Below are 55,709 nucleotides of genomic sequence, written 5' to 3' on the forward strand. Positions count from 1 at the left end.
GGCGCCCGTGGCATCGCCACGGGCGCCGGGGGCACCACGTCTCCCCTCGTTCTCTCCGCGACGGTCAGGCCGCCGCCGCGCTCTCCTCGGCGGGGCGGCGATGGCGGCCGGCCGGCGTTGCCGCCGTGTCGTCCGTCGCCACACCCCCTCGGTGCTTTCCGGAGCCGCCGGCGTCGCCCCGCTGCGCCTCCGCCCCCGGCGGGAGCGTCTGGGTCGTGTCGGTGCGGGCTTCAGACATGTGGGAAGTCACCCCGTTGTGATCGCTTACGTGTGTGCCAACCGGAGCGTCACGCCGCCGCCCGTCCGGGACAGGCCACGGTCGGTGACCGAGACGCACGGTGCGTGAGCCCGGCCCAAGCTTAGCCAGGGGGCGTACGCCCCACGAGAGGCGCCTGCCCCAGAGGAACCGGTGTACACATTGGAGGATTCACCGATGGCGCGGAAGGTTGCCTACCACTTGGGCCGCACCCGGGGTCCGTCTCCTCCGGCATCTCCAGCAGGGCCACCGCGCACGCCGTGTCCCCGTTCGCGTACGGGAGTCTGAGCACGCCGTCACGCGACCAGGTCCCGCTGCCGGCCAGCCAGCCCCCGGGCGCCGCGAGCTGGTGCAGCCGGCGGCCCGACGGACGCCACAGGCCGAGCCGGCCGCCCGCCGCCCCGTCGATCCTGAGGGCCACCGCGCAGCTCTCCGGCATCAGCATCTGCCCCGGCTGCACGGCGAACGGTTCCACCGAGCAGTCCGGCAGTCTCAGGCACTCCGGGAACCTCACCGGCAGGCAGCTGCCCAGGACCCCCCAGCCGAGCCGGTCGTGGCCGGGCGCGTCCGAGCGGATCAGCAGCAGCCCGCTGTCGGGGTCCGCGAGCAGCAGCCGGTCGTCGCTGTCCGGCGCGATCTGGAGCAGCGGGGTCATCTCGGCGCCCCGTCCCAGGTCCACCGCGACGGACTTGACCGGGCCACCGCCCGCCGGTTCCCGGTCCAGGGCCAGCAGCCGGCCGACCCGGTCCAGCCAGACGCCGCCGGAGCAGCGTCCCGGCAGGTCCGCGACGTGCTCGGGCCCGGCCGTCCCGCCGGCCACCCGCCACAGCTCCGTCGCGTACGCGCCGACCGCCAGGGCGTAGGCGCTCACCCCGTCCGGTGACGGCGGCAGCAGGGTGAGCGCGTCCCGCTCGACGGCGCCGAGCAGCAGCTCGCCGGTGCCGGGGCCGGTCGGGTAGAGCAGCGAGAAGGTGTGCCGTTCGGCGACCCGGCGCCGGATCAGCACCCGCCCGTCGGCGAGCGGCACCACCTGCGCCTCGGCCTCCTCCGGCTGGCCGGTGGGCAGCGGCACGGCATACGGCTCGGGCCCGTCGAGCGTCCAGCGCTCGGCGTACCGGGCGGTGTCGCCGCCGGGCACCGGGGCGGCGGTGAGCCGGGCGCCGTACGCGCCGTCGGCGGTGAGCGTGAAGGCGGGCAGAACCGTTTCGGCGGCGGTGTCCGCCTCGGCCGGGGCGGACGGCACGAGAGCCTCCGGCACCGGGGCGCCCTCCACCGGGCCGGTCTCCGCGACGGCCCCCGCGGGATCGCCCGGGCCGGGCTCCGGCTCCGGCTCCGCCGGACCGCCGTCGTCCGTCGTGGCCCCCTCCTCGATGGCACAGGCAGTCATCGACTCATCACCTCCGGCGACCGAAGCTAGTTTTCGCACTTCCAGCCGAACAACGCCAGCACGCACACTTCACACATAAGGGTGGTGACGGCCGGATTTCGCTGTACGGCCGGGGGTGCGTGTGCTGTACGGGGCCGAGCCGCGGGCGGCCCGTTCCCGGGGCTTCCCGGGGCGCGGCGGGCAGGTAGCCTTTCCTCCGTGCCCCGTCTGTCTGAAGTCATCTCCGAGCTCGACGCCCTCTGGCCGCCCGAGCGGGCCGAAGGATGGGACGCGGTCGGCACCGTCTGCGGCGATCCGGACGCCGAGGTCCACCGGGTGCTCCTCGCCGTCGACCCCGTCCAGGAGATCGCCGACGAGGCGAAGAAGCTGGGCGCGCACCTCGTCGTGACCCATCACCCGCTCTACCTGCGCGGTACGACGACGGTCGCGGCGGACACCTTCAAGGGCCGCGTCGTGCACACGCTGATCCGCGACGGCATCGCGCTGCACGTGGCCCACACCAACGCCGACACCGCCGACCCCGGTGTCTCCGACGCCCTGGCCGCCGCCCTCGACCTGCGCGTCGAGCGCCCCCTCGTCCCGGACCCGACGGACCCGGCGGGCCGCCGGGGGCTCGGCCGGATCTGCGTGCTCGACCACCCCGAGACCCTGGGCGCGTTCGCCGCCCGCGCCGCCGCCCGGCTGCCCGCCACCGCGCAGGGCGTCCGCCTCGCCGGCGACCCGGACGCGCTCGTGCGCACCGTCGCGGTGAGCGGCGGATCGGGCGACAGCCTCTTCGACGCGGTGCGCGCCGCCGGTGCGGACGCCTTCCTCACCGCCGACCTGCGCCACCACCCGGCCTCCGAGGCCACCCAGCACTCGCCGCTCGGCCTGGTCGACGCCGCGCACTGGGCCACCGAGTGGCCGTGGTGCGAGCAGGCCGCCGCACAGCTCGAAGCGATTTCCGACCGCCTCGGATGGGACCTGAGGGTCCACGTCTCGAAGCAGGTCACCGACCCCTGGACCGCCCACCACTCTTCTGGAGCCCCCAACTGAACGCCGCGCCCGCCGACCAGATCCGACTTCTCGACGTCCAGGCGCTCGACCAGCGCCTCTCCCAGCTCGCGCACCGCCGCACATCCCTGCCCGAGCACGCCGAGATCGAGTCGCTGACGGCCGACCTCGCCCAGCTCCGCGACCTGCTCGTCGCCTCGACCACCGAGGAGAGCGACACCGCCCGCGAGCAGACCAAGGCGGAGCAGGACGTCGACCAGGTCCGCCAGCGCGCCGCCCGCGACCAGCAGCGCCTGGACTCCGGCGCGGTCACCTCGCCGAAGGACCTGGAGAGCCTCCAGCGCGAGATCACCTCGCTCGCCAAGCGCCAGGGCGACCTGGAGGACATCGTCCTGGAGGTCATGGAGCGCCGCGAGTCCGCGCAGGAGCGCGTCGCCGAGCTGACCGACCGGGTCGCCGCCGTGCAGGCCAAGGTGGACGACGCCACCGCCCGCCGCGACGCCGCCACCCAGGAGCTCGACACGGAGGCCGCCTCGGTCACCAAGGAGCGCGAGGTCGTCGCCGGCTCGGTCCCCGCCGACCTGCTGAAGCTGTACGACAAGCTCCGCGCCCAGCAGGGCGGGGTGGGCGCCGCCCGCCTCTACCAGCGCCGCTGCGAGGGCTGCCGCCTGGAGCTCAACATCACCGAGATCAACGACGTGAAGGCCGCGTCCCCCGACACGGTGCTGCGCTGCGAGAACTGCCGCCGCATCCTGGTCCGCACCGCCGACTCGGGCCTGTAGTGAGCCTGCCGCGCCGGTTCGTGGTCGAGGCCGACGGCGGCTCCCGGGGCAACCCGGGCCCCGCCGGCTACGGCGCGGTCGTGATCGACCCGGACACCGGCGAGACGCTGGCCGAGACCGCCGAGTACATCGGCGTCGCGACCAACAACGTCGCCGAGTACAAGGGACTCGTCGCTGGCCTCCGCGCGGTGGGCGCGCTGCTAGCCGACGGCCCGGTGGGCACCGGGGTCCAGGTGCGCGTCCGGATGGACTCCAAGCTGGTCGTCGAGCAGATGTCCGGCCGCTGGAAGATCAAGCACCCGGACATGAAGCCGCTCGCGGCCGAGGCGGCGGCGGTGCTGCCCGGCGCGGATATCACGTACGAGTGGATTCCGCGCGAGCGGAACAAGCACGCCGACCGGCTGGCCAACGAGGCGATGGACGCGGGCCGGCGCGGCGCCCGGTGGGAGCCCTCCGCGTCCACGGCCGCCCTGGACACCCCGCGCTCCCCGGAGGCCGCGGCGGCCCCGCCCCCCTCCGACCCCGTCACCCCGCAGGTGGGCTGGGGCGCGGCGCCCGATCTGGGCGCGCCCGCCACCCTGGTCCTGCTGCGGCACGGCGAGACGGCCCTCACCCCGCAGAAGCGGTTCTCCGGCAGCGGCGGCACCGACCCCGCGCTCTCCCCGGCCGGCCTGGACCAGGCCGAGCGGGCGGCCTCGGCGTTCGCGGCGCGCTCCACCGTGCAGGAGATCGTCAGCTCACCGCTGCGCCGCTGCCGCGAGACGGCCGGGGCGGTCGCGGCCCGGCTCGGCCTGGAGGTCCGGGTCGAGGACGGGCTGCGCGAGACGGACTTCGGGGCCTGGGAAGGGCTCACCTTCGGCGAGGTCGGGGAGCGCTACGGAGACGATCTGGACGCCTGGCTCGCCTCCCCGGACGCGGCCCCCACGGGCGGCGGCGAGAGCTTCGCGGAGGTCGCCCGCCGGGTGGCGGCCACCCAAGACGACCTCGTCACGCGCTACGCGGGCCGCACGGTCCTCGTCGTCACGCACGTGACCCCGATCAAGACCCTGGTCCGGCTCGCCCTGGGCGCGCCACCGGAGGCGCTGTTCCGGATGGAGCTCTCGGCGGCGTCCGTCTCGGCCGTCGCGTACTACGCCGACGGCAACGCCTCCGTACGCCTGCTGAACGACACGTCCCACCTGCGGTAAACGCATCCGGGACAGCGCTCGGCCCCACCGGCGGGGGGAAGGCCGGTGGGGCCGAGGCGGTTCCGGCGGGTCGGGGGATTACCGGCCGGAACCCGGGTCACCCGGCATGCGGGCTACGTCCCCTAAAAGGGTCGTGCCCCGAATACCGGGGAGCATGCACGGCGATGTGCGACGGGTTTCCCCGCCGCCCCGCTCAGCCCCTCAGCGCCGCCGCCCCGGCGGCCAGCCGCTCCACGCGCGCCCAGTCCCGGGCCGCGACCGCGTCCCCGGGAACCATCCAGCTCCCGCCCACGCAGCCGACGTTGGGCAGGGCCAGGTAGGAGGGCGCGGAGGCGGCCGAGATGCCGCCGGTCGGGCAGAACCGGGCCTGGGGGAGCGGGGCGGAGAGGGCCTTCAGATAGGCGGTGCCGCCCGCCGCCTCGGCCGGGAAGAACTTCATCCCGGTGACTCCGCGCTCCAGCAGCGCGACCACCTCGGAGGTGGTCGAGACGCCCGGCAGGAACGGCAGCCCGGACCCCTTCATCGCGTCCAGCAGCGCGTCGGTCCAGCCCGGGCTGACCAGGAACCGGGCCCCCGCCGCGACGGTGTCCGCGACGTTGCGCGCCGAGATCACCGTGCCCGCCCCGACCACCGCGTCCGGGACCTCCGCCGCGATCGCCCGGATCGCGTCCAGGGCGGCGGCGGTGCGCAGGGTCACCTCGATCGCCGGAAGCCCGCCCGCGACCAGGGCCCGGGCGAGCGGCACCGCGTCGGCCGCGTCCTCCAGGACGACGACGGGCACGACGGGGGCGAGATCCAGCACGGACGAGGTCATGCGCCCATCCTGCCCGGTGTGCGGCGCAGTACGCAACGAGCGTTGCAAGAGATGCAACGTGCGGTCAGTGGATCTCCGTCACGACCACATCGAGCTGCCACGGCCGCCCCGCCCGCGCGGGCGCCTCCGCCTCGACGGTGTACCCGAGGTCCCGCAGGACCGTCACCAGCTCGGCCGGACCGGCCGGCCGCGCCCCCGCGAGCAGCACATCGCGCACCATTCGGCCCTTGGTGGCCTTGTTGAAGTGGCTGACCACCGACCGCTTCTCCACCCCGTCCACGATCTGCGCGTGCAGCACCCGCACGCTCGCCGTGCGCTCCGCGACCGCCCCCTTCGGCCTCCACGCCGCCGTGTACGCGGACGAGCGCAGGTCCAGCACGAGCCCGTCGCCCGCCGCCTCCGGCATCACCTCCGCCATCGGCGTACGCCAGAACGCCCCGAGCGCGCCGAGCCCGGGCAGCTTCACGCCCATCGAGCAGCGGTACGGCGGAATCCGGTCGCCCACCCGCACCGCGCCCCACAGCCCGGAGAACACCAGCAGCGACTTCCCGGCCAGGCGGCGGGCGGCCGGGTCGAGCGAGTCCAGTCCGAGTGCGTCGTACAGGACGCCCGTGTACAGCGCCCCGGCCGGACGCGTCCCCGCCGTCCGCAGCTCCGCGTTCTTCGCGACCTCGCCCCGCAGCCCCTCGCTGAGCCCCAGCACCTCCCGCGCCTTCTCCTCGTCGGCCGCGCACAGCTCCACGAGCGCGTCCAGCACCTCGGCCCGTGCCCCGGCGAGACCGGGCAGCGACAACGACTCGGGCTTCAGGGGTGCCCCGCGCCCCGAGGCGGCCTTTCCTTCGGAGGGCGGCAACAGCACGAGCACGGTGGTTCTCCTTCGTACGCACGGGGAAGAGGCGCGGCGGTGTGCGGACCGCACGGACGCCCCCGGCCAGCGTACGGGGGCGGAGGGGGCCCACCGTACGGGCACGAAGCCCTCCGTTCGGAATGCCGTGATCCGCACCCCGCCCTACGCTCGGGACCATGCCCCGCCGCCATCTGCACGTGACCGGCGCAGCCGAGACCCCGCTGCGGGCGGCCCTGCGCGGCCTCCGCACCGAGCTGTCGCTCCCCGCCGACTTCCCGCCCGACGTGCTCGCCGAGGCGGCGGACGCGGCCCGGAGCCCGGAGCTCGCCGGGCACGCGGACGCGACGGACATCCCCTTCCTCACCATCGACCCGCCCGCGTCCACGGACCTCGACCAGGCGATGCACCTGGAACGCCGCACCCACGGCTACCGCGTGCACTACGCCATCGCGGACGTGGCCGCGTTCGTACGTCCCGGCGGCGCGCTCGACGCCGAGGCGCACCGCCGGGTGACGACGCTGTACTTCCCGGACGGCCGGGTGCCGCTCCACCCCGAGGTGCTGTCCGAGGACGCCGCCAGCCTGCTGCCCGGCCGGGTCCGCCCCGCGGTCCTGTGGGAGATCGACCTCGACCCGGAGGGCGCGGCGGTCGCGACCCGGGTGCGCAGGGCCCTCGTACGCAGCCGCGCCAAGCTGGACTACGCGGGCGTTCAGCAGCGGATCGATGCGGGCACCGCGGAGGAACCCCTCGCGCTGCTCCGGGACATCGGCACCCTCCGCGAGGAGCAGGAGGTGGCCCGGGGCGGCATCTCGCTGGGCGTGCCCGAGCAGGAGATCACCGAACACGACGGCACGTACGGCCTGGAGTACCGCGCCCCGCTGCCCGCCGACGGCTGGAACGCCCAGGTCTCCCTGCTCACCGGCATGGCGGCGGCCCACCTGATGGCGGAGAGCGGCACCGGCATCCTGCGTACGCTGCCGGTCGCACCCGACGGCGCGGTGGCCCGGCTGCGCCGCAGCGCCGAGGCCCTGCACATCGACTGGCCGCACCACGTCCCCTACGCCCAGGTCGTCCGCTCGCTCGACCCGGCCCGCACCGACCACGCGGCGTTCCTCCAGGAGTGCACGACGCTGCTGCGCGGCGCGGGCTACACGGTCTTCGACGGCGGCGGCCTGCCGGACCCGGCCGTGCACGCGGCGGTCGCGGACCTGTACACGCACTGCACGGCACCGCTGCGCCGCCTCGTGGACCGCTATGCCTCCGAGCTGTGCGTCGCGGCCTGCGAGGACCGGGACCCGCCCGAATGGGTCCTCGCCGCCCTGCCCGCCCTGCCCAAGGAGATGGCGGAGGGCACACGGCGCGCCAACACGGTGGAGCGGGAGTCCGTGGACCTGGTCGAGGCGGCGCTGCTCAAGGACAAGGTGGGCGAGGTCTTCGACGGCTACGTGGTGGACGTGAAGGAGAACGAACCGGCCACCGGGACCGTCCACATCGACGCCCCGGCGATCGTCGCCCGCGTCGAGGGCACCGCGCCCCTCCCGCTGGGCGAGCGCCTGCGGGTCCGCCTCGCCCAGGCGGCCCCGGGCACGGCGAAGGCCCTGTTCGTCCCGGCCTGACGGCGTCTCGTACGATCGCGAGTTCGGCCCCCGCCGCCCCGCGCCCGTACGACGGAAGGACCGGCGTGACCGACCGCGCCCGCCAGCACCAGATCCTGGCCGCCGCCCGCACGCTCCTGGAGCAGGAGGGCCCGGAGGCGCTGACCATGCGCAGGCTCGCGGGCCTGCTCGGCATCACGGCCCCGTCCCTCTACAAGCACTTCCCGGACAAGTCATCGGTGGTGAACGCGCTGGCCGACGCGATGCTGACGGAGACCGCCGAGGCCCTGGAGGCGGCGGAGACGGCCGCCCCGGGCTCCTTCCCGGCCCTGGCGACGGCCTACCGCGCCCACGCCCTGGCCCACCCCCACCTCTACCGCCTCACCACGTCCCGCCCGCACCCCCACCCCCTGGAGGACCGCGCCGCCGCCCCCCTCTTTCGCGCCCTGGCCCCGGACGACCACCTGGCCCGCGCGGCCTGGGCCTTCGCCCACGGCATGGTCATGATGGAACTGAACGGCCGCTTCCCCACCCCGGAATCCGTGACCACGGCCTGGACGGCGGGCATCACGGCACTGGCGTCGGGCCGCCTCTGACGTCATGACGTCGTCCTGTGCCACGATCGGGGGAACGACTCTCATTTCACGGACGGCTGGTTCCGCGATGATCCACTCTGGCGAGCGACCGAGGAAGGGGCGTGACATGTCTGCCATGCCGCACGAACCGCTCTCGCAGGCGGACGTCCTGCTTGAGGGCTTCCTGGCGCTGGATACGCCGGAGGGCTTCCGGGCGGAGCTGATCGAGGGGGAGATCGTCGTGACACCGCCGCCGGACGGGGATCATGAGGACTACATCGGGCTGATCGTCGAGCAGGTGATGGCCTCTGCCCGCACGAAGATGCAATTCGCGGGGAACAAGGGCCTGAAACTGAGAAGCGGCGGGCGCTGCCCGAAGAACCACGCCATCCCCGATGGCACGTTCGCCCCGAAAGCCCTTCGGCTGTACCGGGGCGCGCAGCCGTGGATGCCGTGCGAGGGGGTGGCGCTCGTCGTGGAGGTCACGTCGTCCAAACCGGCCGCCGACCGCGAGGCCAAGCGGCACTGCTATGCGAGGGGCCCGATCCCGCTGTACCTGCTGGTGGACCGGGAGGAGTCCTCGGTGACGCTGTTCAGCGACCCGGAGGGCGACGACTACCGCCAGCACTGCACCGTGCCCTTCGGGAAGGCGGTCCGTCTTCCGGAGCCGTTCTCGTTCGACCTGGACACGGCAGAGTTCATGTGATCCGGCCAGGTAGCATGGGCCCCACGGCAGACGAGCCGGGCGGACGGCCGCGTGGGGATCTCCGGATTCTCCCGAGGAACGTCCGGGCTCCACAGGGCAGGGTGATGGCTAACGGCCACCCGGGGTGACCCGCGGGACAGTGCCACAGAAAACAGACCGCCCGGGACCTCGGTCCCGGGTAAGGGTGAAACGGTGGTGTAAGAGACCACCAGCGCCTGGGGCGACCCAGGCGGCTAGGTAAACCCCACCCGGAGCAAGGTCAAGAGGGGCCGTCGGAAGACGGCCCTGCGCGAACGTTCGAGGGCGGCCCGCCCGAGTTCGCGGGTAGACCGCACGAGGCCGGCAGCAATGCCGGTCCTAGATGGATGGCCGTCTCCCCGGCCGCCGCGAGGCGACCGGGCGACAGAACCCGGCGTACAGCCCGACTCGTCTGCCGCCACCTGCGGCTTTGCCTTCGAAGGGCCTCCGACCCGCGTCGGAGGCCCTTCGCCGGTGCGCAGCGCGGCCCTAGGGGGGAATGGTCGGACAGGCCCTACACCGCTCGCAGGGCGCCCTGCGTCACCAGGAAGCGGGCGAGTGCGGTCGTCTCCGCGTCGGCGGGGACGGGGATCTCGGCCCCGAAGGGGAGGGCGGCGAGGTCCGCGAGCCACGGGAGCACCGTCGCGGGGAAGGCGCGGCTCCGCCCGTGGGTCGCGACCAGCGCGCCGTCCGGGGTCTCGCACCACAGGCGGGGCGCGTTGCTGGCGACGGCCACCCGCTCCACGACGGGCGGCGCGGTGCGATCCGGCTCCGCACCCGCCATGCCGTACGCGGACGCGCTCGCCAGGGCGGACGCCCGGTCCGTACCGCCGAGGAAGTCCCGGTAGCCGGAGAGCCACCGGTCGCCGACCCGGCCGTCAGCCGTCGCGACGACGGGGTACGAACCCTCGCCCGGTACGAAGGACTTGGTGTACCTCGCTATGTTGAACGCGAACGCCGGGCCGACCGTCTCCGCGACGTGCCAGGTGCCCGGGTCCCAGGTGAAGAACTCACCGGCGCCCGCGAGCAGCGACGTACCTCGGTCGACCACCGACGGCACGTCGAGGGACGGCAGGTACTCCTCCGGGTCGATGGCGTTCATGCCTTCCGCCGCCCGCCAGTCGACGGAGTCCGGAATCCACTCGTCGCCGTGCCAGAAGTGCATGTACTTGCGCCCCTGGAGGACGAAGTGGCTGTTGCCGCACTGCTCGCGGTGGATGCCGCCCGGGGTGGCCTTGTAGTCGCCGAGGAACACCTCGATGTCGATGTTCCCGCGCACCAGCCCGTACTTCTCGAACACCGGACGGCCCATGGCCGACAGCAGCAGCTCGTACAACTCGCGGTCGTGGGAGGGCAGCTCGCGTGCGTAGAGCAGTACGGGCGTGTCCGCGCCGAACTTCTGCCGCATCCGGCCCAGCCACTCGTCGGGCGACTCGCCGCCGTCCGGGTCGGGCATCAGGGCGTGGTCGGTCAGCACCTCCTCGCCCACGGTGATCTTGATCAGCTCGCGCTGGTCGTCGCCGCCCAGGACCGCGCGTACGGCCCCGACGACCCCCTTCCAGACCGCTTCCGGGGTGATCGTCCCGCTCTCCCACCCCTCGACCCGCGTGCTCTGGCCCGATGTGGAGGTCTGCGCGATCGTCAGTTGTGTGGACACGATGCCTTCCTTCTCCTTCGATGGGGACAACGGGGTGTCACGTGCTGGTCAGGGCCTCGGCCCCGCGGCGTCGGCGGGCAGCCGGTAGCGGCCGTCCCCGGTCTCGGCCCGCCCGCCGCGGACCAGGCCGTCGAGGAGCGCGGAGGCGTCCTTGGCCGTCCAGCGGAAGGCGCGGGCGACCTCGCGCGGTGTCGCCTCGACCATGGTGTCGAGGAAGACCAGGGCCGCCTCCTCCCGGCTGGGGCCCGTCCTGGCCCCGGGGCTGTCGAAGAAGACCCGGCTCGTCAGCTCGATGACGCAGCTGGGCCAGCCCGGGCCGTCCTGCCGGGTGCCGTAGTTCGTGATGAGGAGCTCCCGGCCGAGCTCCGTCAGGACCTTCTGCGCGCCCCTGCCGTCGAGCCCGAATGCCTCCCGGACGACCCGCATGGACGTCGGCCCTTCGAGCAGCAGGTGCTCCGCCACCCCCCTCGCCTGGGGCGACAGCGCCACGTCCTGGAAATCGTCCGGCTCACCGGCGTGCGGGTAGAGCAGGTCCGTCATGCGCGGGGAGAGGAGCGCCTGCCGGCCGCCCAGGAACCGGCCGCACCAGGCCCGCCGTTCCGTCGGCAGCATGTCCTTCCACGTCCACACCCGCTCCAGGTCCTCGCCCCAGCCGGCCGGCAGCATCTCCGCCTCCTCGTCGCGGCCCGCCTCGCGCAGCGAGGGAAGACTCGCGGCCTTGTCGCCGAAGAGCAGGCAGAGCCCCACGTCCTCGATGTACGCGCCGGCTTCGTCGGCGGTGCGCAGCGGCGGCCGGTCCATGTGCCACCGGCGGACGCGCTGCTCATGGAGGGCCGACTCCTCGTGCATGGGAAGCACCTGGCTCCTGGACGGTTCGGGAGGTGTGGCCGGCGAACGGTCACCCGGGCGAGCCGCCGGGGTCCGGGGCGGCCTCGATGGCGACCACGTGCCCGGGCATGCGGCTGACCGAGGTGCGTACGAACCCCGACGCGGAGAGCAGCCGATCGTAGTCGCCGAGCGACCGCTCCTGGCCCCGGAGCACCGACAGCATGTACAGGTCCATGAGCGCGGTCATCCGGGACGTTCCGGCGGCGCCCTCGTCATCGGCCGCGACGCGCTCGATGATCAGCAGCCGGGTGCCCGGCCGCATGGCCCGCCGGCAGGCGCCGAGGACGGTGACGCACTGGGAGTCGTTCCAGTCGTGCAGGATCTCCCGGAGCAGATAGAGGTCGCCGTCTCCGGGGACGGCCTCGAAGAAGTCCCCGGCGACCACCCGCGACCGTTCCTCCAGCCCGGCGGCGGCCAGCACCTCCTTGGCCCGGACGGTCGTCGCCTGCGTGTCCAGCAGCACACCCCGCGCGTCCGGCGCGCCGGCCAGCAGATGGGCGAGGAGGGTCCCGTCGCCGCCGCCGACGTCCACGACCGTGGAGCCGACCGGACCGACCGCCGAGCGGATGTGCTCCAGGGAGAGCTGGAGGTCCGCGGCCTGCGAGTGGTCGAAGGTCTCCCGGACCGCCGGGTGCCGGTCCAGGTAGTCGAAGAGCGACATGCCGTGCACGTCCTCGAACCCGGGCCGCCCCGTGCGCACGGTCGTGGCGAGGGCGGTCCAGGAAGCGCCCATCACACCGTCCACCAGCAGGGCGGTGGGGTACGCGGTGGCGTGGGCGTCCGTGCGGAGGGCGGCGCCGAGCGGCGTCAGAGCGTACGTGCCGTCGGGCAGCCGCTCGAAGACCTCGAAGGCGGTGAGCGTCCGGAGCAGCTGACCGAGGGCGTCCGGCACGGCGTCGAGTTCGGCCGCGAGGTCCGCGACGCCGCGCGGGCCTTCCGCGAGCGCGTCCGGGACGCCCATGACGGCGGCGGTGCACAGGGCGCGGGACAGCAGCGCCCCGTACAGCATCTCCCGCATCCGCAGCGGGGCGGACGGTGTCCCGGTCATCCGGCGTCACCTCCGCGCGCGCCCGGCAGGAAGTCCTCGGTGGCCTTCGCGTACAGGCGCCGCAGCAGCGCGTCGCGGACCCGGTCGCCTGCGTAGTGTTCGCCGAACCGTCTCCAATAGGCCTCGAAATCCCGGCGCTTCTCACGGAGGAACAGGACGTCGTGGAGTGCCATGTGGCGTACGGCGATCACACAGACCGGCGCCTTGGAGACCCGGAAGGACCCGTTGTGGACGGCGCGTTCGTCGCAGTCCGGGTGGAACTGGCCGACCATCAGGCCCATGGAGACGGCCGCGGCCTTCAGCTCCGGATACAGGTCGTCGATCAGACTCCAGCCGGCCGGTCCGGCGTCGGGAAGGACGACGAGCACGCTGTCGAGCGAATTGCCGGAACGCCCCGGGGGTTCGCTGAGCGCCGCGAAGCTCTTCAGCTCCTCGATGAGCAGTGCTCTCGTCCGGTCCTTGTCGGTGCAGTCGACTCCGTAATGAAAACGCAGCCGCATGGCGCCGTTCTGGAGCGAGGGCAGGACGAATGGGCAGACGGGGCCGCTTCTGCCCAATTCCGGTGAGGGTTGTCCGACGTAATCGCGTACCCACGCGAGCGTCACGGCCAGGTCGTCACCGATCCTTTCGTGATGCCTGCCGACCGGAGTGACCTCTATGGCCCCCGGGGGCAGCGCCGCCGGCGGCTGCGCCGGAAGCCTCAGCTTCGTATCCATTGTCTCGTCCTCCGCCGTGGATCAGATCCCTGCCAGTGCCCGACCCGCCCGCCGGTCGATGCTCTCCTCCTGCTGCTGCGGGGCGGTGCCCGGCAGTTCCGCCGGGACCCTGATGGAGGACGGCATGCCGCGCTGGATCACGCTCATGCGGTGATTTCCGGCCTGGAGACTGGCCACGAGCACTTCCACGACCTTCTCGGGCCTGCACGTCGTGCCGCAGGTGAAGGTGTCGATGAAGAGGGACTGCGTGTCGGGATAGGTGTGGACCGCGACATGCGACTCGGAGAGGAGGAAGACGGCGGTGAATCCGCTCGGTTCGAATTCCTTCGTCTGCACGCTGCAGATGGTGGCGCCCGAGTCCGCTATTCCGGTCCGGAGCGCCCGGAGAATCAGTTCGTTGTCGTTGATGTGCTCCGCCGGCACGTCAAAGATATCCGCCAAGACATGGGTTCCGACGAATTCGTAGGCCACCGACATCACATCCATTTCGTGAAGCGTTGAGCCACTTCCGTGAACTCAATGAGACGCCGTTCGAGGATCTGGAATGTTTCGCCTTGCGCCACAAAACTCACTATGGCGTCGATGCTCGCCGATGCGCCCGTGAACTCCTGGGGCGTCTCGGCGCGTATGAGGAACTCGCGGATCCAGTCCGGGAGATCCGGGGTGTCGACCGCCAGGAGGGTTCCGCTCCTGGGCGGGACGAGCACCCATCCGTACAACTCGTCGGCGAGCCGTATGGCTTCGGTTCCGGCCGTCGGCAGACCGGCCTGGTGGCGGATGGTCGCCTGAGCCGGGTTGACGCCGGTCCGGTAGGTCAGCGCCTGCGGGACGTGCGCGCCGCCCAGCCGGGAGGCGATCTCGCAGAAGTACAGCTGCCCGTCGCCCTCGTGGAGCATGACCTCCAGGTGGAAGGGCGACCGCTCGCAGGCCGGCAGCGCGGCCAGCGTCTCGCGGGTGAAGGCGTCCAGGCGGGCGGTCATCGGGTCGTCCGGGCCCAGTTGGGCGCTGCCCAGCGGCACGCTGTCGTGGAACGAGAGGCAGTTGTTGATGTACCGCGACGGGCAGACGTACCGGGCCTCGCCCTGCTCCGCCTCGCCGTCGACGTGGTAGACCGGCCCGGGTACGTACTCCTCCAGAAGCACGTCGGAGAGGTCCCGCCGGCCGATCTCCGCCGTGAGCTCGTCCATGGTGCGTACGAGCGTCACGCCGGACGAGGCGAAGCCGAGGCGTGGTTTGACCACGACGGGCCAGCCGTGGCCGGCGGCGAAGGACCGGGCGTCGTCGGCGTCCCGGGGGGCGTGGAAGCCGGGGGTCCGCAGCCCGGCGGCGGCCACGCGCTCCTTCATGACCAGCTTGTCGCGGAACGGCAGGGCCTGGTCCGCGGACTGGCCCGGGATGCCGTGCCGGTCCCGGGCGCGGGCGGCCCGGAGGATGTCCTCCTCGGTCACGTGCACGATGCGGGTGACCTCGTGGGACCGGCACAGCCGGTCGAGCGCCTCGTCCACGCCGTCGCTGCTCGGGTAGTCCGCCACCTCGATCACGGTGGGGAACGTGCCCCGGTAGCCCTCGGCCGCCTCCGGGCTCGTGATGAGCGCCACGTCGTCCGCGACTTCGGCGAGCCATTCCCCCAGCGGGGTCAGGCCGGCGGGGACTCGGTTCAGTACCACGATCACGGCATGACCTCCGTTGCCGGTGCGCGTCGGGCGATGTTCCGTGCGAGCAGGGGGACGCATCCGAAGATCGCGACCGCCATGGTGACGAAGTAGAGGGTGGCGCCGGCCGCCAGCAGACCGCCGCCGACGACCGGGCCGACGAAGAAGCCGACGTAGCGCAGTTCGGCCAGCCCGAAGTAGGTGCCCTTCTGGCCGGCTTCCGCCATCTTGTGCACGGCGATGTCCGGCATCGGCAGCAGGATCGCCTCGCCCAGGGTCCAGAGGACGATGCCCACGTAGAGGAAGACCGGGCTCAGTCGCATGCCCAGGAACAGGATCAGCCCCGCGGCGAAGGCGGCGCAGCCGATCAGCACCAGGGACCGTTCGGGCAGCTTCTTGCCGAGCCAGGCGATGGGCGCCTGGACGACGATGCCGAGGACGGCGTTGACCATCAGGAGCGAGGCGATGAGGGCCACCGCCCGGTCCTCGTTCTCCGCCTTGATGAACAGGGGGATGATCGAGTCGATCTGGGAGAAGACCAGGAAGATCACCATGCCGGCGCCGATGGCGGCCATGAGCCGGCGGTCGCGGACCAGGCCCCGGAAGAGGCCGGCGTACGACTGTCCCGCCCCGTCCTCGCCGCCGGCGGCCGTCTCCGGCTCCAGCGCGACGAGGGTGGAACCGCCGAACGTCAGCAGCAGCAGGTACGCGGCGAACAGTGCGGCGGGGCACACGAAGAGGTAGACCGAGCCGCCCAGGTAGAGCAGGCCGCCGACGGCCGGTCCCACGATGGCGCCGACGCACAGGGTCATGTACCGGAAGCGGAAGATGCTGCCGTCGTCCCCTCCGGCGAGCGACATCAGTTTCTTCATCGCCGGCTCGATGAGCAGCCGCCCGACGCCCAGCAGCATGATCAGGGCGACGATCAGGGCCGTCGAGTCCACCAGGGCAAGCAGGAGGTAGATGGCGATGTAGATGACGAGACCGGTCTTGATGCAGACCACGGCGCCGATCCGGTCCACCATGACGCCGCCGGCGATGCCGCCGATGGCGCTGATCAGCGCGATGCTGCCGACGACCCCGCCGATCACCGCCAGGCTGAGCCGGCTGTGGTCCTTGAGGTACAGGGTCAGGAACGGTGAGGCCGAGAAGAAGGCGATCGCGTTGAGCAGGCTTCCTGCGACGAGTAGGTGATTGGCTTTCCGGTGCTTCCGGGCATCGCTGTCCTCGGGAGCGGACTCCTGCGCGGGTTTCACGTGTGTCCCCTGGTCTTCGTCGGTGCAGATGTGGTGCCGGTGCGTCAGACGACGGGGAGGGGGATCATACGGCGTTCGCCGTCGGTGATGCCCCGCACGCGGTCCTTCAGTGCGACGAAGTCGTCCAGGATCTTCTGATCCGAGGAGGGGGACATGTAGTACATCATGTTGACGTACCAGTACCAGCCGAGTTCGGTGATGCGGTATTCGTCCGGGTCCTCGACGATGAGGCCCTCGGCGATGAGGTTCCCCAGCTTGTCCTTGAACTCCTGCGGGATGCGGTCCCATTCGAGGCGGTCCTTCGGTACGTGGCCGAAGAAGGGCAGCCGGAAGACCAGGGACTTCTCGTACGGGATGTCGTCGGCCTGGATCAGGTTCATCCTGAAGTCGCCGTTGTCCAGGAGGTTCTTGGTGTACGTGGCCCGGTTCTCGTCGTTCGAGATCGTGTAGGCGCCGGTCTGCGAGACGGCGGAATTGCCGAAGCCGATGAGGTCGTCGTCGCTGTGGGACCAGAAGAAGCTGTTGTAGAGGTTGGTGTACGCCTGCGAGATGAAGGCCGGGTCCGGCTGCTGTCCTTCGGGAATCCGGTAGAAGCCGTTGCCGTTGTGCTGCTGGAAGCCGCAGGCGCGGATGTACTGGTTGAGGTAGATGGACATCGACATCTTGTTCATGAAGCTGAGCGGCTCGAGGTTGTTCCGCACGTAGCCGTGGTGCAGCGACGCCTGCGTCACGATGTTGGTGATCGGGTAGAACTCGATCGTCTCGGTGCCCATGTCGACGGCCGACTGGATCTCCTTGCTGAACTGCTCGATGGTCTGGCCGTGCATGCCGTAGATGATGTCGAAGCTGGTGTAGTCGAAGTACCTGCGGAGCAGCGCCGCGGCCTCGTACGTCTGGTCCAGCGTCGCGGTGATGTTGAAAAGCTCCCGGTAGACCGGATCGAACGTCTGGAGGCCGAAGCGGGCCTTGTTCACCCCGATCTCCCGCATCGCGACGACCTTCTCCTCGTCGATGCTCTTCACCTCCATCTCGAAGGTGAACTCCTCGATCTGGGACATGTCGAAGTGATCGTGGATCGCCTTGCCGATGCGGCGGATCTGCCCCGCCGTCAGCGTGGTCGGCGTGCCACCGCCGAAGAAGATCGCCTTGATCGGGCGGCACGTCACCGACTCGTACCGGGCCTTGATCCGGATCTCCTTGATCAGCGCCTGGACGTAGAGCTCGATCGCCTCGTCGCCGGTCGTGCCGAGACCCCGGTTCAGGGTGCAGAAGGAGCAGATGGTCTCGCAGAACGGGATGTGGAAGTACAGGGCACGGTCGCGGATTCGTCCGACGTCCAGTCCCGGGAAGATCTTCTCGTGCGAGGTGACGTCCAGTTCCTGGCCTTTCATCGGGTAAAGCCAGTTGTAGACGGGGAACTGCTCGTCGAACTTGATCAGGGTCTTACCGGGCAACAGCTTCATGTTGGGTGATCTCCACGCTGATGGTCGACCGAACGGCTTGAAGTGTCTTCAGTGCGTCTGCTTCGGTGGGTCCTGAAACCAGGAATTTCGCAACCACTGTGTTGAGGTCCTGCGTCATCGGGATGAAATCACCGGGGCGGTGGGGTGCGTGCACCACCTGGACACCCGGTATCGCCGCCGCCTGCGCCAGTCCGTAAATTTCCCGGAGGATGCCCGGCCGGTCGTCGTTCCTGATGCAGCAAATCGCCGGAACGGAACCGAATTCCACGCGCCCGTCCGGGGTGAATGAGGCGCGGATTTCCTCCGTGCGGCCCAGGAGGACCGCCAGGGTGTCGGCGTAGGGCTTGAACGAGCTGTTGAGTTCCCAGTGCTCGGCGATGGAGGCCCCGGGGAGGCGGCTTCCGATCTCGATGAGATGGATGCCGTCGTCCGCGCACTTGACTTCGATGTGGCTCGGTCCGAACCGGACGCCGAAGCAGTCCAGCACCTCCGCGGCGAACCGGACCGCCTCGGCGAAGAGCGGGTCGGTGTCGCGGATCTGGAGGAGGTCCCAGTAAGGCTGGTCGTAGTCCGCGGTGCCGGGCTGCCGGTACTCCCAGATGTCGATGACGCGGTGTTCGCCGTCGATGGAGAACATGTTCACGGCGAGCTCACGGCCCCGCACGTAGCGCTCGACCAGCCATTCTTCGACATCGGCGCCGAACAGGTCGAGCGGGCCGAGCCCGGCCGCCGTCGAGGGCAGCCGGCCGGCGTCCTCGACGAGACGGACGTCCCGGGAGGCCGCGCCGGTGGCGGGCTTCACGATGACCGGATAGCCGACGGCCTCGGCCGCCGCCGCGAGCCCGGCGACGCCGGAGACGATCCTGAAGTCGGGAATCCGTAATCCGCCGGCCGCGGCGAGGCGCCGCATCTCCGCCTTGTTCCGCCTGGCCATGGCCCGTGCCGGATCGTTTCCGCGCAGGCCGAGCCGGGCGGCCAGGGTGTCGGCGAGGAAGACGCCGGGCTCGGTGGCGGGCACGACGGCCCGGACGGGCCGGCCGAAGTCGTCCGGCAGGTCCGCGGGTGAACGGACGTAAAGACTCACATCGTCTTTGTCGCGGTGGGCGGGGGCGACTTCCGCCAGGACTTCCGCGGAAACGGAATAGACGGAGACGACGGAGAATCCCAGCGACCGGCAGGTTTCCTTGAATGCCTCCCCGGTCATGATGGGGTCGACGAGTATCACGGCTTCGCGCTGGTCCTGCTTACTCATGAAGCCGGCCGATCGGCTGATGCGTGCAGCAGAAATCGTCCCATCTCAACCCCCGTTGAGTGAAGCAGATCAGGCATCCGAACAACGTACTGAACCGATTGCGGATAATCCGGAGCCGGCGGCTCAAAAGGAAGCCCGCCTACCGGATGTGAAAGTTGTTGATTGTGCGGCCTGTGATCCCGAGGCATGTTTCCAGAGGGTCATCGGCGGCGCAAGCGTGTGCGTGGAAAAAAAATCGAGTAAGGAAGAGATAAGCGCTACGCGGATACGGAGAACGGCAACGCGCTTACGTACCGTCATCCCGCCGCCCCCCGGGAACGCCGACAGGGCCCCCGTCGCTCCTGACGGGGGCCCGGGTCCGTTCGGGGGCGGCTACTTCTCCGTCGGTTCTCCGCCCTCGCCCTCGTGGGAGAGCGGCGCAGCCGGTCGTTCAACGCGGGAGCCCCCCGCCGGTGGCCGGTGGGGGGCTCGCGTCGGGTGGGGCTGTTCAGCAGGCGCCCTGGTCCTTCCAGACGCCCCAGTCGCCGGTGCTGCCGGGGGTCTCGTTCTGGGTCCACCACTGGGCCTTGTACGTGCGGCCGTTGTACGCGACCACGTCGCCCGAGTTGTAGACCGTGCCGGCCACGTACGCCGGGACCGTGCCGCAGTCGCCGGCCGGCGGGTCCGTGGGGTCGGTGGTGGGCGGGGTGGTCGGGTCCGTCGGGTCGGTGGTCGGCGGGGTGGTGGGCTCGGTGGTGGTGCCGCCGATCGCGGTGTTGATCTGGTTCAGCAGGGTCGTCTTCTCGTCCAGGCCGAGGAGGGAGTACATCATCGCGCCGGCCAGGCCGCGCTGCTTGGCGTAGTCGGCCCTGGCCTGGATGGACTTCTGGTCCAGGCCGGTGAAGAACTCGCCGTCCTTGTAGAAGTAGGACGCCTTGGCCTCGTCGTCCCAGTAGGTGGTCGCCGGGTTGTCGACGATGCCGCCCAGCTCCTTGTAGTGCGCGATGCCGGCCTGCTGGCTCAGCGGGCGGGGGGAGGAGCCGCCGGTCGCGGACTGGGTCAGGCCGTGGGTGGTCCCCTCCGGGACGCCCTTCCAGCCGCGGTAGTAGAGCTCGTAGCCCAGGGTCAGCTTGTTCGCGGGGAAGCCGCCGGCGATGCCGTAGGCCGGCTTGCCGTCGAGCCAGGAGTCGACCGCGTTGTCGATCGAGTACTTCTCGGTGCCGGGCGCGACCGGGTCGGACGGGTCGTTGGAACCGGAGTACAGCGGGGACTGGTGGTACGTCGGCCCGTCGCCGTCCCAGGCGCCGTGCATGTCGTACGTCATCAGGTTCGCGTAGTCGAGGTACTGGCCGATCTTGTCGGTCTCGATGTTCGCGATCTTGTCCTGGCCGGCCCCGAAGGCTGCGGTCAGCAGGTACTTCTTGCCGCCGTTGGCGGCGCCGTACGCGTCGAGCTGCTTGCGGAACTCGGCGAGCAGCAGGGTGAAGTTCCGCTTGTCCTCGGGGGCGTAGTGGTTGCCCAGGTGGCCGCCCGCGGAGGCGGGGTACTCCCAGTCGATGTCAATGCCGTCGAAGATGCCGGCCGCCGTGCCGGGGCCGCCGAAGCCGCCCTCCACGGGCAGGTTGCCCTTGATGTACTGGTCGATGCAGGACGAGACCAGCTTCTTGCGGCTCGCGTCCGTCTTCGCCGCGTCGCTGAAGTACTTGGAGTACGTCCAGCCGCCCAGCGAGATGTTGATCTTCAGGTGGGGGTACTTCGCCTTCAGTTCCTTGAACTGGTTGAACACGCCGACGATCGGCTGGTCCCACTTGTCGGCGACGCCGTCGACGCTGTCCGCCGCACTGAAGGACTTCTGGTAGTCGGCGTACGAGTCGCCCGCGCCGTCACCGGCGTTGGGGTTGTTGTCGTCGCCCGCCGCCTTGTTGGCCTCGAAGCACGTGAGGTCCGTCGGGTGGATGTTGCCGAACGAGTAGTTGATGATGTCCAGCTTGCCGGCGATGCCCCGGGTGTCGAGCTGCTTCGGGTAGAAGGCGTTGCCGTAGACGCTCCACTGGTCGTAGTACGCGATGCGCACGCCGCCCGGCGAAGCGGAAGCCGGAGCGTCGGCCGCCTGGGCCGAGCCGGTGCCGAAGGTCGCGGCGAGGCCGCCGGTGGCGAGGGCCGTGCTCAGGAGCGCGGCGATCAATGTCTTACGGGGGTGCACGTGCGGCCTCCAGCGGGGGGAGCGGGTGGTGCTGTGGATGGGCTGGAGCAGTGATAACCGGCCCGTGACCTGCGCGTCAACGATTCCAACGAGATTAGGACTAGACCAATTTGATGGTGTGTGAGCTCTTCGGCGCACATCGTCGCGCCGCCGGGCCGCCGGCCGGCACCGGTGACCAGCGGCTTAAGGATCACTTAAAAGTGACGCCGCGAGAGCTTCGGTGGCGAACCACTCGACGCTGAAAAGCGGAGGCGCGAACCGGCCCGGCTCACCCCCTTGACCGGGTCTCGTTCACCACTAAGGTCTAGACCTGCATCGGCCAGGTCCAGACCCAGGGGTCCTCGTGTGCCGCAGGTGAACGCCCGGCCTCCGTACGAGCAAAGGAAGTGATGTGGCATGAACACCAAGCGACGGATGGCCGTTTCCATCGGAGCGCTGGTCGCCCCCGTGCTCGCCCTCGGCGTCCAGACGGGCACCGCCAGCGCCCACGGCTGGGTCACCGCGCCGACGAGCCGGCAGGCCCAGTGCGCGTCCGGCGTCGTCGACTGCGGCCAGATCAAGTACGAGCCGCAGAGCGTCGAGGGCCCGAAGGGACTCAAGAGCTGCAGCGGCGGCAACGCGGCGTTCGCCGAGCTGGACGACGACAACAAGGGCTGGCAGGTCACCCCGGTCGGCCAGAAGTTCACCTTCACCTGGCACCACACGGCCCGTCACGCCACCGAGAACTGGCAGTACTTCATCGGCGACCAGAAGATCGCCGAGTTCGCCGGCAACCACGCGCAGCCGCCCGCCGACGTGAGCCAGGAGGTGGACTTCGGCAGCTTCACCGGCCGCCAGAAGGTGCTCGCCGTCTGGAACGTCGCCGACACGGCCAACGCCTTCTACGCCTGCGTCGACGTCAACATCGGCGGCACCGGCGGCGGCGACGAGGGCGGCAACCCCGGCGGCGGTGACGGCGACGGCGGCGAGACCGGCGAGCCGGGCGCCTGCTCCGTGCCGCTGTGGAGCACCGAGGCCGTCTACTCCGGCGGCGACACCGTCTCCTACGACGGACACACCTGGCGCGCCAAGTGGTGGGTGCAGGGCGACAAGCCCGGCACCACCGGTGACTGGGGCGTCTGGGAGGACCTCGGCGCCTGCGCCTGACCGCCCGACCGGCCCGGCGGGGGAGCGACATCCCCCGCCGGGCCGTCTCCGTAACCTCAGAAGCTCACCGGTTCACGGATCAACGGGCACGTCATGCAGTGCCCGCCGCCCCGCCCCCGCCCGGGCGCAGCGAGAAGCTGTGGACGGCGTCCAGGATGCACGGCTTGACCCTCCCCTTACGTCAGGCTCGATGATCGGTCGCGAGGAAGGGGCGGGTGGATGACGTATTCCGTGGGGCAGGTGGCGGCCTTCGCCGGAGTGACGGTGCGCACGCTGCACCATTACGACAAGGCGGGGCTGCTCTCGCCCAGCGCGCGCAGCCGGGCCGGCTACCGGCTCTACGGCGAGGAGGACCTGGTCCGGCTCCAGCAGATCCTCTTCTACCGCGAACTGGGCTTCCCGCTGGACGAGATCGCCGAGATCTTCAAGAACCCGCAGGCCGACGCGCTGGACCAGCTGCGGGCCCGGCAGGAGCAGCTGGAGGCGGAGATCGCCAGACTGCGGCGGCTCTCCGAGGTCGCCCAGCGGGCGATCGAGGTGCAGCGGACCGGGGTCCCACTGACCCCCCGGGAGCGCTTCGAGGTGTTCGGCGAGATCACCGCCGACCTGAGTTACGCCACCGAGGCGGCGCTCAAGTGGGCGGACACACCGGGGCAGCGCGAGTCGATGGCCCGGGCCGCCGCGCACACCAAGGAGGACTGGCGGCAGCTCATGGGCGAGGCCACGGCCTGGCGCGCCGAGCTGCTGGCGGCCTTCGACGAGGGCGAACCGAGCGACGGCGAACGGGCCATGGACCTCGCCGAGGAGCACCGGCTGCACATCTCCCGCTGGTTCACCGCCTGCCCGTCCGACATGCACCGGCGCATCGCGGACGACTTCGCGGCCGATCCGCGCGCCTTCGCCCTGGTCGTACCGCCGTCCCGGCAGCGCCCCGGCCTGGCCGCGTACCTGTGCAAGGCCGTCCACGCCAACGCGGCCCGCCGCACGGACGGCGGGGCAGGCCGGTGAGCGGAGGACCGACGGGCCTGGGAGAACCGACGAGCCGAGGAGAACCATGAGAATACTGATCGCCGCAGCCGGATCGCGCGGTGACATCGCCCCCTACACGGGCCTGGGCGCCGCACTCCGCGCGGCCGGCCACGACGTCGCCCTGGCCACCACGGAGACCTTCGCGCCCCTCGTCCGCGCCGCCGGGCTCGACTTCCGCGCCCTCCCCGGCAACCCGGCGCAGGGCGGCGGCGGGAGCGGCGACAAGCGGGAACTCATGCGGGCCGCCTCCGCGTTCATCACGGACCTGGGCCAGGGGTTCGCCGACGCGACGGCCGACGGCACGGACCTGCTGCTGCTCTCCACCACGACCGCCCCGCTGGGCTGGCACCTCACCGAGGCCACCGGCATTCCCGGCATCGGGGTGTACCTCCAGCCCACCGCACCGACCGGCGACTTCCCGCCCGTCGTCACGGGCACCCGCTCCCTGGGCCGCACCGGCAACCGCCTGGCCGGGCGCTTCGCGCTGCGCATGACCGACCGCCTGTACGCCCCGGCGGTGACCGCGCTCCGCGAACGGCTCGGGCTGCCCCCGGCCACGCCCTCCGACACGCGCCGGCGCCGGGAGCGCGCCGACTGGCCCGTCCTGCACGGCTTCAGCACCGCCCTGGTGCCCCGGCCCGCCGACTGGCGCCCCGGCCTGCACGTCGTCGGCAACTGGTGGCCCCACCACGACCCGGACGAGCAACTCCCGCCGGAGCTGGCGGACTTCCTGAGCGCCGGACCCCCGCCCGTCCTCATCGGCTTCGGCAGCATGGCGGCCGGCGAGGGGGACCGGCTCAGCGAGCTCGCCGTGCGGGCCCTGCGCCGCGCCGGGCTGCGCGGCATCCTCCAGTCCGGCAGCGCCGGGCTCGCCGCCGAGGGCGACGACGTCCTCACCGTCGGGGACGTCCCGCACGCCCTGCTGTTCCCGCGCCTGGCCGCCGTGGTCCACCACGCCGGGGCGGGCACCTCGGCCGCCGCGCTGCGGGCCGGGGTCCCCGCGGTGACCGTGCCCGTGACCGCCGACCAGCCGTTCTGGGCCGGCCGCCTCGCCGCGACCGGTGCCGCCTGCGCGCCGGTCCCCTTCCGCGCCCTCACCGCCGACCGCCTCGCCGACGCCCTCGACCGCGTGGTGCGGCAGGAGGCGTACGCGGAGGCCGCCGCGCGGGGTGCGAAGCGGATGGCCGCGGAGGACGGGGCGGCGGAGACGGCAGAGGCCGTGCGGCGGCTGACCGGAAGCTGAGGAGGCGGGGCCGCACGCCGGGGCCGGGGGTCCTCGCCTCGGCCGAGCGGCGCAAGGAGGCGGTGCCGTTGCGCGTAACCCCGCCTCCGACCCGTGACAACACCGGATGCGGGGGTACCCCTTCCGTCGGACCCCCGCCAGGGGACAACCGGCCGACGGAGAGGCGACTCGTGCTGCTGGCGAAGAGCAAGAGGCACATGAAGGACCGGGCGCGGAGCGCGGGCGCGCGGACGGCGGACGCGGTGGACGCCCGGCTCCCGCTCGCCGGGGCCGCCCGGGCGCTGCTGCGGAAGGCGTTCCCGGACCACTGGTCCTTCCTCCTCGGCGAATTCGCCCTCTACAGCTTCATCGTGCTCCTGCTGACCGGGGTCTACCTGACCCTGTTCTTCCAGCCGTCGATGGCCGAGTCGGTGTACACGGGCTCGTACGGCCCGCTCCGGGGAGTCCGCACCTCGGAGGCGTACGCCAGCACGCTCCGCATCAGCTTCGACGTGCGCGGCGGGCTGCTGATCCGGCAGATCCACCACTGGGCGGCGCTCGTCTTCGTCGCCTCGATCGGCGTGCACATGCTGCGGGTCTTCTTCACCGGCGCCTTCCGCAGGCCACGCGAGGTCAACTGGATGGTGGGGGTGACGATGTTCCTCCTCGCCCTCCTGGAGGGCTTCGCCGGCTACTCCCTCCCCGACGACCTGCTGTCCGGCACCGGGCTGCGCACCGCGCAGGGCATCATGCTGTCGATCCCGGTCGTCGGCACCTATGTGAGCTTCTTCGTCTTCGGCGGCCAGTACCCGGGCGAGGACATCGTCTCCCGGCTCTACCCCGTCCACATCCTGCTGGTCCCCGGGCTGCTCCTCGCCCTGATCAGCCTGCATCTGCTGCTCGTCGTCCACCTGAAGCACACCCAGTGGGCGGGCCCGGGGCGCACCGGGCGCAATGTCGTCGGCAAACCGTTCTTCCCGCAGTACACGGCGAAGTCGGCCGGCCTCTTCTTCATGGTCTTCGGCGTACTCGCCCTGCTCGGCGCCCTCGCGCAGATCAACCCCGTCTGGGACTACGGCCCCTACCGCACCGACCAGGTCTCCACCGGCTCCCAGCCCGACTGGTACGTCGGCTTCCTCGAAGGCGCCCTCCGGCTCATGCCCGGTGTCGAGACCCGGCTGTGGGGCCACACGCTGATGTGGAACCCGCTGGTCCCCGGCGTGCTGCTGCCCGGCGCGCTCTTCCTCGTGCTGTACGCGTACCCCTTCTTCGAGCGCTGGGTCACCGGGGGCTCCGGCGAGCGCCACCTCTGCGACCGCCCCCGCGACCGCCCGGTCCGCACCGGGCTCGGCGTGGGTGCCGTCACGGCCTACGCGGTGCTGCTGCTCGCCGGGGGCCAGGACGTGATCGCCTACGTCTTCGACGTGCCCGTGCACGGCCTGACCTGGGCGTTCCGGGTCGCGCTGTTCGTCCTGCCGCCGGTTGCCTTCATGGTGACCGGCCGGCTCTGCCTGGCGCTCCAGGCGCGGGACCGGGAGCTGCTGGAGGACGGCGAGGAGACCGGGGGCGTCGAGCAGTCGGTGGAGGGCGGCTTCCACCCCGAGCACGCGCCGCTGCCCGAGGAGAAGCGGTACGTCCTGCTGGCGCGGGAGCTGCCCAGGCCGCTGGACGTCCCCGCGCCCCGGCGGGCCTCCGCCCGCACCCGGCTCGTCCGGCGGCTGCGGTCGCGGCTCAGCCACTGGTACTACCGCGACCAGGTCCGCCCCGGCCTGACGCCGGAGCAGGAGCGGGAGGCCCGCGAGCTGCTGGCCGGGCCGCGCGGGGCGGAGGATCAGCGCGCCGGGTCGGGGTTCTGGAAGACGAAGCCGTAGACGCCCGGGACCAGCACACCGACCCCGATCAGGAACAGCCACAGGCCCTGGACGGTGCCGAGGCCCAGCAGCGCGGTGCCGGCCGCGCTGATCGCCGGGTAGTAGCTGCGCGCCGGGAAGTACCCGCGCCGGCCGCTCACCTCCTGGACGCGCGCGTCCCGGCGGTCCTCGGGACGCGGGGCCGAACGGTGGGCCTGCCGCCACAGGAAGGCGGAGATCAACGCTGCCATCAGCCCGGACACGGCGAGCGCCGCGATGCCCGCCGGGTCCGGTGCGAACACCGCGTACACCGTGCAGGTGACCGCGAAGAACAGCGCCACCCCGGTGAACAGCCACGCCTCGGCCTTCATCGGCCATCCCTCCCCGCCGGAGTGGCCGCCGCCTCGGGATGGTGCAGGTCGAACGCCGGGGACTCGGAGCGGATACGGGGCAGCGCGTGGAAGTTGTGCCGGGGCGGCGGACAGCTGGTCGCCCACTCCAGCGAGCGGCCCCAGCCCCACGGGTCGTCGCCCGTGACCCGCTCCCCGTAGCGCCAGGTCTTCCACACGTTGTACAGGAACGGCAGCGTGGACAGGCCCAGCAGGAACGCCCCGATGGTGGACAGGGTGTTGAGCGTGGTGAACCCGTCGGTGGCCAGGTAGTCCGCGTACCGGCGTGGCATGCCCTGCTCGCCCAGCCAGTGGTGGACGAGGAAGGTGAGCTGGAAGCCCACGAAGAGCGTCCAGAAGTGGATCTTCCCCAGCCGTTCGTCGAGCATCCGGCCGGTGAACTTCGGCCACCAGAAGTAGAACCCGGCGAAGGTGGCGAAGACGATCGTCCCGAACAGGACGTAGTGCAGGTGGGCCACGATGAAGTACGTGTCCGTCAGATGGAAGTCCATCGGCGGCGAGGCGATCAGCACCCCGGTGAGCCCGCCGAGCAGGAAGGTGACCAGGAAGCCCAGCGACCAGAGCATCGGTGTCTCGAAGGACAGCGAACCGTGCCACATCGTGCCGATCCAGTTGAAGAACTTCACGCCCGTCGGCACCGCGATCAGGAACGACATGAGCGAGAAGAACGGCAGCAGCACCCCGCCCGTCGCGAACATGTGGTGCGCCCAGACGGTCGCCGAGAGCCCGGTGATGGCGATGGTGGCACCGACCAGGCCCACGTAGCCGAAGGCGGGTTTACGGCTGAACACCGGAAGGATCTCCGTGACCACCCCGAAGAACGGCAGCGCCACGATGTACACCTCGGGGTGGCCGAAGAACCAGAACAGGTGCTGCCACAGCAGTGCCCCGCCGTTGGCCGCGTCGAAGACGTGCGCGCCGAACTTCCGGTCCGCCTCCAGGGCCAGCAGCGCCGCCGTCAGCACGGGGAAGGCGAGCAGCGCGAGGATCGACGTGAACAGCACGTTCCAGGTGAAGATCGGCATCCGGAACAGCGTCATGCCCGGGGCGCGCAGGCAGATGATCGTGGTGATGAAGTTGACCGAGCCGAGGATCGTGCTCAGGCCCGAGACCACGAGCCCCATCACCCACAGGTCGCCGCCCGCCCCCGGCGAGAACACCGGCCCGTTCAGCGGCGCGTAGGCGAACCAGCCGAAGGCGGCGGCCCCGTTGGCCGTCAGGAACCCCGAGACGACCATCAGACCGCCGAAGAGGTACACCCAGTACGTGTACGCGTTCAGCCGGGGGAACGCCACGTCCGGCGCCCCGATCTGGAGGGGCATGATCGCGTTGGCGAAACCGGTGAACGTCGGGGTGGCGAACAGCAGCATCATGATCGTGCCGTGCACGGTGAACAGCTGGTTGTACTGCTCGTTGGAGACGATCTGCATGCCGGGGCGGGCGAGCTCGGCGCGCATCACCATGGCCAGCGCCCCGGCGAACAGGAAGAACGCGAACGAGGTCACCAGATACATGTCGCCGATGACCTTGTGGTCGGTCGTCGACATCAGCTTGAGGACTCTCGCGCCCCCGCTCACCCGGCGCTCGGTCGCCCGCCGCTCCCGGCCGTCCACCGCTGCCGCACCCGGTCGCTCGTCCAACGACGTCATACACCCTCCCGATCGGCCCGGTCCGTGCCCGGCCCGGCGGCCACCGGCCATCATGGGCCCGGCGCCCGGCCGCACCGGTCACCAGCGGCGTGTACCCGGGCGAGGGCTACCCGAACGGCGCAGGGCGAACGCGGCCACGAGCCGGCGGTTCAGCGGTGCGTCAGGACGTTCACCACACGGCCGTTCGGGTCGCGTACGAAGAAGCGGCGCACGCCCCACTCCTCGTCGTGCGGCCCGTACACGATCTCCGCGCCCTCGCGGACGAGCGCGGCGTGCACCGCGTCCACGTCGGCGACCTCCACGCTGAGGTCCGGGTTGACCGGGCCGGTCGCGTCCTCGGTCATGAAGCTGATCTGGGCGGCCGGCTGGGTGGGCGAGGCGAGGGTCGTGATCCAGCCATGGTTCATGACCTCCTCGAAGCCCAGCAGGCCGTAGAACGCGGTGTTCTCCCGCAGGGCGGACGCGTCCGTCCCGGCGTCACCCGCGCCGATCGGGATGTTCGGGACCACACGGTGAACGGACATGGGGCACTCCTGTCGCATCGATCACGGTCGGTAACTCCACTCACCCTAGGGGCCGGCTCAAGGGGGTGGCTGGAAACTGTGGGTCGGGCCGGGGCAAACTGGCCAGGTCACAGCCGGGCCGGGGGCATCCCGGCCCATCGAACCGCAGTCTTTCCGGGGGCGCCCCATGGTCCAGTTCTCCTCACGCGTGACCGGGGAGGAGCTCGGACGGATGGCCCACCGTCCGGACGCGCGCGACCTCTTCCCGACCGGCGTGGCCCGGCTGGGCGACACCCGGTTCTGCGTGCCCGCGCACTGGCCGCGCGCCCACCGCTTCTTCGCCCCCGCCGGGGGCCACCAGGACCCGCTGCTGATCGCGGAAACGATGCGGCAGGCGGCGATGCTCGTCTGCCACGCCGAACTCGGGGTGCCGCTCGGCGACGCCTTCGTGATGTGGGAGCTGCACTACACCACCGCCGCCGGACACCTCGTGCTCGACGACGAGCCCTGGGACGTCATGGTCGAGGTGAACTGCTCCGACATCCGCCGCCGGGGCCGCGGCCTCGGCTCGATGCGCGTCGACTTCCTGCTGCGCCGGGCCGGGGCGGTGCTCGCCGTCTGCGGCTCGCGGATCAGCTGCACCTCGGCCGCCGCCTACCACCGCCTGCGCGGCCACCGGCCCGCCGCCGCCCCCGTGCCCCCGCTCCCGGCGCTCGCACCGGGCACCGCGGGGCGGGCCGCCGAGCGGGACGTCGTCCTCGCACCCCCCGTCGCCCCCGGGCGCTGGCCGCTGCGACTCGACACCGGGCACCCGACGCTGTTCGGCCGCCCCAACGACCACGTGCCCGGCATCCTGCTCCTGGAGGCGGCCCGGCAGGCGGCCAACGCCACCGTGCCCGGCTTCCTCCCGGTCACCCTGCGCTCCGACTTCCTCCGGTACGTGGAGCTGGACCGCCCCTGCTGGATCGAGGCCCGGCCCGCGCCGGACGGCCTCCGGGTGCGCGCGGTGCAGGACGGCGACACCGTCTTCACCTGCGCCCTGGGGAACGGCTGACGCGGACCGGCCCCGCGTCAGGCCGGGTCCGGCAGCCGGGTGCCGGTCCCGCTCACCCGCACCCGCGCGTCGCCCGCCCCCAGCGTCACGGTGAGCGTGCCGGGGCGCCCCATGTCCTCGCCCTGGTGCAGGGTCAGCACGGCGGCCTCCGGCACGAGGCCCAGTTCCCGCAGGTACGCCCCGAACGCGGCCGCCGCCGCGCCCGTCGCCGGGTCCTCCACCACCCCGCCGACCGGGAACGGGTCGCGGACGTGGAACACCGCGTCGGACGCCCGCCACACCAGCTGCACGGTCGTCAGGTCCAGCCGGTGCATCAGCGCTTCCAGGCGCGCGAAGTCGTAGTGCAGCGCGGCCAGCCGCTTTCGGGTGGCGGCGGCCAGCACGAGGTGGCGGGCCCCGGCGTACGCGATCCGGGGCGGCAGGGCCGGATCGAGGTCGGCGGCCGGCCAGTCCAGTGCCGCCAGCGCCTCCGCGAGGTCGCCCGCGTCCACGTCCTCGACGCGCGGCTCCACGCTGGTGAGCGTCGCCCGCAGCTCGCCGCCCTCGTCGACCACGGTGACCGGCACCGTACCGGCGGGGGTGGCGAACTCCACCTCGCCCGGTCCGTCCCGCTCGGCGAGCGCGAGGGCGGCGGCGACCGTGGCGTGGCCGCAGAACGGCACCTCGGCCTTCGGGCTGAAGTAGCGGACCGCGTAACCGCGCGCACCGGGCTGCGACGCCTCGGTCCGCCCGGTCAGGAAGGCGGTCTCGCTGTAGCCGAGGTCCGCCGCCACGGCCAGCATGGCGGCCTCGTCGAGAGCGGAGGCGTCGAGCACCACCCCGGCGGGATTGCCGCCCTCGGGGTCGGCGGAGAACGCGGTGTATCGCAGGATGTCCGTTGCGGGGAGATCACTCATGTGCGCCTCAACCCCCCGCCCGCCACGGGCATTCCCGCCGGGCGGCCGCCGGTTGGGCCGGGCCCCGGCCGCTTCCGCCGCCGGTGCCCGGCCCGCCCCCTCAGCCCCGCCCCACGTACGGCATCGCCGTCGCCATCACCGTCGCGAACTGGACGTTCGCCTCCAGGGGCAGCTCCGCCATGTGCAGCACCGTCCGGGCCACGTCACCGGCCGCCATCACCGGCTCCACGGCCAGTTCGCCGTTGGCCTGGAGGGTGCCCGTCCGCATCCGCTCCGTCATGTCCGTCGCCGCGTTCCCGATGTCGATCTGGCCGCACGCGATGCGGTACGGACGTCCGTCCAGCGACAGCGACTTCGTCAGGCCGGTGATCGCGTGCTTCGTCGCGGTGTACGCCACCGAGTGCGGGCGCGGCGCGTGCGCCGAGACGGAACCGTTGTTGATGATCCGTCCGCCCCGCGGGTCCTGCTCCTTCATCTGCCGGTACGCGGCCTGCGCACACAGGAACGCCCCCGTCAGGTTGACGTCGACCACCCCGCGCCAGTCCTCGTAGGCCAGCTCCTCGACGGGCCCGCCGGGGCCGAACGTGCCCGCGTTGTTGAACAGCAGGTCGAGGCGGCCGGCCCACTCCCGTACGGAGGAGAACAGCGCGTCCACGTCCTGGGGACGGGTCACGTCGGCCGGGACGGCGAGTACCCGGGCGTGCTCACCGGCCAGGGCCGCCGTCTCGGCCAGCGGGCCGTGGCGGCGGCCCGCGAGCGCCACCGACCAGCCCGCACCGGCCAGCGCGAGCGCGACCGCACGGCCGATGCCGGAACCGGCGCCCGTCACCACCGCGGTCTTCGCCGGGGGGTTCTCCGCGGAATTCAACAGACTGTTGCTCATGCTGGGGCAGCGTACGCGCAGCCCCGGCGGGGTGATTCGGGACGGGGTCCCGGCGATTCCCGCGCCCGTGCGGCGGCTGCCGATGATCATGGATTTGACCGCGAACGCGGAGTTTGCCCCTGGGGGCACCATCCTGCCGCACTCCTCATCCGGGCGACGCCCACGCGACGCGAACACGTCAGCCTCCGGATGCGCCGGGCCGCTGGACTTCCCCCACACCACCAGTCAGGGGAGGGACAGATGACGCACTCATCGCCACAGCAGGAGCTGCGCGACGCGGCCCGGCACACGGACCGCCGCCGCTTCCTCACCGTCACCGGCGCCGCCGCCGCGCTCGCCTTCTCGGTCGGCCTGCCCGCCGCCGGGACCGCCAGCGCCCGCGAGATGGAGGCCCGGCGGATCGACGAGGACCCGTTCACGCTCGGCGTCGCGTCCGGCGACCCGCTGCCCAACTCCGTGCTGCTGTGGACGCGGCTCGCGCCCCGCCCGTTCGAACCCGGCAGCGGCCTCCCGGACGCCCGCGTCGAGGTCCACTGGGAGCTGGCCCACGACGAGCGGTTCCACCGCGTCATGCGGCGCGGCACCACGTACGCCCACCCGGAGTTCAACCACAGCGTCCACGCCGAGGTGCGGGGCCTCGCGCCGGACCGCGTCCTCTACTACCGCTTCCGCGCCGGCCGGTGGACCAGCCCCACCGGCCGCACCCGCACGGCACCCGCGCCCGGCGCCCGCAAGCGCGAACTGGCCCTGGCCGCCGTCTCCTGCCAGGCGTACCACGACGGCTACTACACCGCGTACCGGCACCTCGCCCAGGAGGACGTCGACGTCGTCTTCCACCTCGGCGACTACCTGTACGAGTACGCCGTCAACGCCGTCGGCGGCGCCCGCAAGTACACCGACCGCACGCTGCCCGCCCTGTTCAACCGGGAGACGGCGACGCTGGAGGACTACCGGCTGCGGTACGCCCTCTACAAGTCCGACCCGGATCTGCGCGCCGCGCACGCCGCGCACCCCTTCGTCGTCACCTGGGACGACCACGAGACCGAGAACAACTACGCGGGCGACACCCCGGAGAACAGCGTGCCGCCCGAGGAGTTCCTGATCCGCCGGGCCGCCGCGTACCGCGCGTACTGGGAGAACCAGCCGCTGCGCGCGCCCCAGCGGCCGACCGGCCCCGACATGCGGCTCTACCGGCGGCTGAACTTCGGCCGGCTCGCCCAGTTCGACGTGCTCGACACCCGGCAGTACCGCAGCGACCAGGCGTACGGCGACGGCTGGCAGACCCCCGGACCGGAGTCCGAGGACCCGACGCGCACCCTGACCGGCGCCACCCAGGAGCGCTGGCTCATCGACGGCTGGCGCCACTCGCACGCCACCTGGAACGTCGTGCCCCAGCAGGTCACCTTCGCCCAGCGGCGCGACGTGCCCACCGACGCGTTCAAGCTGTCCATGGACTCCTGGGACGGCTACCCGGCCTCCCGCGACCGCATCCTGAAGGGCGCCGAGCGCGTCGGCGTGGACAACCTCATGGTCCTCACCGGCGACGTGCACGTCAGCTACGGCTTCGACATCAAGCGGGACTTCGACGACCCGGCGTCGCGCACCGTCGGCACCGAGATCGTCACGACCTCCGTCACCAGCGGGAAGGACGGCTCCGAGAAGCCGTCCAACTACAACAACCTGATGGCGGCCAACCCGCACCTGAAGTTCTACAACGGGCGCCGCGGCTACGCCGTCGTCACCCTCCAGGAGCGGGCGGCGCGCGCCGACTTCCGTACGGTCGCGGCCGTCACCACGCCGGGCGCCCCCGTCACCACCGCCGGCTCCTACGTCACCGAGGCCGGCCGCCCGGGTCTGAAGCCCGCCTAAACGGCGTCCACCGGGTAGCGGACGCCGATGCGGTCACGGACCGCGTCGAGCGTCCGCATCACCGCGAGCGAGCCCTCCAGCGGCACCAGCGGGGACTCCGTCTCACCGGCCAGGACCGCCCGCATCACCTCGGCCGCCTCGTACTGCATCCCGGACAGGCCCTGCGGACCCGGGCCCGAGGTGATCTCCTCGGGCTCGGCGCCCGCCCGGTGCAGCACGAAGCCCTGCGGGTGGAAGAAGCTGTGCGGGATGTCGATCCGGCCGCCCGTCCCGATCACCGTGGCGGCCGTCGGGTGGTGCCCGACGATCGAGCAGGACAGCAGCGCGTTGGCACCCGAGTCCCAGCCCAGCAGCATCCCGGTGTTCAGGTCCACGCCCTCCGGCGACAGCAGGGCGTCCGCCTGCACCCGGTCCGGCTCGCCCAGCAGCAGCTGTGCGAACGACACCGGGTAGACGCCCAGGTCCAGCAGCGCCCCGCCGCCCAGCCGGGGATCGCGCAGCCGGTGGTCCGGGCCCAGATCCCCCGCGAAGCCGAAGTCGGCCTGCACGGTGCGGATCTCCCCGATCGCCCCGTCCCGCACCAGCTCGGTGAGGCGCCGGATCACGGGGTTGCAGTAGGTCCACATCGCCTCCATCAGGAAGACCCCGCGGTCCCGGGCGAGCTTCACCAACTCCCGCGCCTCGCGCTCGTTCAGCGTGAACGCCTTCTCGCACAGCACGTGCTTCCCGGCCTCCAGCGCGAGCGCGGCGGCCTCCCGGTGCGCGGAGTGCGGCGTGGCCACGTACACCACGTCGACCTCGTCGTCCGCGACCAGGCCGGCCCAGTCCCCGTAAGCCCTCGGTATCCCGAACCGCTCCGCGAACGCCCGCGCCGAGGCGTCCGAGCGGGACGCCACGGCCACCACCTCCGCACCGGGCATCGCCTGGAGATCGGCGGTGAACGTCGCCGCGATCCCGCCGGTCGCCAGCACGCCCCAACGGACAGTCCTGCTCATGCACGCTCCCAAAAAGGTGTCGACCATCCCCGCCGAGCTGAGAGCATAGAGCCGGATTCAACAACTATGGAGATGAGAATGCCGGAGAGCGGCGTCAGCCGGGCCCAGCACATACGCACCACCGACACCGACCCGCAGGGCGGGACCCCCCTTCCCGGCAGAGCGGCCACCCCCGCCGCCCGGCGCACCGGCCTCCTCGTCACCCTCGTCCTCGGCGGCCTCACGGCGCTCCCGCCGCTGTCGATGGACATGTACCTCCCGGCCCTCCCGGCCGTCACCGACTCGCTGCACGCCCCCGCCGCCACGGTCCAGCTCACCCTGACCGCCTGCCTCACCGGCATGGCGCTCGGCCAGGTCGTCGTGGGACCGATGAGCGACCGCTGGGGCAGGCGCCGCCCGCTGCTGCTCGGCATGGCCGTCTACGTACTCGCCACCGCGCTCTGCATCTTCGCCCCGTCCGCCGGGCTCCTCATCGCCTTCCGCCTGATCCAGGGCCTCGCCGGCGCGGCCGGCATCGTCATCTCCCGCGCCGTCGTCCGCGACATGTACGACGGTGTCGCGATGGCCCGGTTCTTCTCGACGCTGATGCTGATCTCCGGCGTCGCCCCCGTCATCGCCCCGGTCATCGGCGGCCAGGTGCTGCGCCTCACCGACTGGCGCGGCATCTTCGGGGTCCTCACCGCCGTCGGCATCCTGCTCACCTTCGTCGTCTGGAAGTGGCTCGGCGAGACCCTGCCGCCCGCCGAGCGCCACACCGGCGGCATCGGCGACGCCCTGCGCACCATGCGCGGCCTGCTCGCCGACCGGGTCTTCACCGGCTACATGATCGCGGGCAGCCTCGCCTTCGCCGCCCTCTTCGCCTACGTCAGCGCCTCGCCGTTCGTCGTCCAGGAGATCTACGGGGCGTCCCCGCAGACCTTCAGCCTGCTCTTCGGCATCAACTCCATCGGTCTGATCGCGGTCGGCCAGATCAACGGCAAGCTGCTCGTCGGCCGGGTCAGCCTGGACAAGGCCCTCACCTTCGGACTCGTCGTCATCGTGGCCGCCGCGACCGCGCTGCTCCTGATGACCTCCGGGGCCTTCGGCGACATCGGCCTGGTGCCGGTGGCCGCCGGGCTCTTCGTGCTGATGTCGGCGATGGGCCTCGCGATGCCCAACACCAACGCCCAGGCGCTGATGCGCACCAAGCACGCCGCCGGCTCGGCCTCCGCGCTGCTCGGCACCTCGCAGTTCCTGATCGGCGCCGTCGCCTCCCCGCTCGTCGGCATCGCCGGCGAGGAGACCGCGGTCCCGATGGCCGTCGTCCAGCTGGTCTGCGCGGTGGGCGCCCTCGCCTGCTTCCTCGGCCTCTGCCGCCCCTGGCAGCGGGCCTCGGCGATCTGAGGCCCGCCCGGCCCGCCTACAATTCCTCGGTGAACGCCACCCTTCCCACCGCGGACGCCCTGCGCGCGGCCCTCGCCGGACTCCTGGACGGGCTGCCGCCCAAACAGGCCGGCCAGGCCGTCGACCGGCTCATCGCCCACTACCGGGGCACCATTCCCACCGACGCCCCGGTGCTCCGCGACCGCGCGGACGTGGTCGCGTACGCGGCGTACCGGATGCCCGCCACCTTCGAGGCGGTACGGTCCGCCCTCGCCGCGTTCCGCGAGGCCGCCCCCGACTGGGCGCCCGCCACGCACACCGACGTCGGCGGCGGCACCGGGGCGGCGAGCTGGGCCGCCGCGGGGGAGTGGGAGGGCCACCGCACCACCGTCCTGGACTGGGCCGAGCCCGCGCTCGCCCTCGGCCGCGAACTGGCCGCCGCCGGCCCCGACGCCCTGCGCACCGCCGACTGGCGGCGGGCCCGCATCGGCGAGGACCTCGGCCTCGCCCCGGCGGACCTGATCACGATCTCCTACGTGCTGAACGAGCTGACCGGCCCCGCCCGCACCGCGCTCATCGACGCCGCCGCCGCGGCCGGACAGGCCGTCGTGGTCGTCGAGGCCGGCACCCCGGGCGGCTACGCCCGGATCATCGAGGCCCGCGACCGGCTCGTCGCCGCCGGGCTCACCGTCGCCGCGCCCTGCCCGCACAGCGGCGCCTGCCCCATCGAGCCGGGCACCGACTGGTGCCACTTCTCGGCCCGGGTCAGCCGCTCCTCGCTGCACCGGCAGGTGAAGGGCGGCTCACTGGCGTACGAGGACGAGAAGTTCAGCTACGTCGTCGCCACCCGGTTCACGCCCCTGCCCGCGGCCGCCCGCGTCGTCCGCCGGCCCCAGATCCGCAAGGGGCAGGTGCTCCTCGACCTCTGCACCCGCGACGAGGGCCTGCGCCGGGACACGGTCACCAAGCGGCACGGCACCCTGTACCGCGCCGCCCGGGACACCGACTGGGGCGACCCCTGGCCGCCCCCCGAGGACGCCGGCTAGCCGCGCAGCTCCTGCGTACAGCACTTCACGCTGCCGCCGCCCTTCAGCAGCTCGCTCAGGTCCATCGGCACCGGCTCGAAGCCCCGCGCCCGGAGCGGGTCGAACAGCCCCGTCGCGGCCTGGGGCAGCAGGACGTGGAGCCCGTCGCTCACCGCGTTCAGGCCGAGCGCCGCCGCGTCCGCCTCCCCGGCGATCAGCGCGTCCGGGAAGAGCCGCGCCAGGACCGCCCGGCTGCCCGGCGAGAAGGCGGGCGGGTGGTACATGACCTCGTCGGCCGCGCCGTCGAGCACGCACAGCGCCGTGTCCAGGTGGTAGTAGCGCGGGTCCACCAGGTCGAGGCCGATCACCGGGCGCCCGAAGAACTCCTGCGCCTCGGCGTGCGAGAGCGGCGACGACCGGAAACCCCGGCCCGCCAGCACGTACGAGGCGGTCACCGCGAAGTCGCCCTCGCCCTCGTTGACGTGGTCCGGCTCGCGGAACTCGGTGAAGCCGTGGCCGAGGAACCAGTCGCGGTGGACCGCCGCCTCCTCGGACCGCTCCCGGTAGGCGAAGCGGGCGCCCAGCACCCGGCCGTCGATCACCGTTGCCCCGTTCGCCGCGAAGACCATGTCCGGCAGGCCGGGCTGCGGCTCCAGCAGGTCGACGGTGTGGCCGAGGGCGCGGTACCGGTCGCGCAGGTCCTCCCACTGGGTCTGCGCCAGCGGCAGGTCGACCGGCTTGGTGGGATCCATCCACGGATTGATGGAATACGTCACCCTGAAGTGGGCAGGCGCACACATCAGGTAGTGCCGGGGTGTGGCTTCACGAGGCATCGAGGCTCCCCACGAATCGTCGCGGCGGCTGGTGGCCGCTGCGGCCGGTGCGTCGCACGGGTGTGTGCGTGAGCTCATGGTGCGCCGTACGGAGCCCCGGCGCAGTGGTCCGAACGGGTGGTTCGCGCGGACGCGGGCCCCGGGCGCGTGACGCGGCCCCGCCGGAACCGGTGGCCACCCCGGGTTCTTTCATGACAAAGCGTGTGATAGTGGCCCCCGTGCGGCATCGGCCGTCCCACCCCGCTTCCGGACTCTGGCCACCCGAGGCGCAGGATGGTGGGACGATGGACAGGGGCAACGCAAAGGCAAGGGGATAGATGGGCGCCGATTTCGGCCGTGGTCGCGGCTCAGAGAGCAAGATCTCCCAGTGGCTGCGGCGACGACCCAAACCGCAGCAGCGTGAGGTCGACGACACCGCACGGGAGGCGCTGCTCCTGGCTGTCGCCGAGGCCGGAATGCCGATCGCCCCCGCCGCCCACCCGGTCGGCTACCGATGTTCGTGCGAACGCATCGGCTGCCCCACCCCGGCCCGCCATCCGCTCTCCTTCGCCTGGCAGACGCAGTCCACCACCGACCGCGCCCAGATCGAGCGCTGGGCCCGCAGCCAGCCGCAGGCCAACTTCATCACCGCGACCGGCATGATCCACGACGTCCTCGACGTCCCGCTGGCCGCCGGCGAGCAGGCCCTCGAACGGCTCCTCGCCGCCGGGGTCGAGGTCGGCCCGGTGGCCCGCTCCGGCGACGACCGGATGCTGTTCTTCACCGCGACCCGCGGCACCCCGGAGGACGAGGACGAGTGGTGGCCGTGCGAGCTGGACTGCCACCCCGAGACCATGGACGAGCACCCCGGCCTGCGCTGGCACTGCCGCGGCAGCTACGTCCTGCTGCCCCCGGCCCAGCTCCCCGGTGAGCTGGACGTCGCCTGGCTGCGCGGCCCCGAGCACCCGCTGCCGGACCCGCTGACGCTCCTGGAGACGCTGACCGACGCCTGCGCGCGGTTCGTCGGCTCGGAGGGTCAGAGCGAGATCGACCACGAATCGGTGGCCTGGCCGCTGCGCCGGTGACCGGTCGCCCGCGGCCCCTATGAGCCCTTCGCCGAGGTCAGCCCGGGCAGCCGGCTGAGCACGGTCACCTTGCCCGTGCCGGCGCCCTTCTTCGGCACGTACACCAGCTGGCTGGAGACCCGCTCCTTGGTCAGGGTGCTCTTCACCTCACCGGTGAGCAGCGCCTCCACATCGGGGTCGACCGCCGGGCGCAGCCCCTGCGCGGCGGTCTGCCGCTCGAAGTGCCTGGTGCTGAAGAAGACCAGCGCCCCGCCGTCCTCGGTGGCCAGCCCCAGCGGGGCGTACGCACCGCCGTTCAGTGCCTGGTCGGCGTACTGGTACGAGAACCCGGCCCGCCGGGTGTTCAGCCGCGCCTCCCGCCACTGCGAGGTGGCCGCCCCCGGGGCGAAGACGTCCGGGGTGCCCTTCTGGAGGTACTGCGCGTACCGCGTGCCGAGATCGCGCGGGGCGACGGCCAGGCCCGGGGCGTCCGCCGCGACCGGCGCGGCGTCCTTCGCGAGGGCGGGCAGCCGGTCCGGGCCGACGACCGACAGATAGGCGGCCTTCCAGCCCGCACCGGGGCCGGTCCGGGTGAACGCCAGCAGCCAGCGGCTGTCCCGCTCGCCCTGTTCCGTGTCGCGGTTGGAGTCCGTATCGGCGAGGAACCAGCGCGGCCAGCCCGCCTTCTCCGGGATCACGAAACGGGCGTCGGTCAGCTTCAGCGGCCGGTGCCGGGAGTTGCCGGTGGGTGCTATCCGGTGCCGGGCCTTCAGCCCCGCCTGGTTGACGGCGCCGAGCGAGCCCGTCACCACATCCGCGTCCAGCGCCGGATCGTACGCCTTGTCGGCGGCGTTGTACGCGGCGGTGAAGTCCTTCAGGACCCGGGCGGCCTCAGCCCTCGTCGCCGCCGGCACGACTGCCCGCTCGCCGTGCACCGTCACGCACCCGCTCGCCGTCAGGCTCAGCACCGTCGCCACCGCGAGCCCCGCCACCCGCCGTACCGGCCCCAGACTTCCCATCCGCTGCTTTCCGCGCCTTCTGATCCGTCGCCACTGACCGTCCGAACCCTACCGGGGACAGGAACAGCGCGAGGGTCGGGACGAGATACAGCGCCCAGACGGTGAGTTGGAGGACGGTGGGGTCGGGCTGGAAGTTGAACGTGCCCTTCAGCAGCGTGCCGTACCAGCTGTCCGGCGGGATCGTGGAGCTGATGTCGAACGCCCGGTTCCGCAGCCCGCCCAGGAACTCCGCCTCCTGGAGGTCGTGCACGCCGTACGCCAGCACACCCGCGGCGACGACCACCAGCATCCCGCCGGTCCAGGTGAAGAACTTCGCCAGGTTGATCTTCAGCGCGCCCCGGTAGAACAGCCAGCCCAGCACCACCGCCGCGGCGATGCCGAGGACCGCGCCGATCATCGGGTGCCAGCCGTCGTCCGCCGCGTGCACCGCCCGCCACACGAACAGCGAGGTCTCCAGGCCCTCCCGGCCGACCGCCAGGAGCGCGGTCGCGACGAGTGCGCCGGTGCCCATGGCGAGCGCGGCGTCCAGCTTGCCGTGCAGCTCCGCTTTGAGGTGGCGGGCGGTCCGCCGCATCCAGAAGACCATCCACGTCACCAGGCCCACCGAGACGATGGACAGCGAACCGCCCAGCGCTTCCTGCGCCTTGAACGTCATCTCCTGCGAGCCGAACTCCAGCCCGGCACCGAAGCCGAGGCTGACGACGACCGCGATCGACACACCGATCCAGATCGGCGCCAGCCGGTCGCGGTTGCCGGTCTTCACCAGGTACGCGATGAGGATGCAGACGACCAGGCTGGCCTCAAGGCCCTCACGCAGGCCGATCAGGAAGTTGCTGAACACGTCTCGGTTCCCTTTCCGCTTCGAGTCCCGTTACGAGAACAGCGCCCGGCCCCACCAGTCGTCCTTGTCGCGGACGCCCGGCGGGACGGCGAAGTGCGCCGAACCCACGTGCTGGATGTACTCGTTGAGTGCGTCGTGCGCCGCCAGGCGTCGTTGCAGAGGAACGAACGCCTTGCGGGTGTCGCGTTGGTAGGCCAGGAAGAACAGCCCCGCGTCGAGCCGGCCGAGGCCGTCGGTGCCGTCCGTGAAGGAGTAGCCGCGGCGCAGGATCGTCGCCCCTCCGTTGCTGTCCGGATGGGCGAGGCGCACGTGCGCGGTCGGCAGCATCGCCTTCAGGAACGGTTCGTCGCGCTCCTTCGACTTGCCGACCGGGGCGCCCTCGCCCTTGTCCCGGCCGAAGACGTCCTCCTGCTCCTGGAGCGGGGCACGGTCCCAGGTCTCGATGTGCATCCGGATGCGCCGGGCGACCAGGTACGACCCCCCGGTCATCCAGTCCGGCCCGTCCCCGGCCCCGGCCCACACGTGCCGGTCCAGGGCGGCCGTGTCGGTGCCGGAGATGTTCCGGGTGCCGTCCTTGAAGCCCATCATGTTGCGCGGGGTCTGGGCGTCCGGCGTGGTCGAGGACGTCTTGCCGAAGCCCAGCTGCGACCAGCGGATCGCGGCGCGGCCCATGCCGATCCTGGCCAGGTTGCGGATGGCGTGCACGGCGACCTGCGGGTCGTCCGCGCACGCCTGGACGCACAGGTCGCCGCCGCTGCGGGCCTTGTCGAGGTTGTCGCCGGGGAACTTCGGCAGGTCCACCAGCGCCTCGGGACGCCGGCCTTCGAGCCCGAACCGGCCCTTCGCGAACAGCGAGGGCCCGAAGCCGATGGTCAGCGTCAGCCGCGACGGCTTCAGCCCCAGCGCCTCGCCCGTGTCGTCCGGCGGCGCCTCGGGCAGGCCCCCGTACGCCCCGTCGCCGACCGCGTGCCCGGCGGTCATCCGCTCGGCCGCCCGGGTCCACTCCTTGAGCAGCGCGACCAGTTCGGCCCGGTCCTTCGTCGTCACGTCGAACGCGGCGAAGTGCAGCCGGTCCTGGACGGCGGTGGCGATGCCGGCCTGGTGCGCGCCGTGGAACGGCACCGCTGCGCCGCTGTCCGCGGCCGTGGCCGTCGCGCCGTCACCGGAGCGGGCCGCGGCGACGCCCACCCCGGCCGCGGCGGCACCGAGCGCCAGCCCGGCACCGCCCCAGCCCAGCAGCGCGCGCCGCGACGGGGCGTTGCCCTCGGCGGGGGTCTCGCGGGTCTCCTCGCTCATCCCGGAACCTCTTTCCGGCCGGCTACTTCGTGACCGCGGCGGCGAGCTTGGACAGCGGCTCGGCCAGCGCGTTGACCGCGTCCGACAGCTCCTTGCGGTCCGCCTTGCCGACCTTGTCGTAGGAGGTGAAGTCGTACGAGGAGGGGTCCTCGCGGTACTTGTCGAGCAGCTTGTTCAGCTCCGCGAACCGCTTGTCGAGGGTGGCGGTGAGCGCGGCGTCGTTCTTGGCCGCGATCGACTTCAGCAGGTCGTAGGACTGCTCGGCGCCCTCGACGTTGGCCTTGAAGTCGACCAGGTCGGTGTGGCTGTAGCGCTCCTCCTCACCGGTGACCTTGCCGGTCGCGACCTCGTCGAGGAGCTCCTTGGCGCCGTTGGCCATCGAGGTCGGGGTGATGTCGGCGGTGCCGACGCGCTTCTGCCAGTCGGCCAGGTCCTTGTAGAGAACCGGCGCGAGGGCCTTCTCCTCGGCGCCGAGCTTCTTGTCCTGCCACAGGGCCTTCTCCAGGCGGTGCCAGCCGGTCCACTTCTGGCCGTCCTCCAGGCCGTCCTCGCGGACGTCGACCTTGGGGTCGATGTCGCCGAAGGACTCGGCGACCGGCTCGGTGCGCTCCCAGCCGACGCGGGAGTTCGCGTACGCCTTCTTCGCGGCCTCGATGTCCCCGGCGGCGACGGCGTCCGTGAAGATCTTGACCTTCGGCAGCGTCTCGTCGGCCTGCGCCTGCACGTAGGTGCGGTACGCGGCGACGGCCTTGTCCATCTCGGGGCTGCGCTTGACCGCCTTGCCGCCGCTGACCTCGATCTTCTGCCGGATGCCGTGGCCCTTCATGCCGGGCTTGCAGGCGATCTCGTACGAACCGGCCTTGATCTCGGCCGTGATGGTGGCCTTGGTGCCCGGGCCGATGTTCTCGCGCTCGGCGACGATGCGGTCGTCCGGGAACAGGACGTAGACCTCGGTGACCTTGGAGCCCTTGTTCTCCACGGCCAGCTCGACGTGCCCGGCCGGCAGCTTCTTCTTCGAGACCTCGCAGGAGTCGTCCTTGGCGACGACCTGGACGGCCCCCTCGCCCTTGCCGTCGCTCTTCTCGGCGCAGCCCGTGACGGCGGTCAGAGCGGCCGCGGTGGCGGCTGCGGTGACGACGGAGAGACGAACGGCTCGCATGCGGGCTCCACTTGAGGATGAAGGAGTAGGTGGTGAGAGGCCGGACAAAGCCGGGTGAGGCGGACCTAACTTAGCCGAGGCTTATCTTCCCCGTACCCACCCGTGCAGTGATTCAGCTCTCACTGCGGGGGTCCGGAAACGGTGCGGTCACGGCCGACCCATGGACGTACCTCACACAGGTAATGCACAGGTCAAGAGACGAGCCCGGCGCGGCCTCGGGCGTGATCGCCGCGGCCGGTGCCCGGGCGGGTGCTTGAATGCCGACGTGAACGACTGCGACGTACCCGCCGGCACCGACGTCCTCCGCGTGTTCTGCGGCCCGGACGGCCGGCACGGCAACGCCCTCGGTGTCGTACGCGACGGGCGCCACTACCCCGGACGGGCCGCCCGGCAGGAACTCGCCCGGCGCCTCGGCTTCAGCGAGACCGTGTTCGTGGACGACCCCGAGCGCGGCCGGCTCGACATCTACACCCCGGGGCTGTGGCTGCCGTTCGCCGGGCATCCCGTCGTCGGCGCCGCCTGGCTGCTCGACCTGGAGATCCTGGAGCTGGAGGTGGGCGACGTCTTCGCCCGCCACGACGGGGAGTTCACCTGGATCACCGCCCGCCCGGAGTGGGCCCCGCCGCGCACCCTGGAGCAGTACGCCTCGGCCGCCGAGGTCGACGCGCTCCCGGCGCCGCCGCCCGGCGAGGGCCCGCTCTACGCCTGGGCGTGGGAGGAGGAGGCGGCGGGGCGGGTGCGGGCGCGGGCGTTCCCGCGCCGGGACGACCGCATCGTCGAGGACGAGGCGACGGGAGCCGCGGCCCTGTTGCTGAGCGCGCACCTCGGGCGCGCGCTCAACATCACGCAGGGCCGCGGCTCCCAGATCCTCACCGCACCGGCACCGGACGGCACGGTGGAGGTCGGCGGCAGGGTCGTCCTGGCCCACCACGGGTAGCGGGGGCCTCCTGCCCGGGCGAACCCTCGACCGCTCGCGGGCGCCCTCCGGTCAGGCGGGCTCGTCCGGGGTGGCCGAGATGCGGTCGAGCAGTTCGGTCAGCAGGGCGCGTTCGCCCGCCGTCAGGGCGCCGGTCCGGGGGAGGAGGGCCTGGAGCGCCACGGCCGCCGCGGCCGGGCCGGGGGGCGGGGTGGCGGGCGCCTCCGTGGTGATCGCCGCGATGACGGCTTCCCTGGCCAGGTGGGACACGCTCATGTCCCGCCGGTCCTCCGGGGTGGCGATGAGCGAGAGGGTGGTGCCGCCGCCCACGGCGTGCACCAGGTGGGTGGCGCGCGCCTCGTCGATCCGCAGGCGTCCGGCCTCGGCGATCCGGTGGATGTGTGCGGCCAGGATCTCCAGCGCGGCGACGGCGGCGGGGGAGGGGTTCCCCGGGCTGGGCTGGGCGTACATCAGCGTGTAGAGGGCCGGGTTGGCCAGGCCGAACTCCGTGTTGAAGTTCCACCCCCTGCGCAGGTCCTCCACCGGGTCGCCGGTCAGCTCCAGTCCGGCCTTCTCGTCGACGTGGCTCGCGAAGCCGTGGGCGGCGACCGCGTCGAGCAGGCCCTGCTTGTCCCCGAAGAGGCGGTAGATGGTGGGCGCCTGGACGCCGGCCGCGGCGCTCACGGCTCTCGTCGACACCGCCTCTCGTCCTTGTTCCGCGAGCAGCCGGGTGGCGGCGGCGATGATCCGCCGGCGGTTGCTCTCGGCGGGAACGGGGCGCTCGGTCTCCATGGTTGCCGATGATAACGGACTCACGTTAGCGCTTTGCGCTATCCGCGCTACCGTGCAATCGTTAGCGGTGGAAACGGTGAGGGCCGGCGACCGGCCGGCGCGCCGTCTCCGCATCCACAGCCATGTCCACTTCGGAGGTTCCCGTGATCGTCGTCACCGCTCCCACCGGCCGGATCGGCCGCCACGTGCTCGCCGCGCTGCTCGACGGCGGCGAGAAGGTGCGGGTGATCGCCCGCGACCCCGCGAGGATCGCCCCGGAGGCGCGCGAGCGCGCGGAGGTGGTGCAGGGGTCCCACAGCGACCCGAGGGTGCTCAGCGAGGCATTCGAGGGGGCCGACGGCGTCCTGTGGCTGGTCCCGCCCAACCCCCGCGCCGAGGACATCCGGGAGCACTACCTCGGCTTCACCCGCCCGGCCTGCGAGGCCCTGCGGGAGAGGGGCGTGCGCCGGGTCGTCGGCATCAGCAGCCTGGGCCGCGGCTACCGGGCGCACGCCGGGCAGCTGTCGGCCGCGTTCGCGATGGACGAGATGATCGAGAGCACCGGGGTCGGCTACCGCGCCCTGGCCATGCCGTTCTTCATGGAGAACCTGCTCCACCAGGCCGACGGGCTGAGGACCCGGGGCGTGCTGTCCGTGCCGGTCGCCCCGGACCGCGCGCTGCCGCTGGTGGCCACCCGCGACATCGCCGCGGTGGCCGCCCGCCTCCTCGCCGACCCCTCCTGGTCGGGGCAGGAGACGGTCCCGCTCATCGGCCCCGACTCCCTGACGCCCGTCGGGATGGCCCGGGTCCTGTCCGAGGTCCTGGAGCGCCCGGTCCGCTTCGAGCGGCCCGACGGGGCGGAGTACAAGGCGGCCCTGACGCGCTACGGGATGCACGACGCCTGGGCGCAGGGTCTGCTCGACATGGCCGCCGCCCAGGACGACGGCATCTACGAGCCCGAGTGGCAGGCTCTGACCGCCCCGGCCCCCACCGGCTTCCGCCAGTGGTGCCGGGAGGTGTTCCTGCCGGCCGCGGAGGCTACGGCAGCGTGAGGATGTCCGCGCCGGTCTCCGTCACCACGAGCGTGTGCTCGAACTGGGCGGTGCGCTTGCGGTCCTTCGTCACCACGGTCCAGCCGTCGTCCCACATGTCGTAGTCGTGGCTGCCGAGCGTCAGCATCGGCTCGATGGTGAACGTCATGCCGGGCTTCATCACGGTGGTGGCGTGCGGGCTGTCGTAGTGCGGCACGATGAGCCCGGAGTGGAACGAGGTGTTGATCCCGTGTCCGGTGAAGTCCCGGACCACGCCGTACCCGAAGCGCTTCGCGTACGACTCGATGACCCGCCCGATCACGTTGATCTGCCGGCCCGGCTTCACGGCCTTGATGGCACGGCGCAGCGACTCCTCGGTGCGCTCGACGAGCAGCCGCGACTCCTCGTCCACGTCGCCGCAGAGGTACGTCGCGTTGTTGTCGCCGTGCACCCCGTTGATGTAGGCGGTCACGTCGAGGTTCACGATGTCGCCGTCGCGCAGCACGGTGGAGTCCGGGATGCCGTGGCAGATCACCTCGTTGAGCGAGGTGCACAGCGACTTGGGGAAGCCGCGGTAGCCCAGCGTCGACGGGTAGGCGCCGTGGTCGCACATGAACTCGTGGGCGACGCGGTCGAGTTCGTCCGTGGTGACGCCCGGGGCGATGTGCTTGGCGGCCTCCGCCATCGCCTGCGCGGCGATCCGTCCCGCGATGCGCATGCGCTCGACGGTGTCGCCGTCCTGCACCTCCGGCCCTGTGTACGGCGTCGGCGCCGGCTTGCCCACATACTCGGGGCGCCGGATGTTTCCGGGCACGGAACGGACGGGAGTGATCTCCCCTGGTACGAGCAGCGACTGGCCAGACATGCCAGCGAGTCTAACCAGCGTGTCCGGGGCACCATGGCACAGAGGAAAGGAACCGATGATGGCCCTGTTCAAGAAGCGCACGGTCGGCAAGCCGGGCGAGTGGTTCTACTGCCTGGAGCACCAGAAGGTCGAGGAGGGCCCCGAGTGCCCGGCGAAGGACCGCTTCGGCCCGTACGCCTCCCGGCAGGAGGCGCAGCACGCGATGGAGACCGCCCGGGAACGGAACCTGGAGTGGGACACCGACCCCAAGTGGCACGACCGCAAGGGCCCGGACGAGGACGAGCCGGCCGGCTGACGGCGCCGCCGGGGCGCGGGGCCGGGGGCGCTCGGGGCCGTACGCCCCGGCCTCAGGCCGCCGGTTCCACGGCCGGCCCGTCCGTGTGCCGGGCCCGCCTGCGCAGCGCGTCCTCGTCCGTCTCCGAGTCGTACGTGAGGAGCTTCGGGAGCGCCGCCGCCAGCAGCGCCACCGAGGCGACGCAGGCCACGCCGCCGGTCCAGATCGCGGGCCCGGTCCCCGTCCACCCCGCCATGCCGCCGGCCCTGACCTGGCCGAGCTGCGGTCCGACGCTGTACGAGAGCACCTCGATGCCCGCGAGCCGGCCGCGCAGCTCCTCCGGGATCGTCTGGTTCCAGATGGTCGACCGGCCGAGCCCGCTGAGCATGTCGCCCGCCCCGGCGAACCCGAGGCAGACCAGCACCAGCCACACGTTGCCGAACCAGCCGGCCGCCGCGATCGACAGCCCCCAGACGGCGGCACCGAACACGACGAACAGCCCGTGCCGTCGCACCCGCGAGGTCCAGCCGCTGGTCAGGCCGAGCACCAGCGAGCCGACGGAGCCCGCCGCGTACATCAGGCCGAGCGACCAGTCGGCCTCCAGCTCGTCCGCGAGGAACGGGAAGATCGCGTTGGGGAACGCGAAGAACATCGCCGCCATGTCGATCGCGTACGTCCCCAGCAGCACGGGCCTGCTCCACGCGTAACGGGCGCCCTCCACGATGCCGCGCAGCGACGGCTTCTGCCCCTTCTCGACGGGCGGCGCGGGGGCGAGCCTGCGGCACATCAGCACCGAGGCGGCGAAGGTCACGACGGTGACGGAGTACGCGGTGGCGTGCCCGGCGTAGGCCACCACCAGACCGGCCAGCGACGGGCCCATGATCGCCCCGGCCTGCCAGCGCAGCGAGTTCAGCGCGGCAGCCGCCGGGAGCTGGTCGTGCGGCACGATGCGGGCCATCAGCGAGTCGAGCGCGGGCCGCTGGAGCCCGGCGAGCGCGGAGACCCCGCCCGCCACCACGTAGAGCGGCCACAGCATCGGGTCCGGCAGGGCCGCGTTCACCAGCAGGACCACCGCGAGCAGCCCGAGCCCGGCCTCGGTGGCCAGGATGATCTTCCGCCGGTCGGCGGCGTCGGCGAGGGCGCCCCCGTACAGGCCGCATATGACGAGCGGCACCAGCTCCACCGCACCCATCGCGCCGACGGCGAGGGGCGAGCCGGTGAGGTCCTTGATCTGGAGCGGCAGCGCGATGAGCGCCATGAAGCTGCCGAAGTAGGTGACGATCCCCTGCACCCACAGCAACCGGAAGTCGGCCGACGAACGCCACGGCGAGAGATCGGGGAGCAGCGCGGCCAGCCTGGCGGCGAGGGAGGTGCGAGAGGTCACGAGGAGACATGGTCGGTCGTGACGCGTGGAGCAGGCAAACGGGTTTCCCGGGCGCCGGCCCGCTACCAGCGCGGCGGAGGCGGTGCCGTCAGCTGGTCGGCCAGCCGGGACAGCCGGTCCCGGAACGTGCGCCGCCCGCCGCGCGGCACGGGCGCGCCATTCTCCCCGGCGGCGGCGCTGACCAGGTGCTGGACGGTGTCCAGGTCCACGTCGTCGCCGTCCGCCACGGACAGCGCCTCATGGGCGAGCCCGCGCACCTGCGGATCGCCGTTGTCCAGCGAGAGCACCGTCGCCCCGGCCCGCCGGGCGTCGTGCACCCGCTCCAGCAGCCCTTCGCCGGGCCGGTCCGGCGTCACCACGAGCAGCGTCTCGCCGCGCCCGGCCGCCTCGATCCGGCCCAGTCCGACCGCGAGGTGCGCCGGGTCGCCGGGTTCCACGCGGTGGCGCACCAGGGTGGGGCGGAGTTCGGGCAGCCCGGACCAGGTGGACTCGTCCACCAGATGGGCGGCGAGGTGCCAGGGCTCGTACAGCTCGGTCCCCACCAGCAGCAGCCCGCCGCCGTGCGGGACCACGGAGGAGCGGAGCGCGCCGGCGAACCGGCGGGCGGCGGCGGGCCACTGGGTCCTGGCGAGCACTTCACGCAGCAGCGCCACACGTACGGCATCCATGGCCCGGCATCCTGCACCATGCGGGGGGCCGGGCACCGGCGAAAGGCCGGACAGCCATCCGTACGGGTGGCGGCCCGGGCCCACGGGCTCCGCCCCGTACCTGGCAGTAGTGTCGGGGCCATGACGACGAATGACAGCAGCAGCGCGCCCAAGCCCCCCGCCAAGGACCCCTGGGACCTGCCCGACGTGTCCGGCCTGACCGTCGGCGTGCTCGGCGGCACCGGACCGCAGGGGCGGGGCCTGGCGTACCGCTTCGCCCGCGCCGGCCAGCAGGTGATCATCGGCTCCCGCGCCGCGGACCGCGCGGAGGCGGCGGCCGGGGAACTGGGGAACGGCGTGCGGGGCGCGGACAACGCCACGTGCGCCCGGGAGAGCGACGTGGTGATCGTGGCGGTGCCGTGGGACGGGCACGCCAAGACGCTGGAGTCGCTGCGCGAGGAACTGGCCGGCAAGATCGTCGTCGACTGCGTCAACCCGCTCGGCTTCGACAAGAAGGGCGCCTACGCGCTGAAGCCGGAGGAGGGCAGCGCCGCCGAACAGGCCGCCGCCCTGCTGCCGGACTCCCGCGTCACGGCCGCCTTCCACCACCTCTCGGCGGTCCTCCTCCAGGACGAGACGATCGACGAGATCGACACCGACGTCCTCGTGCTCGGCGAAGCCCGCGCCGACACGGACATCGTCCAGGCCCTGGCCGGCCGGATCGCCGGAATGCGCGGCATCTTCGCGGGCCGCCTGCGCAACGCCCACCAGGTCGAGTCGCTGGTCGCCAACCTCATCTCGGTCAACCGCCGCTACAAGGCGCACGCCGGACTCCGTACGACGGACGTGTGAGCCGGGCCCGCACCGGACGTCCCGGGGCATGGGGGACACTGGGAGGGACCACGCATCACCCCCGACAGGAGCCACCCATGCCCCGCCTCGCCCTCTACGCCCTGGTCGTCTGCGTCCTGGCCCTCGCCGCGGCCGTGACGGCCTTCGTCCAGGGCAGCGTGCTCATCGGCATCGTCTGGGTCCTGCTGGTCGGCCTCTCCTCCAACATGGCCTGGTACTACCTGCGCCGCCGCCGCGCGCAGACCGCGTCCGCGGAGTAGTCCGGACCGCCTAGCCGGGGACCGCGCACCGCGGGTCCGCCTCCTGCCAGAAGCGGTAGGCGTCCAGGCCGCAGTCGCTCCACCAGCCGTGCACGTCCAGGCCGCGCAGCAGGGCGTAGACCGCGTCGAAGAAGGCGCGGTTCAGCTCGGGGACCCACAGCAGGGCGAACACCGCGATCAGGCCGAAGGGGGCGATCGGCTCGACCGCGCGGCGGGCCGAGCGCGAGAGCCACGGCTCGATCACCCCGTAGCCGTCCAGCCCGGGCACGGGCACGAAGTTCAGGATGGCGGCCGTCACCTGGAGCAGCGCCAGGAACGCCAGCGCGTTCCGGAAGGCGGGCGGCACCCCGTCCAGCGCGTCCAGCCAGAACGGCGCGGTGCACACGACCGCGAACAGCACATTGGTCAGCGGCCCGGCCGCCGAGATCAGGCTGTGCCGCCACCGGCCGCGAATCCGGCCCCGCTCGATGAACACCGCCCCACCGGGCAGCCCGATCCCGCCCATGATCACGAACAGCACCGGCAGCACGATGCTCAGCAGCGCGTGCGTGTAGGCGAGCGGGTTCAGCGTCAGGTATCCCTTGGCCCCGATCGAGATGTCGCCGCTGTGCAGCGCCGTCCTCGCATGCGCGTACTCGTGCAGGCAGAGCGAGACGACCCACGCCCCGGTCACGAACAGAAACGTCGCGAACCCCGGCTGCTCGGCGAATCCCGACCACACCCCCCACCCGGCCACGGCCGTCACGGCGGCGATCCCGAGGAAGACCGGACTGATCCGCTGCTGCGCTGCGCTTGCCATGGGCCGAGCGTAGGCGGCCGGCCCGCCGCCCACCCGGCTCTCCCCGGATTTCGCCCCTGCTAGCGTCCCCCCACGTGAACGACAACGTATACGTGGGCAACGCCGGCAAGGATGCCGCGCTCGACCGGGGATGGATTCTCGGGCACTTCAAGGACGCGGGTGATCCCCGGCACAGTGAGGACGTCGAGATCAAGTGGGGCGTCCACCCGGTGGGCGACGAGCGGGCGCAGTGGGTGCGCGGGGAGAGCCGGACCGCGCTGCTCGTGCTCATCAGCGGGCGGTTCCGGGTGGAGCTGCCCGGGCGCAGCGTGCTCCTGGAGGAGCAGGGCGACTACGTGGTGTGGGGCGTCGGCGTCGACCACTCCTGGGTCGCCGAGGAGGAGTCCGTGGTGCTCACCGTCCGCTGGCCGTCCGTACCGGGTTACGCGGTCGAGCCGAAGGCGCCCACGGCGCCGGAGGGCTGACGGCGACCCGGCGGAAACGGTTCGCTTCCCGCCCCCGGACCGGAGAGGGCGGGGCCATGACGAGCGGCGGCGGGGCGGCTGTGCGCGCACCGGGGCGGGTCGCGGAGAATGGGCGCGTGCGCTTCGGCATCCTCGGTACCACCCAGGCACTCCGCGACGACGGCACGGCCCTCCCCGTCGGCGGGGCGCGGCTGCGCGCCCTGCTCACCGTGCTGGCGCTGCGGCCCGGCCGGACGGTCCCGGTCGCCGTGCTCGTGGACGAGGTGTGGGACGGCGAACCGCCCGCCGACGCGGCCGGCGCGCTCCAGGCGCTGGTGGGACGGCTGCGGCGGGCCATCGGGCACGACGCCGTCGCCTCGGCGGAGAGCGGGTACCGGCTGGCCGCCGAGCCGGACGCCGTCGACCTGTTCCGCTTCGAACGGCTCGCCGGCGAAGGCGCCCGGGCCCTCGCGGAGGGCGACCCGGCCCGTGCGACGGCCCTCCTGACCGACGCCCTCGCCCTCTGGCGGGGCCCCGCGCTCGCCGACCTCCCCGACCGGCATGCCGCCGCCGCGCGCTGGACGGCCCGCCGGCTCGACGCCCGCCGGGACCGGATCGCCGCGCGGCTGGAGCTCGGCCGGGCCCCCGAGGTGCTGCCCGAGCTGACCGCGCTCTGCGGCGAGCACCCCCTGGACGAACCCCTCCAGGCGCTCCGCCTGCGCGCCCTGCGCGACGCCGGGCGCACCGCCCAGGCCCTGGCCGCGTACGAGGAGGTCCGCACCCTCATAGCGGACCGTCTCGGCACCGATCCGGGGCCCGAGCTGACCACTCTGTACGGGGAGCTGCTGCGGCAGGAGCCCCCGGCCCCCGTGAAGGAATCCGCCCCCCTGGGCAACCTCCGCGCCCGGCTCACCAGCTTCGTCGGGCGGGAGCACGAGATGGAGGCGCTGCGCGACGACCTCTCCCGGGGAAGGCTGGTCACCCTGCTCGGGCCCGGCGGCGCCGGCAAGACCCGGCTCTCGCAGGAGGTCGCGGACACCGTCGACGCCGGCACCTGGCCCGACGGCGTCTGGCTCGCCGAGCTGGCCCCCGTGGACGACCCGGAATCCGTGCCGGAGGCGGTGCTCGCCGCACTCGGGGCCCGGGAGACCGTGCTCAGCGGGGCCGGCTCCGGAGAGCTCCGGGCCGCCGAACGGGCCTCCGGCGACGAGCGCGCGGCCGGTGAGTCGCTGGCCCGGCTCACCGAGTACTGCGCCCGCCGCCGCATGCTGCTCCTCCTCGACAACTGCGAGCACGTCATCGAGGCCGCCGCCGCCCTCGCCGACCATCTGCTGGCCCGCTGCCCCCGGCTCACCGTCCTCGCGACCAGCCGGGAACCCCTCGGCGTGCCGGGCGAGGCGGTCCGGCCGGTCGACCCGCTGCCGGACCCGACCGCGCTGCGCCTGCTCGCCGAGCGCGGCGCCGCCGCCCGCCCCGGCTTCCGGGTGGACGCGGACGAGGCGACGGCGGCGGCCACCGCCGAGATCTGCCGCCGCCTGGACGGCCTGCCGCTCGCCATCGAGCTGGCCGCGGCCCGGCTGCGGATGCTCACGCCGCAGCAGATCGCGGACCGGCTGGACGACCGCTTCCGCCTGCTGACGAGCGGCAGCCGGACCGTGCTGCCCCGCCAGCAGACCCTGCGGGCGGTCGTCGACTGGTCCTGGGACCTGCTGGACGACGACGAGCGCGTCACCCTGCGCCGCCTCGCCGTCTTCGCCGGCGGCTGCACCCTGGAGGCCGCCGAGGCCGTCTGCGCCGACCCGGCCGGCCGGTCCGGGGAGGTGGCCCTCCTCCTCGGCTCGCTCGTGGACAAGTCGCTCGTGGTCGCCGCCCCGGCGGACGACGGCCGGATGCGCTACCGGCTCCTGGAGACCGTCGGCGAGTACGCGGCGGAGCGCCTGGCGGAGTCGGGGGAGCGGGACGCCGTCGCACACCGGCACCAGGTGTTCTTCCGCGAGCTGGCCCGTACGACCGACCCCCTGCTGCGCGGCTCCGGGCAGCTCGACGCGATCCGGCTCCTGCAACGCGAGTACGAGAACCTGCGCACCGCCCTGCGCCACGCCGTCGCCGCCCGCGACGAGCAGGAGGCGCTGTGCATGGTGCTGTCCCTCTCCTGGTACTGGCAGATCCGCAACCTGCGCGGCGACGCCCTGCACTGGGCCGACGCGGCGGCGTCCCTCGGCCCCGACCCGTTCGCGGAGCCCGTACGGCCCGCGCCGTCCCTCCACGAGCGCTGCACCGACGCGCCCCCGCCCATGCGCCAGGAACTGCTGGAGGAGGCGCGGCGGCAGGTGACCCTGGTCCAGCTGGTCAGCATGGACCACGCCATGGACGAGTGGACGAACGAGGCCAGCATGGCCCGGCTGCGCGCCGTCGTCGCCACCTACCGGGCCGGCCAGCCGCAGACCTGCCGCAGCCCCGCCTCGCTCTGGTTCTACGCCGTGATGCTCACCGGCGGTGTCTCCGACCTGCGCCACCTGCTGGACGCGACGGTGAGCGGCGCGCGGGAGTTCGGTTACGAGTGGGAGCTGGCCGCCGCCCTCCAGATGCGGGCCAATGTGCTGGCCAACCGCCCCGACTGGGCCGGCGAGGCCCACCGGGACGCCGACGAGAGCCTGGCGGTCTTCAGCCGGCTCGGCGACGTCTGGGGGATGGCCGAGGCGCTCTCCTCGCGCGGCGAGGCCAACGAGAAGCAGGGTGACTACGCGCAGGCGGCCGAGGACTTCCAGGCCGCCATCCGCTCGGCCGAGAAGCTGGGCGCCCTGGCCCAGGTCTCCGTGCTCCGCATCCGTCACGCCTCCGTGCTCACGGAGCTCGGCCGGGGCGAGGAGGGCGAGGCGGTCATGCGCGAGGTGCTGGCCGACGAGCGGCAGACCGGGCACGAGGCCCGGCCGGCGGCGCGGCTGTTCCTGGCGATGTGGCTGGGGCGGTGCGGCCGGACCGCCGAGGCACGTGAGCAGTTCGACCGCCTCCGGGAGGAGTTCGCGTCGGAGACCATGGCGGTGTTCGAGGGCTTCGTCCTCGGCGGCCTGGCCTGGCTGGACAACCAGGACGGTGCGTACGACCGCGCGCTGGAGAAGAGCCGGCGGTCCCTGAAGGGCGTGCGGGACCCGCTGACGCAGATGGTCGCGCCGCAGATGGCGGTGATCAACCTGGTCATCCTGGCCTGGGCGCTCGGCGGGCTCGGCGGCGAGGAGCGGGCCGTGATCGCGGCGCGGCTGCTGGGTGCCGGATGGGCGCATCTGCCCGAGGGCCACTTCATGAACGCGATGGAGCGCGAGAACCTCGCCCGCGCCGAGGCGCTGGTGCGGGGCCGGCTCGGGGACGCCGCCTACGAGTCCGCGTACGCCGAGGGCGGCGGCCTCTCCCTGGAGGAGGCCGCCGCCCTCGTGGACGCGATCCCGGAACCCGGTCCGTGACGTCAGGACTTCTTGCGGAACCTGGAGACCGCGAGCGGAGCCACGGCCGCCGTGATGACCACGGCCCAGCCGAGCGTCAGCCAGACCGAGTTGCCGAGCGAGGTGCCCATCATGAGGCCGCGCGCGGCGTCCGCCAGGTTCGACAGCGGGTTGTAGTCGGTGAACGTCTGGAGCCAGCCGGGCATCGTCGTCGGCGGGGCGAAGATCGAGGAGCCGAACTGGAGCGGCATCATGACCAGCATCCCCATGCCCTGGACCGCCTGGGCCGTCTTCATGGCCAGGCCGAGCAGGATGAAGATCCACATGATCGCGGCGCCGAACGCGGCCGACAGGCCGATCGCCCCGATCAGCCCGAGCACGGAGCCGTGGAGCTCCATGCCGAGGGCGAAGCCCATGCCCAGCAGGATGAGGGTGGCGACCATCATCCGGCCGAGCTCGACCACGATCTTGGCGACGAGCACCGAGGAGCGCGCGATCGGCATGGTGCGGAAGCGGTCCATGACCCCCTTGCGGAAGTCGTCGTTGACACCGCTGCCGACGGCCATGGCGATGTTCATGCCCATCATCGCCATCAGGCCGGGGATCAGGTAGTTCAGGTACTCCTGCCGGCCGCCGCCCATGCTGCCGCCGACCGAGCCGCCGAAGACGTAC

Annotated in this window: 53 protein-coding genes and 1 other RNA gene (1 of these 54 running past the window's edge); 23 read left to right on the forward strand and 31 right to left on the reverse strand. The window is 72.4% G+C overall.

The window, feature by feature from the left end; all coding sequences use genetic code 11:
- Positions 1-64 precede the first annotated feature (64 nt).
- Positions 65-238 (reverse strand): hypothetical protein, encoded by a 174-nt coding sequence (locus tag ACFUJY_RS33480; protein WP_383306649.1) that lies wholly within the window; start codon positions 236-238, stop codon positions 65-67.
- Between the two features lie 121 nt (positions 239-359).
- The gene (locus ACFUJY_RS33485; protein ID WP_383306651.1) at positions 360-1,643 is read right to left on the reverse strand and encodes a hypothetical protein; all 1,284 of its coding nucleotides are present in this window, start codon (positions 1,641-1,643) and stop codon (positions 360-362) included.
- A gap of 198 nt (positions 1,644-1,841) precedes the next feature.
- On the opposite strand from ACFUJY_RS33485, the gene ACFUJY_RS33490 reads away from it, so the two are divergent.
- From ACFUJY_RS33490 to ACFUJY_RS33500, 3 genes are read left to right on the forward strand one after another with little or no spacing between them, the layout of a single operon-like run.
- Positions 1,842-2,678, forward strand: a complete 837-nt coding sequence (locus ACFUJY_RS33490; protein ID WP_383306654.1) for a Nif3-like dinuclear metal center hexameric protein — start codon at positions 1,842-1,844, stop codon at positions 2,676-2,678.
- Entirely contained in the window at positions 2,675-3,418 is a 744-nt protein-coding gene (locus tag ACFUJY_RS33495) for a zinc ribbon domain-containing protein (RefSeq protein ID WP_383306759.1), read from the forward strand. Before ACFUJY_RS33490 ends, ACFUJY_RS33495 begins: the two co-directional genes overlap by 4 nt.
- On the forward strand, positions 3,418-4,605 hold the full coding sequence (locus ACFUJY_RS33500) for a bifunctional RNase H/acid phosphatase (protein WP_383306656.1): 1,188 nt from the start codon (positions 3,418-3,420) through the stop codon (positions 4,603-4,605). The genes ACFUJY_RS33495 and ACFUJY_RS33500 overlap by 1 nt, the downstream gene beginning before the upstream one ends.
- Positions 4,606-4,798: 193 nt before the next feature.
- Here ACFUJY_RS33500 and eda read toward each other — a convergent pair whose 3' ends face one another.
- Both eda and yaaA read right to left on the reverse strand, forming a co-directional pair.
- Positions 4,799-5,419, reverse strand: coding sequence for a bifunctional 4-hydroxy-2-oxoglutarate aldolase/2-dehydro-3-deoxy-phosphogluconate aldolase (eda, locus tag ACFUJY_RS33505; RefSeq protein ID WP_383306658.1), 621 nt, complete (start codon positions 5,417-5,419; stop codon positions 4,799-4,801).
- A 64-nt stretch (positions 5,420-5,483) separates the two neighbouring features.
- A complete protein-coding gene (gene yaaA, locus ACFUJY_RS33510) occupies positions 5,484-6,284 on the reverse strand; it encodes a peroxide stress protein YaaA (RefSeq protein ID WP_383306660.1) in 801 nt (266 codons plus the stop codon).
- A gap of 158 nt (positions 6,285-6,442) precedes the next feature.
- On the opposite strand from yaaA, the gene ACFUJY_RS33515 reads away from it, so the two are divergent.
- The 4 genes from ACFUJY_RS33515 (at position 6,443) to rnpB (ending at position 9,575) form a co-directional block, all read left to right on the forward strand.
- Positions 6,443-7,882 carry an RNB domain-containing ribonuclease gene (locus tag ACFUJY_RS33515; protein ID WP_383306661.1) on the forward strand — a complete coding sequence of 480 codons (1,440 nt, stop codon included), beginning with the start codon at positions 6,443-6,445 and terminating at the stop codon, positions 7,880-7,882.
- 65 nt (positions 7,883-7,947) lie between these two features.
- Positions 7,948-8,457 carry a TetR/AcrR family transcriptional regulator gene (locus ACFUJY_RS33520; RefSeq protein WP_383306663.1) on the forward strand — a complete coding sequence of 170 codons (510 nt, stop codon included), beginning with the start codon at positions 7,948-7,950 and terminating at the stop codon, positions 8,455-8,457.
- Between the two features lie 115 nt (positions 8,458-8,572).
- Entirely contained in the window at positions 8,573-9,142 is a 570-nt protein-coding gene (locus ACFUJY_RS33525; protein ID WP_383306761.1) for a Uma2 family endonuclease, read from the forward strand.
- A gap of 31 nt (positions 9,143-9,173) precedes the next feature.
- Positions 9,174-9,575, forward strand: an RNA gene (rnpB, locus tag ACFUJY_RS33530) — RNase P RNA component class A.
- A 99-nt stretch (positions 9,576-9,674) separates the two neighbouring features.
- On the opposite strand, the gene ACFUJY_RS33535 is transcribed toward rnpB, so the two are convergent.
- From ACFUJY_RS33535 to ACFUJY_RS33580, 10 genes are all read right to left on the reverse strand, one after another.
- Positions 9,675-10,817 (reverse strand): hypothetical protein, encoded by a 1,143-nt coding sequence (locus tag ACFUJY_RS33535; RefSeq protein WP_383306665.1) that lies wholly within the window; start codon positions 10,815-10,817, stop codon positions 9,675-9,677.
- A gap of 48 nt (positions 10,818-10,865) precedes the next feature.
- The gene (locus ACFUJY_RS33540; protein WP_383306667.1) at positions 10,866-11,666 is read right to left on the reverse strand and encodes a hypothetical protein; all 801 of its coding nucleotides are present in this window, start codon (positions 11,664-11,666) and stop codon (positions 10,866-10,868) included.
- A gap of 49 nt (positions 11,667-11,715) precedes the next feature.
- On the reverse strand, positions 11,716-12,753 hold the full coding sequence (locus tag ACFUJY_RS33545) for a methyltransferase (protein ID WP_383306668.1): 1,038 nt from the start codon (positions 12,751-12,753) through the stop codon (positions 11,716-11,718).
- On the reverse strand, positions 12,750-13,469 hold the full coding sequence (locus ACFUJY_RS33550) for a DUF6875 domain-containing protein (protein WP_383306670.1): 720 nt from the start codon (positions 13,467-13,469) through the stop codon (positions 12,750-12,752). The genes ACFUJY_RS33545 and ACFUJY_RS33550 overlap by 4 nt, the downstream gene beginning before the upstream one ends.
- A gap of 21 nt (positions 13,470-13,490) precedes the next feature.
- Positions 13,491-13,955 carry an adenosylmethionine decarboxylase gene (gene speD, locus ACFUJY_RS33555; protein ID WP_383306672.1) on the reverse strand — a complete coding sequence of 155 codons (465 nt, stop codon included), beginning with the start codon at positions 13,953-13,955 and terminating at the stop codon, positions 13,491-13,493.
- On the reverse strand, positions 13,946-15,142 hold the full coding sequence (locus tag ACFUJY_RS33560) for an acetyl-CoA carboxylase biotin carboxylase subunit family protein (RefSeq protein WP_383306674.1): 1,197 nt from the start codon (positions 15,140-15,142) through the stop codon (positions 13,946-13,948). The genes speD and ACFUJY_RS33560 overlap by 10 nt, the downstream gene beginning before the upstream one ends.
- Positions 15,139-16,377, reverse strand: coding sequence for an MFS transporter (locus ACFUJY_RS33565; protein ID WP_383306676.1), 1,239 nt, complete (start codon positions 16,375-16,377; stop codon positions 15,139-15,141). The genes ACFUJY_RS33560 and ACFUJY_RS33565 overlap by 4 nt, the downstream gene beginning before the upstream one ends.
- Before the next feature lie 44 nt (positions 16,378-16,421).
- Positions 16,422-17,840 carry a coproporphyrinogen-III oxidase family protein gene (locus ACFUJY_RS33570; protein WP_383306678.1) on the reverse strand — a complete coding sequence of 473 codons (1,419 nt, stop codon included), beginning with the start codon at positions 17,838-17,840 and terminating at the stop codon, positions 16,422-16,424.
- Positions 17,821-19,092, reverse strand: coding sequence for an ATP-grasp domain-containing protein (locus ACFUJY_RS33575; RefSeq protein ID WP_383306680.1), 1,272 nt, complete (start codon positions 19,090-19,092; stop codon positions 17,821-17,823). Before ACFUJY_RS33575 ends, ACFUJY_RS33570 begins: the two co-directional genes overlap by 20 nt.
- 487 nt (positions 19,093-19,579) lie before the next feature.
- Positions 19,580-21,274 carry a glycosyl hydrolase family 18 protein gene (locus ACFUJY_RS33580; protein WP_383306682.1) on the reverse strand — a complete coding sequence of 565 codons (1,695 nt, stop codon included), beginning with the start codon at positions 21,272-21,274 and terminating at the stop codon, positions 19,580-19,582.
- A 396-nt stretch (positions 21,275-21,670) separates the two neighbouring features.
- On the opposite strand from ACFUJY_RS33580, the gene ACFUJY_RS33585 reads away from it, so the two are divergent.
- The 4 genes from ACFUJY_RS33585 (at position 21,671) to ACFUJY_RS33600 (ending at position 26,542) form a co-directional block, all read left to right on the forward strand.
- Entirely contained in the window at positions 21,671-22,420 is a 750-nt protein-coding gene (locus ACFUJY_RS33585; protein ID WP_383306684.1) for a lytic polysaccharide monooxygenase, read from the forward strand.
- Positions 22,421-22,639: 219 nt separating this feature from the next.
- Positions 22,640-23,428: a MerR family transcriptional regulator gene (locus tag ACFUJY_RS33590; RefSeq protein WP_383306686.1), complete on the forward strand. Its 789-nt coding sequence runs from the start codon at positions 22,640-22,642 to the stop codon at positions 23,426-23,428.
- 46 nt (positions 23,429-23,474) lie between these two features.
- A complete protein-coding gene (locus ACFUJY_RS33595; RefSeq protein WP_383306688.1) occupies positions 23,475-24,692 on the forward strand; it encodes a glycosyltransferase in 1,218 nt (405 codons plus the stop codon).
- A 170-nt stretch (positions 24,693-24,862) separates the two neighbouring features.
- Entirely contained in the window at positions 24,863-26,542 is a 1,680-nt protein-coding gene (locus ACFUJY_RS33600) for a cytochrome bc complex cytochrome b subunit (protein WP_383306690.1), read from the forward strand.
- Here ACFUJY_RS33600 and ACFUJY_RS33605 read toward each other — a convergent pair.
- The 3 genes from ACFUJY_RS33605 to ACFUJY_RS33615 all read right to left on the reverse strand — a co-directional run bounded on the left by ACFUJY_RS33605 (position 26,503) and on the right by ACFUJY_RS33615 (position 29,104).
- Positions 26,503-26,892 carry a cytochrome c oxidase subunit 4 gene (locus tag ACFUJY_RS33605; RefSeq protein ID WP_383306692.1) on the reverse strand — a complete coding sequence of 130 codons (390 nt, stop codon included), beginning with the start codon at positions 26,890-26,892 and terminating at the stop codon, positions 26,503-26,505. The genes ACFUJY_RS33600 and ACFUJY_RS33605 overlap by 40 nt on opposite strands.
- On the reverse strand, positions 26,889-28,580 hold the full coding sequence (gene ctaD / locus ACFUJY_RS33610; protein ID WP_383306694.1) for a cytochrome c oxidase subunit I: 1,692 nt from the start codon (positions 28,578-28,580) through the stop codon (positions 26,889-26,891). Before ctaD ends, ACFUJY_RS33605 begins: the two co-directional genes overlap by 4 nt.
- Before the next feature lie 149 nt (positions 28,581-28,729).
- Positions 28,730-29,104 (reverse strand): VOC family protein, encoded by a 375-nt coding sequence (locus tag ACFUJY_RS33615; RefSeq protein ID WP_383306696.1) that lies wholly within the window; start codon positions 29,102-29,104, stop codon positions 28,730-28,732.
- A gap of 211 nt (positions 29,105-29,315) precedes the next feature.
- Here ACFUJY_RS33615 and ACFUJY_RS33620 point away from each other — a divergent pair, with 211 nt between their 5' ends.
- Positions 29,316-30,137 carry a ScbA/BarX family gamma-butyrolactone biosynthesis protein gene (locus ACFUJY_RS33620; RefSeq protein ID WP_383306698.1) on the forward strand — a complete coding sequence of 274 codons (822 nt, stop codon included), beginning with the start codon at positions 29,316-29,318 and terminating at the stop codon, positions 30,135-30,137.
- 17 nt (positions 30,138-30,154) lie between these two features.
- Here the strand turns inward: ACFUJY_RS33620 and ACFUJY_RS33625 are convergent, their stop codons facing one another.
- Together ACFUJY_RS33625 and ACFUJY_RS33630 are read right to left on the reverse strand one after the other, a co-directional pair.
- Positions 30,155-31,033, reverse strand: a complete 879-nt coding sequence (locus ACFUJY_RS33625) for a PhzF family phenazine biosynthesis protein (protein WP_383306700.1) — start codon at positions 31,031-31,033, stop codon at positions 30,155-30,157.
- 100 nt (positions 31,034-31,133) lie between these two features.
- Positions 31,134-31,916 carry an SDR family oxidoreductase gene (locus tag ACFUJY_RS33630; RefSeq protein ID WP_383306702.1) on the reverse strand — a complete coding sequence of 261 codons (783 nt, stop codon included), beginning with the start codon at positions 31,914-31,916 and terminating at the stop codon, positions 31,134-31,136.
- Positions 31,917-32,156: 240 nt separating this feature from the next.
- On the opposite strand from ACFUJY_RS33630, the gene ACFUJY_RS33635 reads away from it, so the two are divergent.
- Positions 32,157-33,785 carry an alkaline phosphatase D family protein gene (locus ACFUJY_RS33635; protein WP_383306704.1) on the forward strand — a complete coding sequence of 543 codons (1,629 nt, stop codon included), beginning with the start codon at positions 32,157-32,159 and terminating at the stop codon, positions 33,783-33,785.
- Here the strand turns inward: ACFUJY_RS33635 and ACFUJY_RS33640 are convergent.
- Entirely contained in the window at positions 33,782-34,780 is a 999-nt protein-coding gene (locus ACFUJY_RS33640; protein ID WP_383306706.1) for a Gfo/Idh/MocA family protein, read from the reverse strand. The two genes, ACFUJY_RS33635 and ACFUJY_RS33640, sit on opposite strands and share 4 nt — an antisense overlap.
- 78 nt (positions 34,781-34,858) lie before the next feature.
- On the opposite strand from ACFUJY_RS33640, the gene ACFUJY_RS33645 reads away from it, so the two are divergent.
- Positions 34,859-36,163 (forward strand): multidrug effflux MFS transporter, encoded by a 1,305-nt coding sequence (locus ACFUJY_RS33645; RefSeq protein WP_383306708.1) that lies wholly within the window; start codon positions 34,859-34,861, stop codon positions 36,161-36,163.
- A gap of 29 nt (positions 36,164-36,192) precedes the next feature.
- Entirely contained in the window at positions 36,193-37,188 is a 996-nt protein-coding gene (locus ACFUJY_RS33650; RefSeq protein ID WP_383306710.1) for a small ribosomal subunit Rsm22 family protein, read from the forward strand.
- On the opposite strand, the gene ddaH is transcribed toward ACFUJY_RS33650, so the two are convergent.
- Entirely contained in the window at positions 37,185-38,000 is an 816-nt protein-coding gene (gene ddaH / locus ACFUJY_RS33655) for a dimethylargininase (RefSeq protein ID WP_383306712.1), read from the reverse strand. The two genes, ACFUJY_RS33650 and ddaH, sit on opposite strands and share 4 nt — an antisense overlap.
- A 317-nt stretch (positions 38,001-38,317) precedes the next feature.
- On the opposite strand from ddaH, the gene ACFUJY_RS33660 reads away from it, so the two are divergent.
- Complete coding sequence (locus tag ACFUJY_RS33660; RefSeq protein ID WP_383306714.1) at positions 38,318-39,064, forward strand: bifunctional DNA primase/polymerase; 747 nt, start codon at positions 38,318-38,320, stop codon at positions 39,062-39,064.
- Between the two features lie 17 nt (positions 39,065-39,081).
- Here the strand turns inward: ACFUJY_RS33660 and ACFUJY_RS33665 are convergent, their stop codons facing one another.
- From ACFUJY_RS33665 to efeO, 4 genes are read right to left on the reverse strand one after another with little or no spacing between them, the layout of a single operon-like run.
- Entirely contained in the window at positions 39,082-39,984 is a 903-nt protein-coding gene (locus ACFUJY_RS33665; RefSeq protein WP_383306764.1) for a hypothetical protein, read from the reverse strand.
- Positions 39,935-40,903: an iron uptake transporter permease EfeU gene (gene efeU, locus ACFUJY_RS33670; protein ID WP_383306716.1), complete on the reverse strand. Its 969-nt coding sequence runs from the start codon at positions 40,901-40,903 to the stop codon at positions 39,935-39,937. Before efeU ends, ACFUJY_RS33665 begins: the two co-directional genes overlap by 50 nt.
- Positions 40,904-40,933: 30 nt before the next feature.
- Positions 40,934-42,199: an iron uptake transporter deferrochelatase/peroxidase subunit gene (gene efeB / locus ACFUJY_RS33675; protein WP_383306718.1), complete on the reverse strand. Its 1,266-nt coding sequence runs from the start codon at positions 42,197-42,199 to the stop codon at positions 40,934-40,936.
- A gap of 22 nt (positions 42,200-42,221) precedes the next feature.
- A complete protein-coding gene (gene efeO / locus ACFUJY_RS33680; protein WP_383306720.1) occupies positions 42,222-43,358 on the reverse strand; it encodes an iron uptake system protein EfeO in 1,137 nt (378 codons plus the stop codon).
- A gap of 265 nt (positions 43,359-43,623) precedes the next feature.
- Between efeO and ACFUJY_RS33685 the strand changes: the two genes are divergently transcribed.
- On the forward strand, positions 43,624-44,295 hold the full coding sequence (locus ACFUJY_RS33685; protein ID WP_383306722.1) for a PhzF family phenazine biosynthesis protein: 672 nt from the start codon (positions 43,624-43,626) through the stop codon (positions 44,293-44,295).
- Between the two features lie 51 nt (positions 44,296-44,346).
- On the opposite strand, the gene ACFUJY_RS33690 is transcribed toward ACFUJY_RS33685, so the two are convergent.
- Positions 44,347-45,066: a TetR/AcrR family transcriptional regulator gene (locus ACFUJY_RS33690; protein WP_383306724.1), complete on the reverse strand. Its 720-nt coding sequence runs from the start codon at positions 45,064-45,066 to the stop codon at positions 44,347-44,349.
- A gap of 143 nt (positions 45,067-45,209) precedes the next feature.
- On the opposite strand from ACFUJY_RS33690, the gene ACFUJY_RS33695 reads away from it, so the two are divergent.
- A complete protein-coding gene (locus tag ACFUJY_RS33695; RefSeq protein WP_383306766.1) occupies positions 45,210-46,097 on the forward strand; it encodes an NAD(P)H-binding protein in 888 nt (295 codons plus the stop codon).
- On the opposite strand, the gene map is transcribed toward ACFUJY_RS33695, so the two are convergent.
- The gene (map, locus tag ACFUJY_RS33700) at positions 46,084-46,941 is read right to left on the reverse strand and encodes a type I methionyl aminopeptidase (protein WP_383306726.1); all 858 of its coding nucleotides are present in this window, start codon (positions 46,939-46,941) and stop codon (positions 46,084-46,086) included. The two genes, ACFUJY_RS33695 and map, sit on opposite strands and share 14 nt — an antisense overlap.
- A gap of 58 nt (positions 46,942-46,999) precedes the next feature.
- Here map and ACFUJY_RS33705 point away from each other — a divergent pair, with 58 nt between their 5' ends.
- Positions 47,000-47,236 (forward strand): hypothetical protein, encoded by a 237-nt coding sequence (locus tag ACFUJY_RS33705; RefSeq protein WP_383306728.1) that lies wholly within the window; start codon positions 47,000-47,002, stop codon positions 47,234-47,236.
- Between the two features lie 52 nt (positions 47,237-47,288).
- Here the strand turns inward: ACFUJY_RS33705 and ACFUJY_RS33710 are convergent, their stop codons facing one another.
- Positions 47,289-48,599 carry an MFS transporter gene (locus tag ACFUJY_RS33710; RefSeq protein WP_383306730.1) on the reverse strand — a complete coding sequence of 437 codons (1,311 nt, stop codon included), beginning with the start codon at positions 48,597-48,599 and terminating at the stop codon, positions 47,289-47,291.
- Between the two features lie 62 nt (positions 48,600-48,661).
- Complete coding sequence (locus tag ACFUJY_RS33715) at positions 48,662-49,267, reverse strand: hypothetical protein (protein WP_383306732.1); 606 nt, start codon at positions 49,265-49,267, stop codon at positions 48,662-48,664.
- 120 nt (positions 49,268-49,387) lie between these two features.
- Between ACFUJY_RS33715 and npdG the strand changes: the two genes are divergently transcribed.
- Both npdG and ACFUJY_RS33725 read left to right on the forward strand, forming a co-directional pair.
- Positions 49,388-50,098, forward strand: coding sequence for an NADPH-dependent F420 reductase (gene npdG / locus ACFUJY_RS33720; protein WP_164403906.1), 711 nt, complete (start codon positions 49,388-49,390; stop codon positions 50,096-50,098).
- Positions 50,099-50,175: 77 nt separating this feature from the next.
- Positions 50,176-50,358: a hypothetical protein gene (locus ACFUJY_RS33725; protein ID WP_383306734.1), complete on the forward strand. Its 183-nt coding sequence runs from the start codon at positions 50,176-50,178 to the stop codon at positions 50,356-50,358.
- Between the two features lie 10 nt (positions 50,359-50,368).
- Here the strand turns inward: ACFUJY_RS33725 and ACFUJY_RS33730 are convergent, their stop codons facing one another.
- Entirely contained in the window at positions 50,369-51,157 is a 789-nt protein-coding gene (locus ACFUJY_RS33730; RefSeq protein WP_383306736.1) for a site-2 protease family protein, read from the reverse strand.
- A gap of 74 nt (positions 51,158-51,231) precedes the next feature.
- Between ACFUJY_RS33730 and ACFUJY_RS33735 the strand changes: the two genes are divergently transcribed.
- A complete protein-coding gene (locus ACFUJY_RS33735; protein ID WP_383306738.1) occupies positions 51,232-51,621 on the forward strand; it encodes a signal peptidase I in 390 nt (129 codons plus the stop codon).
- A gap of 116 nt (positions 51,622-51,737) precedes the next feature.
- On the forward strand, positions 51,738-55,058 hold the full coding sequence (locus tag ACFUJY_RS33740; protein ID WP_383306740.1) for a BTAD domain-containing putative transcriptional regulator: 3,321 nt from the start codon (positions 51,738-51,740) through the stop codon (positions 55,056-55,058).
- Positions 55,059-55,060: 2 nt separating this feature from the next.
- Here ACFUJY_RS33740 and ACFUJY_RS33745 read toward each other — a convergent pair whose 3' ends face one another.
- Positions 55,061-55,709 carry the 3' portion of an ABC transporter permease gene (locus ACFUJY_RS33745; protein WP_383306742.1) on the reverse strand. Its footprint extends 209 nt past the window's final position, so the window shows 649 of its 858 coding nt (coding positions 210-858); its start codon lies off the right edge, out of view; it ends in the stop codon at positions 55,061-55,063.

Source organism: Streptomyces sp. NPDC057249 (assembly GCF_042669245.1).
Lineage (GTDB): Bacteria > Actinomycetota > Actinomycetes > Streptomycetales > Streptomycetaceae > Streptomyces.

Coding starts and splice junctions, on each gene's coding strand:
- ACFUJY_RS33635 (WP_383306704.1), top strand. CDS start 32,157: ATGACGCACTCATCGCCACAGCAGGAGCTGCGCGACGCGGCCCGGCAC.
- ACFUJY_RS33485 (WP_383306651.1), bottom strand. CDS start 1,643: ATGACTGCCTGTGCCATCGAGGAGGGGGCCACGACGGACGACGGCGGT.
- ACFUJY_RS33690 (WP_383306724.1), bottom strand. CDS start 45,066: ATGGAGACCGAGCGCCCCGTTCCCGCCGAGAGCAACCGCCGGCGGATC.
- ACFUJY_RS33575 (WP_383306680.1), bottom strand. CDS start 19,092: ATGAGTAAGCAGGACCAGCGCGAAGCCGTGATACTCGTCGACCCCATC.
- npdG (WP_164403906.1), top strand. CDS start 49,388: ATGACGACGAATGACAGCAGCAGCGCGCCCAAGCCCCCCGCCAAGGAC.
- ACFUJY_RS33525 (WP_383306761.1), top strand. CDS start 8,573: ATGCCGCACGAACCGCTCTCGCAGGCGGACGTCCTGCTTGAGGGCTTC.
- ACFUJY_RS33570 (WP_383306678.1), bottom strand. CDS start 17,840: ATGAAGCTGTTGCCCGGTAAGACCCTGATCAAGTTCGACGAGCAGTTC.
- ACFUJY_RS33605 (WP_383306692.1), bottom strand. CDS start 26,892: ATGAAGGCCGAGGCGTGGCTGTTCACCGGGGTGGCGCTGTTCTTCGCG.
- ACFUJY_RS33585 (WP_383306684.1), top strand. CDS start 21,671: ATGAACACCAAGCGACGGATGGCCGTTTCCATCGGAGCGCTGGTCGCC.
- ACFUJY_RS33725 (WP_383306734.1), top strand. CDS start 50,176: ATGCCCCGCCTCGCCCTCTACGCCCTGGTCGTCTGCGTCCTGGCCCTC.
- eda (WP_383306658.1), bottom strand. CDS start 5,419: ATGACCTCGTCCGTGCTGGATCTCGCCCCCGTCGTGCCCGTCGTCGTC.
- ctaD (WP_383306694.1), bottom strand. CDS start 28,580: ATGACGTCGTTGGACGAGCGACCGGGTGCGGCAGCGGTGGACGGCCGG.
- ACFUJY_RS33645 (WP_383306708.1), top strand. CDS start 34,859: ATGCCGGAGAGCGGCGTCAGCCGGGCCCAGCACATACGCACCACCGAC.
- ACFUJY_RS33480 (WP_383306649.1), bottom strand. CDS start 238: ATGTCTGAAGCCCGCACCGACACGACCCAGACGCTCCCGCCGGGGGCG.
- ACFUJY_RS33550 (WP_383306670.1), bottom strand. CDS start 13,469: ATGGATACGAAGCTGAGGCTTCCGGCGCAGCCGCCGGCGGCGCTGCCC.
- ACFUJY_RS33705 (WP_383306728.1), top strand. CDS start 47,000: ATGGCCCTGTTCAAGAAGCGCACGGTCGGCAAGCCGGGCGAGTGGTTC.
- ACFUJY_RS33615 (WP_383306696.1), bottom strand. CDS start 29,104: ATGTCCGTTCACCGTGTGGTCCCGAACATCCCGATCGGCGCGGGTGAC.
- ACFUJY_RS33715 (WP_383306732.1), bottom strand. CDS start 49,267: ATGGATGCCGTACGTGTGGCGCTGCTGCGTGAAGTGCTCGCCAGGACC.
- ACFUJY_RS33515 (WP_383306661.1), top strand. CDS start 6,443: ATGCCCCGCCGCCATCTGCACGTGACCGGCGCAGCCGAGACCCCGCTG.
- ACFUJY_RS33545 (WP_383306668.1), bottom strand. CDS start 12,753: ATGACCGGGACACCGTCCGCCCCGCTGCGGATGCGGGAGATGCTGTAC.
- speD (WP_383306672.1), bottom strand. CDS start 13,955: ATGGATGTGATGTCGGTGGCCTACGAATTCGTCGGAACCCATGTCTTG.
- ACFUJY_RS33730 (WP_383306736.1), bottom strand. CDS start 51,157: ATGGCAAGCGCAGCGCAGCAGCGGATCAGTCCGGTCTTCCTCGGGATC.
- ACFUJY_RS33620 (WP_383306698.1), top strand. CDS start 29,316: ATGGCCCACCGTCCGGACGCGCGCGACCTCTTCCCGACCGGCGTGGCC.
- efeB (WP_383306718.1), bottom strand. CDS start 42,199: ATGAGCGAGGAGACCCGCGAGACCCCCGCCGAGGGCAACGCCCCGTCG.
- ACFUJY_RS33625 (WP_383306700.1), bottom strand. CDS start 31,033: ATGAGTGATCTCCCCGCAACGGACATCCTGCGATACACCGCGTTCTCC.
- map (WP_383306726.1), bottom strand. CDS start 46,941: ATGTCTGGCCAGTCGCTGCTCGTACCAGGGGAGATCACTCCCGTCCGT.
- ACFUJY_RS33640 (WP_383306706.1), bottom strand. CDS start 34,780: ATGAGCAGGACTGTCCGTTGGGGCGTGCTGGCGACCGGCGGGATCGCG.
- ddaH (WP_383306712.1), bottom strand. CDS start 38,000: ATGCCTCGTGAAGCCACACCCCGGCACTACCTGATGTGTGCGCCTGCC.
- ACFUJY_RS33660 (WP_383306714.1), top strand. CDS start 38,318: ATGGGCGCCGATTTCGGCCGTGGTCGCGGCTCAGAGAGCAAGATCTCC.
- ACFUJY_RS33595 (WP_383306688.1), top strand. CDS start 23,475: ATGAGAATACTGATCGCCGCAGCCGGATCGCGCGGTGACATCGCCCCC.
- ACFUJY_RS33630 (WP_383306702.1), bottom strand. CDS start 31,916: ATGAGCAACAGTCTGTTGAATTCCGCGGAGAACCCCCCGGCGAAGACC.
- efeO (WP_383306720.1), bottom strand. CDS start 43,358: ATGCGAGCCGTTCGTCTCTCCGTCGTCACCGCAGCCGCCACCGCGGCC.
- ACFUJY_RS33540 (WP_383306667.1), bottom strand. CDS start 11,666: ATGCACGAGGAGTCGGCCCTCCATGAGCAGCGCGTCCGCCGGTGGCAC.
- ACFUJY_RS33590 (WP_383306686.1), top strand. CDS start 22,640: ATGACGTATTCCGTGGGGCAGGTGGCGGCCTTCGCCGGAGTGACGGTG.